This is a genomic window from Luteimonas sp. KH_071 (genome assembly GCF_057838005.1).
Genome location: NZ_CM174458.1, coordinates 340,593 through 398,263 on the forward strand (window position 1 = coordinate 340,593; position 57,671 = coordinate 398,263).

At 67.8% G+C, this 57,671-nt stretch carries 47 protein-coding genes and 2 pseudogenes (2 of these 49 cut by a window edge); 24 read left to right on the plus strand and 25 right to left on the minus strand.

The annotated features are described in order from the left end of the window. The 3 genes and pseudogenes from AC3IRM_RS01555 to AC3IRM_RS01565 all read left to right on the plus strand — a co-directional run. Window positions 1-184, plus strand: the final stretch of a protein-coding gene (locus tag AC3IRM_RS01555; RefSeq protein ID WP_489204574.1) for a winged helix-turn-helix domain-containing protein. Its footprint begins 2,138 nt before the window's first position; only the last 184 of its 2,322 coding nucleotides appear in the window; the start codon falls outside the window, past its left edge; it ends in the stop codon at window positions 182-184. A gap of 113 nt (window positions 185-297) precedes the next feature. Further along, window positions 298-1,180, plus strand: a pseudogene (locus AC3IRM_RS01560) (helix-turn-helix domain-containing protein). Between the two features lie 152 nt (window positions 1,181-1,332). Further along, window positions 1,333-4,251 carry a TonB-dependent receptor domain-containing protein gene (locus tag AC3IRM_RS01565; RefSeq protein WP_489204575.1) on the plus strand — a complete coding sequence of 973 codons (2,919 nt, stop codon included), beginning with the start codon at window positions 1,333-1,335 and terminating at the stop codon, window positions 4,249-4,251. A gap of 379 nt (window positions 4,252-4,630) precedes the next feature. Here AC3IRM_RS01565 and AC3IRM_RS01570 read toward each other — a convergent pair whose 3' ends face one another. Together AC3IRM_RS01570 and ppa are read right to left on the minus strand one after the other, a co-directional pair. Continuing rightward, window positions 4,631-5,740, minus strand: a complete 1,110-nt coding sequence (locus tag AC3IRM_RS01570) for an HDOD domain-containing protein (RefSeq protein WP_489204576.1) — start codon at window positions 5,738-5,740, stop codon at window positions 4,631-4,633. A gap of 124 nt (window positions 5,741-5,864) precedes the next feature. Continuing rightward, a complete protein-coding gene (ppa, locus tag AC3IRM_RS01575) occupies window positions 5,865-6,395 on the minus strand; it encodes an inorganic diphosphatase (RefSeq protein ID WP_489204577.1) in 531 nt (176 codons plus the stop codon). Window positions 6,396-6,588: 193 nt separating this feature from the next. On the opposite strand from ppa, the gene AC3IRM_RS01580 reads away from it, so the two are divergent. Continuing rightward, on the plus strand, window positions 6,589-8,148 hold the full coding sequence (locus AC3IRM_RS01580) for a M91 family zinc metallopeptidase (protein WP_489204578.1): 1,560 nt from the start codon (window positions 6,589-6,591) through the stop codon (window positions 8,146-8,148). A gap of 260 nt (window positions 8,149-8,408) precedes the next feature. Next, window positions 8,409-8,945 carry a hypothetical protein gene (locus AC3IRM_RS01585; RefSeq protein WP_489204579.1) on the plus strand — a complete coding sequence of 179 codons (537 nt, stop codon included), beginning with the start codon at window positions 8,409-8,411 and terminating at the stop codon, window positions 8,943-8,945. A gap of 390 nt (window positions 8,946-9,335) precedes the next feature. Here the strand turns inward: AC3IRM_RS01585 and AC3IRM_RS01590 are convergent, their stop codons facing one another. Next, window positions 9,336-11,387, minus strand: a complete 2,052-nt coding sequence (locus AC3IRM_RS01590; protein WP_489204580.1) for a sodium-translocating pyrophosphatase — start codon at window positions 11,385-11,387, stop codon at window positions 9,336-9,338. A 445-nt stretch (window positions 11,388-11,832) separates the two neighbouring features. Here AC3IRM_RS01590 and AC3IRM_RS01595 point away from each other — a divergent pair, with 445 nt between their 5' ends. The 3 genes from AC3IRM_RS01595 (at window position 11,833) to AC3IRM_RS01605 (ending at window position 14,002) form a co-directional block, all read left to right on the plus strand. Then, on the plus strand, window positions 11,833-13,041 hold the full coding sequence (locus AC3IRM_RS01595) for a DesA family fatty acid desaturase (RefSeq protein ID WP_489204581.1): 1,209 nt from the start codon (window positions 11,833-11,835) through the stop codon (window positions 13,039-13,041). 35 nt (window positions 13,042-13,076) lie between these two features. Beyond that, window positions 13,077-13,424 carry an EF-hand domain-containing protein gene (locus tag AC3IRM_RS01600; RefSeq protein ID WP_489204582.1) on the plus strand — a complete coding sequence of 116 codons (348 nt, stop codon included), beginning with the start codon at window positions 13,077-13,079 and terminating at the stop codon, window positions 13,422-13,424. Window positions 13,425-13,546: 122 nt separating this feature from the next. Then, a complete protein-coding gene (locus AC3IRM_RS01605) occupies window positions 13,547-14,002 on the plus strand; it encodes a hypothetical protein (RefSeq protein WP_489204583.1) in 456 nt (151 codons plus the stop codon). Window positions 14,003-14,444: 442 nt separating this feature from the next. Here AC3IRM_RS01605 and AC3IRM_RS01610 read toward each other — a convergent pair whose 3' ends face one another. From AC3IRM_RS01610 to AC3IRM_RS01625, 4 genes are all read right to left on the minus strand, one after another. After that, on the minus strand, window positions 14,445-14,963 hold the full coding sequence (locus AC3IRM_RS01610; protein WP_489204584.1) for a hypothetical protein: 519 nt from the start codon (window positions 14,961-14,963) through the stop codon (window positions 14,445-14,447). 138 nt (window positions 14,964-15,101) lie between these two features. Then, window positions 15,102-16,874, minus strand: a complete 1,773-nt coding sequence (locus AC3IRM_RS01615; protein WP_489204585.1) for a sodium:solute symporter family protein — start codon at window positions 16,872-16,874, stop codon at window positions 15,102-15,104. 9 nt (window positions 16,875-16,883) lie between these two features. Further along, a complete protein-coding gene (locus tag AC3IRM_RS01620) occupies window positions 16,884-17,141 on the minus strand; it encodes a DUF4212 domain-containing protein (RefSeq protein WP_101926248.1) in 258 nt (85 codons plus the stop codon). 203 nt (window positions 17,142-17,344) lie between these two features. Next, the gene (locus tag AC3IRM_RS01625; protein ID WP_489204586.1) at window positions 17,345-18,730 is read right to left on the minus strand and encodes a DcaP family trimeric outer membrane transporter; all 1,386 of its coding nucleotides are present in this window, start codon (window positions 18,728-18,730) and stop codon (window positions 17,345-17,347) included. Between the two features lie 207 nt (window positions 18,731-18,937). Between AC3IRM_RS01625 and acs the strand changes: the two genes are divergently transcribed. Together acs and AC3IRM_RS01635 are read left to right on the plus strand one after the other, a co-directional pair. Beyond that, entirely contained in the window at window positions 18,938-20,896 is a 1,959-nt protein-coding gene (gene acs, locus AC3IRM_RS01630) for an acetate--CoA ligase (protein WP_489204587.1), read from the plus strand. 184 nt (window positions 20,897-21,080) lie between these two features. Next, window positions 21,081-21,746: a response regulator transcription factor gene (locus AC3IRM_RS01635; RefSeq protein WP_159681991.1), complete on the plus strand. Its 666-nt coding sequence runs from the start codon at window positions 21,081-21,083 to the stop codon at window positions 21,744-21,746. 418 nt (window positions 21,747-22,164) lie between these two features. On the opposite strand, the gene AC3IRM_RS01640 is transcribed toward AC3IRM_RS01635, so the two are convergent. Beyond that, window positions 22,165-23,466, minus strand: a complete 1,302-nt coding sequence (locus tag AC3IRM_RS01640) for an amidohydrolase family protein (RefSeq protein WP_489204588.1) — start codon at window positions 23,464-23,466, stop codon at window positions 22,165-22,167. Beyond that, window positions 23,463-24,731, minus strand: a pseudogene (locus AC3IRM_RS01645) (amidohydrolase); the annotation flags it as partial. The pseudogene AC3IRM_RS01645 and the gene AC3IRM_RS01640, both read right to left, overlap by 4 nt. A 293-nt stretch (window positions 24,732-25,024) precedes the next feature. Here AC3IRM_RS01645 and AC3IRM_RS01650 point away from each other — a divergent pair. Further along, entirely contained in the window at window positions 25,025-25,801 is a 777-nt protein-coding gene (locus AC3IRM_RS01650; protein ID WP_489205798.1) for an AMP nucleosidase, read from the plus strand. Window positions 25,802-26,329: 528 nt separating this feature from the next. On the opposite strand, the gene AC3IRM_RS01655 is transcribed toward AC3IRM_RS01650, so the two are convergent. Then, window positions 26,330-26,749 (minus strand): hypothetical protein, encoded by a 420-nt coding sequence (locus AC3IRM_RS01655; RefSeq protein WP_489204589.1) that lies wholly within the window; start codon window positions 26,747-26,749, stop codon window positions 26,330-26,332. Between the two features lie 107 nt (window positions 26,750-26,856). Here AC3IRM_RS01655 and AC3IRM_RS01660 point away from each other — a divergent pair, with 107 nt between their 5' ends. Next, the gene (locus tag AC3IRM_RS01660; RefSeq protein WP_489204590.1) at window positions 26,857-27,399 is read left to right on the plus strand and encodes a DUF924 family protein; all 543 of its coding nucleotides are present in this window, start codon (window positions 26,857-26,859) and stop codon (window positions 27,397-27,399) included. 75 nt (window positions 27,400-27,474) lie between these two features. Here the strand turns inward: AC3IRM_RS01660 and cls are convergent, their stop codons facing one another. The 8 genes from cls to AC3IRM_RS01700 form a co-directional block, all read right to left on the minus strand. Beyond that, window positions 27,475-28,899: a cardiolipin synthase gene (gene cls, locus AC3IRM_RS01665; RefSeq protein WP_489204591.1), complete on the minus strand. Its 1,425-nt coding sequence runs from the start codon at window positions 28,897-28,899 to the stop codon at window positions 27,475-27,477. A gap of 475 nt (window positions 28,900-29,374) precedes the next feature. After that, on the minus strand, window positions 29,375-29,539 hold the full coding sequence (rpmG, locus tag AC3IRM_RS01670) for a 50S ribosomal protein L33 (RefSeq protein ID WP_096296520.1): 165 nt from the start codon (window positions 29,537-29,539) through the stop codon (window positions 29,375-29,377). 11 nt (window positions 29,540-29,550) lie between these two features. After that, on the minus strand, window positions 29,551-29,787 hold the full coding sequence (rpmB, locus tag AC3IRM_RS01675; RefSeq protein WP_096209782.1) for a 50S ribosomal protein L28: 237 nt from the start codon (window positions 29,785-29,787) through the stop codon (window positions 29,551-29,553). A gap of 315 nt (window positions 29,788-30,102) precedes the next feature. Next, window positions 30,103-30,714 carry a DUF2894 domain-containing protein gene (locus AC3IRM_RS01680; RefSeq protein ID WP_489204592.1) on the minus strand — a complete coding sequence of 204 codons (612 nt, stop codon included), beginning with the start codon at window positions 30,712-30,714 and terminating at the stop codon, window positions 30,103-30,105. Next, complete coding sequence (locus AC3IRM_RS01685; RefSeq protein WP_489204593.1) at window positions 30,704-31,348, minus strand: OmpA family protein; 645 nt, start codon at window positions 31,346-31,348, stop codon at window positions 30,704-30,706. Before AC3IRM_RS01685 ends, AC3IRM_RS01680 begins: the two co-directional genes overlap by 11 nt. Further along, window positions 31,345-33,696 (minus strand): DUF802 domain-containing protein, encoded by a 2,352-nt coding sequence (locus AC3IRM_RS01690; RefSeq protein WP_489204594.1) that lies wholly within the window; start codon window positions 33,694-33,696, stop codon window positions 31,345-31,347. The genes AC3IRM_RS01685 and AC3IRM_RS01690 overlap by 4 nt, the downstream gene beginning before the upstream one ends. A gap of 10 nt (window positions 33,697-33,706) precedes the next feature. Continuing rightward, a complete protein-coding gene (locus AC3IRM_RS01695; protein WP_489204595.1) occupies window positions 33,707-34,417 on the minus strand; it encodes a DUF3348 domain-containing protein in 711 nt (236 codons plus the stop codon). Window positions 34,418-34,697: 280 nt separating this feature from the next. Next, the gene (locus AC3IRM_RS01700; RefSeq protein ID WP_489204596.1) at window positions 34,698-36,644 is read right to left on the minus strand and encodes a MutS-related protein; all 1,947 of its coding nucleotides are present in this window, start codon (window positions 36,642-36,644) and stop codon (window positions 34,698-34,700) included. On the opposite strand from AC3IRM_RS01700, the gene AC3IRM_RS01705 reads away from it, so the two are divergent. Next, on the plus strand, window positions 36,570-36,833 hold the full coding sequence (locus AC3IRM_RS01705) for a hypothetical protein (protein WP_489204597.1): 264 nt from the start codon (window positions 36,570-36,572) through the stop codon (window positions 36,831-36,833). The two genes, AC3IRM_RS01700 and AC3IRM_RS01705, sit on opposite strands and share 75 nt — an antisense overlap. Before the next feature lie 380 nt (window positions 36,834-37,213). Here the strand turns inward: AC3IRM_RS01705 and AC3IRM_RS01710 are convergent, their stop codons facing one another. The 5 genes from AC3IRM_RS01710 to AC3IRM_RS01730 form a co-directional block, all read right to left on the minus strand. Continuing rightward, a complete protein-coding gene (locus tag AC3IRM_RS01710) occupies window positions 37,214-40,315 on the minus strand; it encodes a bifunctional diguanylate cyclase/phosphodiesterase (RefSeq protein ID WP_489204598.1) in 3,102 nt (1,033 codons plus the stop codon). 410 nt (window positions 40,316-40,725) lie between these two features. Next, window positions 40,726-41,643, minus strand: a complete 918-nt coding sequence (locus AC3IRM_RS01715; RefSeq protein ID WP_489204599.1) for a ParB/RepB/Spo0J family partition protein — start codon at window positions 41,641-41,643, stop codon at window positions 40,726-40,728. Continuing rightward, window positions 41,640-42,455 (minus strand): ParA family protein, encoded by an 816-nt coding sequence (locus AC3IRM_RS01720; RefSeq protein WP_489204600.1) that lies wholly within the window; start codon window positions 42,453-42,455, stop codon window positions 41,640-41,642. The genes AC3IRM_RS01715 and AC3IRM_RS01720 overlap by 4 nt, the downstream gene beginning before the upstream one ends. Before the next feature lie 194 nt (window positions 42,456-42,649). Then, window positions 42,650-43,291 carry a 16S rRNA (guanine(527)-N(7))-methyltransferase RsmG gene (gene rsmG, locus AC3IRM_RS01725; protein WP_489204601.1) on the minus strand — a complete coding sequence of 214 codons (642 nt, stop codon included), beginning with the start codon at window positions 43,289-43,291 and terminating at the stop codon, window positions 42,650-42,652. A gap of 113 nt (window positions 43,292-43,404) precedes the next feature. Continuing rightward, entirely contained in the window at window positions 43,405-43,998 is a 594-nt protein-coding gene (locus AC3IRM_RS01730; RefSeq protein WP_489204602.1) for a 4'-phosphopantetheinyl transferase family protein, read from the minus strand. A 148-nt stretch (window positions 43,999-44,146) separates the two neighbouring features. Here AC3IRM_RS01730 and AC3IRM_RS01735 point away from each other — a divergent pair, with 148 nt between their 5' ends. Next, complete coding sequence (locus AC3IRM_RS01735) at window positions 44,147-45,523, plus strand: AMP-binding protein (protein ID WP_489205799.1); 1,377 nt, start codon at window positions 44,147-44,149, stop codon at window positions 45,521-45,523. A gap of 97 nt (window positions 45,524-45,620) precedes the next feature. Beyond that, on the plus strand, window positions 45,621-45,878 hold the full coding sequence (locus AC3IRM_RS01740) for a GlsB/YeaQ/YmgE family stress response membrane protein (protein WP_159681413.1): 258 nt from the start codon (window positions 45,621-45,623) through the stop codon (window positions 45,876-45,878). A 121-nt stretch (window positions 45,879-45,999) separates the two neighbouring features. Here AC3IRM_RS01740 and xth read toward each other — a convergent pair whose 3' ends face one another. Then, window positions 46,000-46,773 carry an exodeoxyribonuclease III gene (gene xth, locus AC3IRM_RS01745; protein ID WP_489204603.1) on the minus strand — a complete coding sequence of 258 codons (774 nt, stop codon included), beginning with the start codon at window positions 46,771-46,773 and terminating at the stop codon, window positions 46,000-46,002. A 123-nt stretch (window positions 46,774-46,896) separates the two neighbouring features. On the opposite strand from xth, the gene AC3IRM_RS01750 reads away from it, so the two are divergent. Further along, entirely contained in the window at window positions 46,897-48,261 is a 1,365-nt protein-coding gene (locus AC3IRM_RS01750) for an amidohydrolase family protein (RefSeq protein WP_489204604.1), read from the plus strand. A gap of 9 nt (window positions 48,262-48,270) precedes the next feature. Here AC3IRM_RS01750 and AC3IRM_RS01755 read toward each other — a convergent pair whose 3' ends face one another. After that, window positions 48,271-49,692, minus strand: a complete 1,422-nt coding sequence (locus AC3IRM_RS01755; RefSeq protein WP_489204605.1) for a coniferyl aldehyde dehydrogenase — start codon at window positions 49,690-49,692, stop codon at window positions 48,271-48,273. Window positions 49,693-49,751: 59 nt separating this feature from the next. On the opposite strand from AC3IRM_RS01755, the gene AC3IRM_RS01760 reads away from it, so the two are divergent. From AC3IRM_RS01760 to AC3IRM_RS01795, 8 genes are all read left to right on the plus strand, one after another. Beyond that, the gene (locus AC3IRM_RS01760) at window positions 49,752-50,294 is read left to right on the plus strand and encodes a gamma carbonic anhydrase family protein (RefSeq protein ID WP_489204606.1); all 543 of its coding nucleotides are present in this window, start codon (window positions 49,752-49,754) and stop codon (window positions 50,292-50,294) included. 80 nt (window positions 50,295-50,374) lie between these two features. Then, the gene (locus AC3IRM_RS01765; RefSeq protein WP_489204607.1) at window positions 50,375-51,058 is read left to right on the plus strand and encodes an RDD family protein; all 684 of its coding nucleotides are present in this window, start codon (window positions 50,375-50,377) and stop codon (window positions 51,056-51,058) included. Further along, complete coding sequence (locus AC3IRM_RS01770) at window positions 51,055-52,056, plus strand: stage II sporulation protein M (RefSeq protein WP_489204608.1); 1,002 nt, start codon at window positions 51,055-51,057, stop codon at window positions 52,054-52,056. The genes AC3IRM_RS01765 and AC3IRM_RS01770 overlap by 4 nt, the downstream gene beginning before the upstream one ends. Beyond that, window positions 52,046-53,659: a DUF4129 domain-containing protein gene (locus AC3IRM_RS01775; protein WP_489204609.1), complete on the plus strand. Its 1,614-nt coding sequence runs from the start codon at window positions 52,046-52,048 to the stop codon at window positions 53,657-53,659. The genes AC3IRM_RS01770 and AC3IRM_RS01775 overlap by 11 nt, the downstream gene beginning before the upstream one ends. Further along, window positions 53,659-54,783: a DUF4350 domain-containing protein gene (locus tag AC3IRM_RS01780; RefSeq protein WP_489204610.1), complete on the plus strand. Its 1,125-nt coding sequence runs from the start codon at window positions 53,659-53,661 to the stop codon at window positions 54,781-54,783. The genes AC3IRM_RS01775 and AC3IRM_RS01780 overlap by 1 nt, the downstream gene beginning before the upstream one ends. Before the next feature lie 8 nt (window positions 54,784-54,791). After that, window positions 54,792-55,784, plus strand: a complete 993-nt coding sequence (locus tag AC3IRM_RS01785; RefSeq protein WP_489204611.1) for an AAA family ATPase — start codon at window positions 54,792-54,794, stop codon at window positions 55,782-55,784. A gap of 34 nt (window positions 55,785-55,818) precedes the next feature. Further along, window positions 55,819-57,120, plus strand: coding sequence for a DUF58 domain-containing protein (locus AC3IRM_RS01790; protein WP_489204612.1), 1,302 nt, complete (start codon window positions 55,819-55,821; stop codon window positions 57,118-57,120). A gap of 341 nt (window positions 57,121-57,461) precedes the next feature. Next, window positions 57,462-57,671 carry the start of a hypothetical protein gene (locus AC3IRM_RS01795; RefSeq protein ID WP_489204613.1) on the plus strand. The gene runs 369 nt beyond the window's last position, so the window shows 210 of its 579 coding nt (coding positions 1-210); it begins with the start codon at window positions 57,462-57,464; its stop codon lies off the right edge, out of view.

Sequence of the window (57,671 nt, forward strand, 5' to 3'; positions counted from 1 at the left end):
GGAATGTGTCGACCCGCTCACGCGCAGCGCGACGAACGGATTTTCGTTCGATGGCATGCATTCCTATGTGTCGTTGGCGTCGGACGATGGCAGCGGGATCGGATTCATGCCGCTGCCGACACGTCGCGCCCAACCCGAGGGAATCGTCAAGTGGTTGATATCATTGAAGAATAAGCTATCGTAAATTCTTCGGAATGTCGTTCGCCACGATTTCGGCAAACTCTACGCCCGCGTTCGGGCAATCCCCGTGCACACGCGGCACAACGGTCGCCTCTTTGAAATGAAGCAGGTGGCGGGATGTCGAACTGTCTATGGGCCGCGCGCGGCCAGATGCTCGCGTTTGAAGCGCTCGAAACGGCTGCGCAGTGCCTCGGCACGTCGCGCTTGGGCGGCATGCAGATGTCCGCACCCGTGTTCAACCTGTGGATCCAGGTGCGTGGCGATGGCTGGATCGAGTCGCGTGAGGGCCGCTTCCGGATGCGCCGCGGCGACTGGATGGCGTTCGAGAAGGAATCCACGCCACTGATCCAGAGTGGTCCGCAGGGGCTGTGTATCGGCATCGCGCTCGACACCCAGGCGCTCGATTCGCTCCAGGCCCTGAGCGACGGCAGCCTGTATGCCGGCCGTGGGCGCCTTCCGGGTCGCGAACTGCGCACCCTCCTGCGCCTGTGGCGTGCAGCGGCCGAGAGCGATGGCGATGCGCTTTCGGTCCGTCCGCTGCTGCTGCAGCTGGCGCATGTCCAACGGGATCTCGCCGCCACCGTGCGTCGCTGTCCGGGTCGCTCGCGCAGCCGCAAGCGGCAGGTATTCGGTCGCATGCAGCGCGCGCGTCTGTACCTGGAAGGCAACTCCGACCGCGTGGTCCGGATCAGTGAACTGGCAGACCTCACCAGCTTCTCCAGCTGGTACTTCTCCAAGGCGTTCCACGCGCTCTACGACGAGAGCCCGCAGGCGCTCTCGGTCCGTCTGCGTCTCGAGCGTGCGGCGCAGCTGCTGCGCACCACATCGATGATGGTGGGTGAGGTGGCGGCTGCCAGCGGCTTCGACAACTGCTGCAGCTTCGCCCGCGCGTTCAAGAACCACCACGGCGTTCCTGCGAGCCGGTATCGCAGCAATCTGCGTCGTGCCGGCGGCACCAAAGCCAACGAAGCCTACGCGTCGGCTTAACAGAAGTGCGTGACCGGAGTCACTGCAAAGTGACGCCGGTCGCGCAAGCGCCAAATTCGGCACAAGCAGTGAGTGGCAGCGGCAAGGCGGCGCAGGTGGTTCCAGACGTAACGTGCAAATGGCGTCTTAACGCCTCAGTAACGCACACACTCTGGAGAGAGAACCTTGAAGAATTTTCGCACTCCCGCACTGCGGAAGGGCTTGCTGCCAGCCGCGATCCTGACCGCGATCGTGCCGGGTGCCGCATTTGCGCAGACGCAGCCCACGGACGGCGCGACCACCCTGGACCGTATCGAAGTCACCGGTTCGCGCATCCGCCAGGTCGACCTGGAAACCGCGCAGCCCGTGCTGCAGATCACGCGTCAGGATCTCGAGACCCAGGGCTACAGCTCGGTCGCCGACATTCTGGAGAACATCACCTCGGCGGGTTCGCCGGCCATCAGCCGCGCTTCGCCGCTGAGCTCGGGTGAAGCCGTCGGTGGTACCTACATCGATCTGCGTAACCTCGGCCCGCAGCGCACCCTGGTGCTGGTCAATGGTCGTCGTCTCGGCATCACCACGAGTGGCCTGCAGGACGTCTCCGCGATTCCGACCTCGATGGTCGAGCGCATCGAAATCCTGAAGGACGGCGCTTCGACCATTTATGGTTCGGACGCGGTTGCCGGCGTGATCAACATCATCACCCGTCGCAATTTCGACGGCGCGGAAGCCGGCGCGTACTACGGCCAGTGGGGCGAGGGCGACGGTGCGGTCGAGCGTTACGACATCGTGGTCGGTTCCACCGGCGAGCGCACCTCGCTGACCTTCGGCGCCGAGTATGCGAAGGAAGATCCGGTGTTCGCACCCGATCGCTGGTTCTCGCGTGACACGTTCCCGACCGGCCCGAAGAGCGCGCCGTTCCCGGGCGGTGCGTCCGGCGTGCGCAAGGAAGGCCAGTTCACCTTCGGCGGCGTGAATTACACGCTGCGCCGCGATGTCCCGAACCTGGATCCCACCGATTTCGCCAGCTACCGTCCGGTAGATGCTGCGATCGATCAGACCTTCCCGTCGCAGCAGTCGACCGTCTACAGCGGTATCGAGCGCAAGTCGGCATTCCTGAGTTCGATCGTCGACATCACCGACAACATCACCCTCGAAACCGATCTGTTGTACTCGGATCGTGATTCCTACGCCCGCAACGCCGGCTACCCGTTCCAGAGTGAAGCGTTCGACAACAGTGCCGCCTTCAATGGTGCGGGCCTGTCCGCGGACAGTGTCTTCAATCCTGTCGGCGAAACGGTTGCCTACACCCGCCGTGGCTGGGAAGTGCCGCGCGAAGTCCGCAACAGCCTGACTACGTTCCGCATCTCGAACGCCATCAAGGGTTCGTTCGAGTTCGGTGACAACCGCATCTTCGATTGGGACGTCGGCCACCTGTACAACCAGAACAAGGGTGTGCAGATCAGCACGGGTAACCTCAACACGCTGAATGTTGCGCGTGCAACGGGTCCCTCGTTCCGCAACGCCGACGGTGTGGTCCAGTGCGGCACGCCGGACAACGACATCACCCTCGGCACCGGCCCCGGCGCGTGTACGCCGTGGAATCCGCTGATTCCTTTCGGCTATGCGGCCGAGAACAGCCTGGCTGATCCGGATGTGCAGGCGTACCTGTACAAGCCGGGCCAGGCGCTGTCCGAGACCGAAACGCGCGCTTACTTCGCCAACCTCAGCGGCTCGATCTTCGAACTGCCTGCTGGCGATCTGGGCTTCGCAGTCGGCGTTGAACACCGTCAGGAGCGTGGTTCCTTCTCGCCTGATGCGCTCGCGCAGACCGGCGATTCGACCGACCTCGCGTCGGGCCCGACCAGCGGCTCCTACAGCCTCGACGAAATCTATGCCGAGCTGCAGATTCCGCTGCTGTCGGACGTGCCGTTCGCGCAGGAATTGAGCATCAATCTCGCGTCGCGCTACTCGGATTACGACACCTTCGGCGATGCCACCAACAGCAAGGCCGGTTTCGTGTGGAAGCCGATCGAATCGCTGCTGGTCCGCGGTACCTGGTCGCAGGGCTTCCGCGCCCCGACGATCAACGATCTGTTCGGCGGTGAATCGCAGTCCTTCGAGTTCTATGAAGATCCCTGCGATTCCGTCTACGGCATCGCCGCGGGCAGCGCCCGTTGTCTGGCCGATGTGCCGGCGGATTTCCGCCAGCGTGCCAACACGGCGGATGGCCTGTCTGAGGGCCAGGAAGACCAGTCGGATCGCGCCTTCACGTCGGGCTCGAACCCGGGTCTGACCCCGGAAGAATCGGTCAGCAAGACGTTGGGCCTCGTGTACAGCCCGTCGCAGATCCAGGGCCTGAACGTCGCGCTGGACTGGTGGAACATCCGCATCGAAAACACGATTGTCGGTGACGGCCCGACCGCCGTACTCGCCGACTGCTATGCGCGTGGCATCGAAGCCCGTTGCTCGGATCCAACGGGTTCGCGCTTCACGCGTGACGCGGATGGCGTGATCACGTCGTTCTTCTATTCCGGCATCAATGCGGGTTATCAGGAAACCGAGGGTTACGATCTCGACGTCAACTACGCGTTCCAGACCGACTACGGCAACTTCCGCGCGTCGTGGCTCAATACCTATGTGTCCAAGAACGAGCTCAAGCAGGACAACAACGATACGGTGGCGCCCGAGCAGTCGAATGGTTTCTCGGGTGGCGGTGGTATCAACTTCCGTATCCGGTCCAACGCTTCTTTGGGCTGGGAGATGGGTGACTTCGGCGTTACTTGGACGGCGCGCTACTACTCCGGTGTCAAGGAGAACTGCCTGAACGCCACGGCCTATCCCGGTGTCTGCAGCCTGCCGGAGTATTCCGCCCCCGATCTGGCCGGCTTCATCTCGCCGAAGAACGAGATCGGTTCCAACACGTTCCACGACGTCCAGGTCCGTTACACCGCGCCGTGGAATGCCACGATCTCGGTGGGCGCGAACAACGTGTTCGAGCACTACTCGGCACCGATGTACTCCAACCCGGCGTCCGGCTCGGCTTATTACGGCGGCTACGACATCGGTCGCTTCATGTACATGCAGTACAACCAGCGCTTCTGATCCATCGAAGTCCTGTGTGATCCACTACGGCTCCGAAAGGGGCCGTAGTTTTTTGTGACCTGAGCGGTTGGACGAAAGCACGTCCCCGGAGCGCTGCCCGCGGACGACAGCCGGGTGCACCGGATCTGCTTCTTGCTTGCAAGACGCCGCAGCCGGCATTGCACATGCGACGGCATGGCAGGGGCGACGGTGTCGATCCTGTCTGCGTGCCTGCCAGTCAGTCAGGCAGCGTCATGGACTTCGAAGTACGGCGTGCGCGCCCTTCCCTTGACAGCCTGGGGCGTCTCTCCAACTCTGCCGGTCAAGATCGCAATGCGATCAACGGCGGTTTCCTGTCAGGCGATCTGCAGTGTGCGACGACTGCGGCCGCAGCGCTGTCTCAGGCCGGTTGCGCCGCATCCATGCCCTTGAGCTGCGCGGCATGTGCACGCCAACCATCGAGCTTGCCAAGTAGGCCGGTCCGCTGCAGGTAGTCCTCCCGCACGGGTTCGCCAGACGCGAGCGCGGTCGCGACATGGACCGCGCCCGTGACCCAGAAGCTGCGCGTGCCGGCCCTGGCCGGATCACGCTGGAACGCCACGGCCTCGATGATCGGCATCGGCAAACCCCATAGGCCGAGGAGATAGGCGCCGGCCTCGGTGTGGCCGGGAACATCGGCCGGCTGCGTTTCGATAGGAGCGCGTTCGTCACGCACACCCGGCAGGAGCAGGCCAATGTCGGCGAGCAGGGCAGCGGTGGCGCCGAGTTCCGCACTGGACTCGGGCAGCATGCGGCGGGCGAGCTGCGAAGCCAAAAGTGCGCGCTGCTGCATCGCCGGTCGGTCGAGATCGCTGCGCGCAGGGCTTGCGAAGACTTCGCTGGCCAGCACCAGGTCGCGCATCGTCGCCAGGCCCAGCCGGGTGACCGCCGAACGCAGATCGGTGATGGTGCGTCCCGCGGAAAAGTATGCAGAGTTGCACAGCTGCAGGACCTTTGCGGCGATCGCGGGATCACCCGCAATCAGCTGCGCGATATCGTTGGCGTTGCTGTCTTCGTCGGATTCGAGTGCGTGCGCCAGCGCCAGATAGGTCTGTGGCGGCGACGGGAGTTTTTCGATCTTGCCGATGCGTTCGCGCAGGTCCGGGTTGTCGAGCAGCTCGCGCAATTCCTCCAGGCTGCCGATGGCTTCCAGCAGCTGGGCGTCGCCCACCGGCAACGGCAGAAAGCGATGCGCCAGCGACAGCACGCGCGCGGGCGGTTGACCCCCGAACACCGCGATGCGCGAGGTTTCGGGGCGCAGCGTGCGGATCTGGCCGAGCAGCGAGGCGACCGGCATGTCCGGCAGCGTCGGTGCGACCACCACGACGTCCTGCGGCGTGTCGGTGATCAATGTGGTGGCTGCCGCACCGTCGGCGGCGCGCTGGACCTGCCAGCCGTCATCCATGTCGGATACGAGAGAGACGAGGTCGGAGGGCAGGCTGTCTTCGCCGCCCACGAACAGAATACGCACGATGGAAATCCCCTGGTCGCCGCGGCCCCACGGGTGGGTCGGCTCGCAGCGATGTTAGCAACCACGCCGCGCGGGTTCCGGCGGCGTGTCGCAAACTGTGACGGCGGAAACGCCGTCGCAGCAATTACTCGGCCGCGTAGGCGGCGATGGCGTCGTTGAGCAGTGCCTTGGCTTCGGCTGCATCGCCCCAGCCGCTGATCTTGACCCACTTGCCCTTCTCGAGATCCTTGTAGTGCTCGAAGAAATGGCCGATGCGCTCGAGCCAGTGGGCCGACACCTTGTCGAGGTCGTCGACGTGGGCGTAGCCGCCGAACACCTTGTCGATCGGCACGGCAAGGATCTTCTCGTCGCTGCCGGCCTCGTCGGTCATCTTCAGCACGCCGACCGGGCGGCAGCGGATGACCGAGCCGGGGATCAACGGCAGCGGCAGCACGACCAGCACGTCGGCCGGATCGCCGTCGCCGCACACGGTGTTCGGCACGTAGCCGTAATTGCAGGGGTAGCGCATCGGCGTGGAGAGGATGCGGTCGACGAAGATCGCGCCGCTCTCCTTGTCCACCTCGTACTTGACCGGCTCGGCGTCCTTCGGGATTTCGATGATCACGTTGATTTCGTCCGGCGGGTTCTTGCCGGTAGGAACGGAGCCCAGGCCCATAGCGATGCACTTCCAGTGTCGATAAGAACGTGCATTTTAGCGCCTGCGATGTTGCGGCGCAGCGGTGATCGCCGGCGATGGTTTCTGATGCAACGTCGCGAAACGGGACGGACCAAGGGTACGCCCCAGTATGGTCGCGCCATACGGGGGCGTACATATGGACTCCGACTTTCGCTGACGCAGGCCCGTTCCGATGACCACGCTCGATTCGTTGCCCCCGACCGCCACCGCCGCGCAAGGCTACTGGCAGAATCCGCTGGCCCCGACGCATACCCATGACCATGACGGTCCTGCCGCGGGCGGCGTTGACGACCATGCCGACGCCGTGGGGCTGGGAGAAGGCCCGGAGGTGTCCACACTCGATGCGCCGGAGCGTGCGCCCAACGGCGCGATCGGCATCGATGGCGGCAGCAACAACACCACCGGCCGCACCACCAGCAGCACGCCCGACGGCAAGCCGATCGCGATCGATCCGCTGCACAGCGATGCCCAGGTGGACGTCACCCGCGAACGCACCCAGGCGCAGGGCTACATCAGCCGCGACCAGGTCGTGTTTACCACCGGCACCGGCGACGACAGCGTCGGCGTGAGCCAGCGCGACGACGGCACGCTGGACGTGTCGGTCAACGGCGAGAGCTACGAGGTACGTCTGGCCGAAGGCCAGGAACTGACCCTGCGCACCGGCGCCGGCAATGACACCATCCAGGTCGCGCCCAATGTGCAGGTCAACGTCGTGGTCGATGCCGGCGACGGCAACAACGACGTCAACGTCGAAGGCGACGGCGACAACCGCATCACAAGCGGCGGTGGCGACGACACCATCCGCACCACCGGCAGCGGTCGCAACGACATCCACACGATCGGCGGCACGAACGAGATCTTCGGTGGCAGCGGCGTCAACGTGATCTACGGCGGCGGCGGCAGCGATACCATCCACGCCGGCGGCGGCACCAACTACATCGAAGGTGGCCGCGGTGACGACGTGATCCACGGCGGCGGCACGTTCGACATCCTGTCCGCCGGTGGCGGCGATGACGTGGTCAATGTCGGCGACGGGCGCACGACGGTCTATGCGGGCCTCGGCAGTGACTCGATCGAAAGCGCGCACGCGCAGACGACCGTCTATTCGCAAGCCAGTGACATCGTCAACGCCGCGACCGGTGCCCGCCCGACCGTCGTCAATGTCGAGATCGACAACACCGTGGGCGATCGTGGTGTCCGCGTGCAGGGGTCCGAAGCCTTCGTCCAGCGCATGCAGTCCGAGCTGGACTTCCTGCGTGCCTCGCCGAACGGCCAGCAGATGATGGCCGAGTTCGACAAGGCGGCCGAATCGAAGGGCAACACCGTGACCATCCAGGAACTGTCGAACGAGGACAACGGTTACGCCCAGACCTTCAGCAATGACGCCGACATCGTCAACGGCCGCCCGGGCGCCGGTGGTGACGTGACCATCAGCTACAACCCGTCCTTCCACATGGACGCGTTCCCGGCACCGTCGGTGGTCCTGTTCCACGAGATGTCGCATGCCTACAACGGCGTCAACGGCACCTTCCTGCAGGGCACGTATCGCGGCACCGGTCCTGACAGTGGCCGTGTGCCCAATGCCGAACGACAGGCCGTGGGACTGGAGACCAGCGCCACGCCATACGACTTCGACGGCAGCGGTGCGATCACCCACAACCCGATCCATCTGACCGAGAACGGCATCCGTCGCGAACTGGGCATGCCGGACCGTCCGAGCTACGCGCTCTGACTATCCGCTACGACGCAGGGGCGGTGCATGCGTGCGCCGCCCCTGCTGTTTTGAGGCGCCTGCACCGGGCGTCCTGAGACGTCTCCAGGATCGCCGTGCCGATGACCGAGCATCCACGCGCTGTCGTTAGCGCGCCGCCCTCACAGCTACGGGACCATGCTGCGTTCCGGAGTGCCGCCGCCGCTGCTTGCCTCGCATGCGCACTGCTGCCGGCACCTGCGGTGTCGGGTACGCCCATACGCCACGACTCGAGGTCCGCAATGCCCCCCAGCGATTCCGCGCGCGCCCACGTCGATGCCGAAGGTGTCGTGCTGGAAGCGGTGTTTGCGCGTGAAGGCGAGGGCGTGCGTGTCGACTACCGCATCCGCAATACCGGCGAGGTGCCGCTGGTCGTGTTCGATCGCGGCGATCGTCATGCGGTGCTGACACGGCACCAGGCGTCCGGCGCCGTCGGCGTGCCGTCGTTGCGCGAATATGCCGGCACGCGCGCCACGCTGTCGCATGTCGCACGTGCGCTGCCGACGCCTGCACCTACCATGCCGCCCACGCCGCTCGTGCGGCGCATCGAGCCGGGCGCGAGCGTCGATGCCAGCTTCGGCTTTTCCAGCTGGCTCGCATCGACGCCAGCGCAGGTGCAGTGGTGCGTCGGCATCGGCATCGCGGATGATGCGCGTCTGTTCTCGTCCGACGACAGTGGCGACGTAGAGGTCTGGCAGGCCGATTTCGGCTACGCCGACGACCAGCAGGTGCTGTGCACGCCGTGGTTCGACATGGCGAGCGGAACGTTCGAGAAGTAGGGGCGCGGCAGGCGGAACCGTCGCGGTGGGGCCCGGGACGCACATCACGAACGCATATCGCTGCAGAGCGACATCCCTGCGTCGACTGATCAGGCTTCGCCGGACGGGTAGAGCGCAACGAACCCATCAGCGTGTCGATCAACCGACGCAAGGTCCCGGAACCATGCGTGCTTGTCTGGTTCCTTGTCTGCTGCAGGCTCTCGCCCCAACCCCTCCACCCCGGCGGGAGAGGGGCAGGACAGCGGTGGCCGTTACGAGCCGCTCAGGGCAGCGGCACCAGCAACAACGCCACGATATTGATGATCCTGATCCGCACCTTCGACGCGCCCTCACCCCGTTCCCCTCTCCCGGAGGGAGAGGGGCGGAAGCGTCGAGCGGGTCCGGCCTCGACTAGAGCAGCGGGACCAGAAGCAACGCGACGATATTGATGATCTTGATCAGCGGATTGATCGCCGGCCCCGCGGTGTCCTTGTAGGGATCGCCGACGGTGTCGCCGGTCACCGCGGCCTTGTGCGCTTCGCTGCCCTTGCCGCCGAAGTGGCCGTCCTCAATGTATTTCTTGGCGTTGTCCCAGGCGCCGCCGCCGGTGGTCATCGAGATCGCGACGAACAGGCCGGTGACGATCGTACCGATCAGCAGGCCACCGAGTGCGCGGATGCCGGCACCCGGCCCCATCAGCGCGTTCATGCCGAGCGCGACGACCACCGGCACCAGCACCGGCAGCAGCGAGGGCACGATCATTTCCTTGATCGCCGATTTGGTCAGCATGTCGACGGCGCGCGAGTAGTCGGGCTTCGCGGTGCCGGCCATGATCCCGGGGATCTCGCGGAACTGGCGACGGACCTCTTCGACCACCGCGCCCGCCGCGCGGCCAACCGCTTCCATCGCCATCGCGCCGAACAGGTACGGAATCAGGCCGCCGATGAAGAGGCCGATGATCACGGCGGGGTCCGCGAGGTCGAAGCGGAACTCGGTGCCCGGATACTTCGCTTCGAGGTTGTGGGTGAAGTCGGCGAACAGCACCAGCGCCGCGAGCGCGGCGGAGCCGATCGCGTACCCCTTCGTCACCGCCTTGGTCGTGTTGCCCACCGCGTCCAGCGGATCGGTGACGTCGCGCACCTCGGACGGCAGTTCCGCCATCTCGGCGATGCCGCCGGCGTTGTCGGTGATCGGCCCGTAGGCGTCGAGCGCGACGATCATGCCGGCCATCGACAGCATCGCCGTCGCCGCGATCGCGATGCCGTACAGCCCCGCGAACGAGAAGCACGCCCAGATCGCGAAGCACACCGCGATCACTGGCATCGCCGTCGATTTCATCGACACGCCCAGGCCCGCGATGATGTTCGTGCCGTGCCCGGTGGTCGAGGCCTGCGCGATGTGCCGCACGGGCGCGTACTGCGTGCCGGTGTAGTACTCGGTGATCCACACGATCGCGCCGGTCAGGATCAACCCGATCAGCGCGCACCAGTAGAGATTCGTCGCGCCGTGCACGTTGTCGGCCATCAGCTGCTGGGTGATCGGCCAGAACAGTGCGGCGGCAATCACGCCCGACACGATGACGCCCTTGTACAGCGCCCCCATGATCGAACCGCCTGCCTTCACCTTGACGAAGAAGGTGCCGACGATCGATGCCAGGATCGACGCGCCACCGAGTACCAGCGGATACAGCACGCCGTTCGCGCCGACGGTCGACGCCATCAGGAAGCCGAGCAGCATCGTCGCGATCACGGTGACCGCGTAGGTCTCGAACAGATCGGCCGCCATGCCCGCGCAGTCGCCGACGTTGTCGCCGACGTTGTCGGCGATCACCGCCGGATTGCGCGGGTCGTCCTCGGGAATACCCGCTTCGACCTTGCCCACCAGATCCGCACCGACATCGGCGCCCTTGGTGAAGATGCCGCCGCCCAAGCGCGCGAAGATGGAAATCAGCGAGCTGCCGAAGGCCAGGCCCACCAGCGCATGCAGCGCGGCTTCGTTTGCGATGCCGAAGCGCGGCAGCAGCATCCAGTACCCGGCCACGCCGAGCAGCCCCAGACCGACGACCAGCATGCCGGTGATCGCGCCGCCGCGGAACGCGACATCCATCGCCGGACCGATGCCGCGCCGCGCGGCTTCCGCCGTGCGCACGTTGGCCTTCACCGACACATTCATGCCGATATAGCCCGCCGCACCCGACAGCACCGCGCCGAGCAGGAAGCCGATACCGGTGGCCCAGCCCAGAAACACACCGATCAGGACGAACAGCACCGCGCCGACGATCGAGATCGTCAGATATTGTCGATTGAGGTATGCGCGGGCGCCTTCCTGGATCGCGCCTGCGATCTCCTGCATCCGTGCGTTGCCGGCAGGTTGCCGGTTGATCCAGCTGGCGGAAATCACGCCGTAGAGAATCGCGATGGCGGCACAACCCAGCGCCAGCCATAAACCGTGTTGCTCGAGCATGGAAACCCCTCCCAGAGTCGGTATGCCAAGACGGACAGCGGTGGTGCGGTGATGCGCATCGACTATCGCACAGCGCGTGCGGGCCGGCATGCCGGCCCGGGGACCGGTGCTGCGGGGCACCAGGCGGGCAGGCGACTGCTGCACGGGGCGTGGTCGACGCCGGCGCAAGCGCGTCGCGTGGACGCATCTGTATCGCATCGACGGACCGGCAACGGCGGACACCTGGTGCTGCTTCGCGCGCGCAGGCGATCCGCTGCGGGGTGCACGGGGCGAGCGGTTCAGGCGCGCGTGTGCTGTCGATGCATCCGGATGCGCACTCCGCCGCCGATGAATGCGACGTGCGGGACGAGTCTGAATCGCGGGCCCCTCCATACGTGATCGGAGGGATGGAAAGGGGGCATTGATGCCGCCATGATGCATGGGTTCACGACTTTCCGACGCGCCCATGTCTTCTACGATTCTCGAGTTCCTGTCCGGTGGCCTGCTGCAGTTCGGCTGGCTCGCGATGCTCGTCTATCTGCTGGTGGCCACGCAGCTGACGATCTTCGCCGTCACCCTGTACCTGCATCGCAGCCAGGCGCATCGCGGCGTGGATTTCCATCCGGTGATCGCGCACTTCTTCCGCTTCTGGACGTGGCTCACCACGTCGATGATCACGCGCGAGTGGGTGGCGATCCATCGCAAGCACCACGCCAAGTGCGAGACCGAGGACGACCCGCACAGCCCGCGCTTCAAGGGCATCAAGACGGTGTTCTGGCAGGGCGTGGAGCTGTACCGCGAAGCGCGTGGCATGCGCGCCGACATCGAGCAGTACGGCAAGGGCGCGCCCAACGACTGGATCGAGCGCAAGCTCTATACGCCGTGGGCGACGTTCGGCCCGACCCTGCTGCTGTTCGTCAGCTTCGCGCTGTTCGGCTTCAAGGGTGTCGCGGTGTGGGCGATCCAGATGGCGTGGATTCCGTTCTGGGCGGCGGGCGTCGTCAACGGGCTCGGCCACTGGTGGGGTTACCGCAATTTCGAGACCACCGACACCGCGACCAATCTCACGCCGTGGGGTGTGTGGATCGGCGGTGAGGAGCTGCACAACAACCACCATGCGTTCCCGTCGTCTGCGAAGTTCGCGCTGCGCAAATGGGAATTCGACATCGGCTGGGCGGTCATCAAGGGGCTGGAATCGGTGCGTCTGGCGAAGGTGTTGCGCGTGGCGCCATCGCTCGACATCCGCCCCAACATCCACGTGCCCGACACCGACACCATGCGCGCCCTGCTCGCGCATCGCTTCCAGGCGATGACCGACTACCAGCGCAACGTACTCAAGCCGGCGCTGCGCGAGGAAGCGCAGGCGGCAGGTGCGCGGCTGCGCAAGCTGTTGCCGCGTCAGCTGCGCAAGGGTCTGGTCGACGACGGCCGCTGGTTGCAGCCCGATGCGCGTCAGGAGTTGCAGCAGTGGGTCGAACAGCGTCCGCGCATCCGCACGCTGGTCGAGCATCGCGCACGCCTGACGGCCCTGCTCGAAGCGCGTTCGCAGAACGCGAGCGAGGCGCTGCACAACCTGCAGGTCTGGTGCCGCGAAGCCGAGGCCAGTGGCATCCGCGCACTGCAGGAGTATTCGGCCCGGCTCAAGGGCTATTCGCTGCAGAGCGCGCACGCCTGAAGCCGCGCGCCATGTTCGCAAACCCACGGCGGCCGATGCGGCAACGGATCGGCTTCGTCGCTTGCGCGACGCTCGCGCTCGGCACCGCTGCGGGCGCCGGCGCGCAGGTCACGCGCACTTCCGAATATCTCGAACACATGGATACAGACGGCGATGGCCGCGTCGCGCTCGCCGAGTATCAGACGTGGATGCGTTACGGCTTCGACCGAATGGACCGCAACGGCGACGGCGTGCTGACCGCCGACGAGCTGCCAGGAGGCAAAGGCCAGCCGGTGACGCTGTCCCAGCACATGGCCAAGCTCGCGGCCACGTTCAACCGCCAGGACACCAACCGCGACGGCTATCTCGACGCGCGCGAACTCGCGGCGCCGCCGCAGAAGTAGGCTTCGGAACGACCGGCGCAGGGCCTGCACATGCGCGATATCCGCGCGGCGTCGACGTGGCCGGACCTCTGCGTTGCTATTGTCGGACTCTGATCGAGCCGATCCGTCTCATGGAGGAAGACATGCCACATCTCGTGCATCTGCGCCGCGCCGTCGGCTGGTGCCTGGTTGCGCTGCTCGCAACCGGTGTCCTGATAAATCTGGTCGGATTCTTCAGCCCGTTCTGGGGGCACCTGCGGCACCCGGGCGACCCCGCGCAGTCTCGCGCGCTGCTGGACGCCGTGGCGCCGTGGGCGGCCGCGCTGTCAGCGCTGTTCCTGCTGCCGGCCTGGCACGTGTCGCGCACGCTAGCGTCGCCACTTGCACGCTGTGTCGTGTTGGTGATGGGCGCACTGGTCGTGGTCGCGGACCTGGTATTTCTGTGGGCCTTCAACGGGATCGGCGATCCCATGGTCGCGCGGCTGGTGGCGAGCGTCGCAGCGGGCTATCCCTTCGTTGCGTTCATCGTGTTCATCTGGCTGCTCTGGCGTGGACTGCATGTCGCAGCGTCGTCGCAGGCCGAGCCCGACGCGATCTGATGGTCCGGCGGTATCTGGTTCGATCGAGATGCCTGCGTGTTTCGATCCAGCGCGTCACCGGTCGTGGTGCGAGACCTGCTTCGACCTGTGGCGTGCCCGTTCACCGCTGACGCTGGCTGAAGCGACCGTATCGCGCGCGTCGCCGTCTTCATGGACCTGTGCGGGGTCGTCGACCGACCGCAGGCAACCGGTGCGAGTCCCGGTCGCGTCGCGATCGCAGCGCTGATTCCCGCGGACGAAGGGAGTCGTCTGCCTGTCGGATTCCACCATCGCCAATGGCCGACGTGCCGGGCGGCTGGTCGCAACGCGTCGGGACGTGCCCCGCGGCGTCTTTCAGCCGATCTACGCGGTGTACTGCCGCAACCCGGGTGTCGCCTCGCGCTCAAAGGATTTTCCCGACCGTTGTCCCGGATCGGGTGACCCACTATTCGCGCCACGTTGCTCAGTCGTTGCAGGCCGCGCGCAGTACCGGATCGTTCGCATCGAGCGGCTGCCAGTTGGCATTCGCGAGCGTGCCATCGTCGGAGAACACCACCTGGTCGAGCAGGTCGGCGCGGCGGTGCCCGGTGCAGTCGAACATCGCGCCGAACTGCCGCGTGGGTTCCCAGCGACCGGCCAGCAGGATGTTGGTGAGCACCATGTCCGGATGGGCGGGATTGCGCCGGTCGAAGCGCTGGTCGATCGCGATCAGTCGATTGGTCAGCGGGACCACGTAGGTCCACGGGCGGTACCAGGAGCGGGTCTGGTTGGTCGAGGCGATCACGATGCCGTCGGGATACGTCGAGGTCGTGCGTTCGAGCCACGAATACTCGAGCCAGATCGCCATCGCCAGCATGCCTGCGCCGGCAGCGGCGGGCACCGTCCAGCCCGGCAGGCGTTTGCCGACGAGGAAGTTGAGCATCATGGCGATGCCGGCGAGCCCGAGGCCCCCGGAGATGATGGCAATGAATTCGAGCAGCATGGAAGACGGTTCCGGCAACGGGCGAAGGCGCCCACGATTATCGAACAGTCCCGGGCCGGGCACGCATCGCCCAGGCCCGGAAACGAAACGGCCCGCCCCGGGAGGGGCGGGCCGCGTCACCTCAGGATCGCATTGCGGTCAGTGATCGATCGCCGCGCCTGCACCGCGCGGAACGCGGATGTCCTCGACCATGTGCTCGATGTGCGCCGGCACCGGTGCGGTCATCTTCATCGTGATGTAGGCAGCGATGAAGTTCAGCAGCGCGCCGATCGCGCCGAAGCCCAGCGGCGAGATGCCGAACAGCCAGTTCTCGGGCGAGTCGGCCAGCATGTTCGTCCCCGGGATGAAGAACCAGCCCTTGTAGGTGAACAGGTACACGCTGGTGGACGCCAGGCCGACCACCATGCCCACGACGGCGCCGGTGGAGTTCATCTTCTTGGAGAAGATGCCCATCATGATCGCCGGGAACAGCGAGCTTGCCGCCAGTCCGAACGCGAACGCCACGGTCTGGGCCGCGAATCCGGGTGGATTCATGCCCAGCCACGTGGCCACCACGATCGCCACTGCCATCGAGACGCGTGCGGCCAGAAGCTCGCCCTTGTCGCTGATGTCCGGCTTGAACGTGCGCTTGATCAGGTCATGACTCACTGCCGACGAGATCGCCAGCAGCAGACCCGCCGCCGTCGACAGCGCCGCTGCCAGGCCACCGGCCGCGATCAGGGCGATCACCCAGCCCGGCAGGCCTGCGATCTCCGGATTGGCCAGCACCAGGATGTCCTGGTTGAAGGTGACCATCTCGTTGCCCTGCCAGCCACGCTCGGCCGCCACCGCTGCAAACTCGGGGCTGGCTTCGTTGTAGGACTGGATCATGCCGTCGCCGTTCTTGTCCTCGAACGCCAGCAGGCCGGTCTTCTCCCAGTTGTGCATCCAGTCCGGGCGCGCGTCATAGGCAAGCGACGGCGCCTGGGTGCCTTCGGGGTAGATCGTGGTCATGATGTTCAGACGCGCCATCGCACCCACGGCCGGGGCCACGGTGTAGAGCAGGGCGATGAACACCAGCGCCCAGCCTGCCGACTTGCGGGCATCGGACACCTTGGGCACGGTGAAGAAGCGGATGATCACGTGCGGCAGGCCCGCGGTGCCGATCATCAGCGACAGCGTGAACAACGTCATGTTGAGGGTGGAGTCGTGCAGGCCGGTGTAGTCGTTGAAGCCCAGGTCCACCAGGATCTGGTCGAGCCTGGCCAGCAGCGGCATGCCCGATTCGGTGTGGGTGGAGAACAGGCCCAGCTGCGGGATCGCGTTGCCGGTCAGCTGCATCGAGATGAACGCCGCCGGGATGGTGTAGGCGATGATCAGCACGATGTACTGCGCCACCTGGGTGTAGGTGATGCCCTTCATGCCGCCCAGCACGGCGTACACGAACACCACGCCCGATGCGATCAGCAGGCCGGTGTTGGTGTCGACCTCGAGGAAGCGCGAGAACGCCACGCCGGCGCCGGTCATCTGCCCGATCACGTAGGTGATCGAGATCATCAGCAGCGACGCCACCGCCACCAGGCGGGCCGTGCGGCTGTAGTACCGGTCGCCGATGAAGTCGGGCACGGTGAAGCGGCCGAACTTGCGCAGGTACGGTGCGAGCAGCATCGCCAACAGCACGTAGCCACCGGTCCAGCCCATCAGATAGGCGGAGTTGCCGTAGCCGACGAAGGCGATCAGGCCCGCCATCGAGATGAATGATGCGGCCGACATCCAGTCGGCGGCGATCGCCATGCCGTTGGTGACCGGGTGGACGCTTCGGCCGGCTGCGTAGAACTCGGATGTGGACGCGGCGCGTGCCCAGATCGCGATGCCGATGTAAACCAGGAACGAGCCGCCGACGAAGATGAGGTTGAGAGTGAACTGATCCATGGCGGCCCCTTATTTCTCGTCCACGTCGTACTCGCGATCGAGCCGGTTCATGTACCAGGTGTAGAAAACGATGATCGCGATGAAGGACAGGATCGAACCCTGCTGCGCGAACCAGAAGCCGAGATCCGTGCCCCCGATGCGGATGCCGCTGAGCAGCGGGCGCAGGAGGATGCCGAATCCGTACGACACCAGCGCCCAGATCCCCATGCAGATGAAGATGATCTTGAGGTTGGCCTTCCAGTAGTTACTTGCGGTCTTGTCTAGCATGTGCCGTCCCTCCTCGGTCGGGATGTGGAGCCGTCGGTTCGATGCGGTTGCGGTATTTCAGATGCAGGTGTCGTCGTGGACATGCGTCGCTTCCCCGGTGTGTCTGTAACGTCGACTGCGACTGTCTCCGGGCGCAGTGCCCGTGACATCGCCATGCGATGCGGCACGGATGACGCCGGCGATTGCCGGCGCCACGGGTCACGTCAGAACGTGTAGCGCGCCATCGTGTGCAGGCGCATCAGTTCGCCGTCGGCGCCGGATTCGAGCGTGCGCTCGCCCCAGATCGCCTCGACGCCGAAGTCCAGCCGGGGCACCGGCGACCAGATCATGTTCGCGTGCAGCGAATGCACCTTGCGGGTCACGCCCAGACCGGTGAAGCCGATGTTGTTGTCCCACTGGGACCGCGCGTAGAACAGGTTGCCGCGCACCTTCGGGTTGAACACCTGGCGCAGGCCGACGTAACCGGCCCAGCCACCGAGCGCATCGAGGTTGCCGGCCGAATCGACCATCGCGTCCTGCTGGATCGTGGCCAGACCGATGTAGCGGCCGATGCCGTCGCCGCCGCTGACCTGGTAGCGGATGTCGGTGCTGTCGCCGAGCTTGACCAGGCCGCTGACCGTCGCGCCGTAGCCGGTGTCGGTGCTCTCGGCGCCGGCCACGGGTTCGTACTTCAGCTGGCGCGCCATGCCGGCGAAGCTGACATGGCCCCAGTCGCCCTTGTGGGTGTAGCGGGCGATGACGTCCGGGATCGCGCTGTTGTCGCCGGCGATGACGCGCGCTGGCGCAGGGCCACCCGCACCACCGAAGGGCTGCACCGTGGTCTCCGGGCTCTCGACCGAGATCGCCCACGGGCCGCTGGTGTAGCGCAGCTGCGGCTGGCGCACGAACACCACCGCGTCGGTCGGGCCGACGAAGTCGACCGCGTCCAGCAGCGCGTTGGTGTCCATGAAGTTCGACCAGGTCTGGCCGACCAGCCAGTTGTTGTAGGTCAGGTAGGCGTGGCGCAGCGCTGCGCCGTAGGTGTTGGTCGCCGCCGAGTTGCCGAGCGCGCCGCCGAAGAAATCGAGCTCGACGCGCGCGCCGAGCTTGTCGCCCGAGTCCAGCACGGTGCTGGCGTCGAACCACAGGCGCGAGAACTTCAGATGGGCGTCGGAGTAGGTGTCCGGGCCGTCGCCGCCGACCGGAATCGCGCCGGGCACGTAGAAATCGCGGCCGGCGGTGTTCTTGGCGATGTCGCCGTCGGTGGTCTTGGTCACCATCGCATCGGTGCGGATCATGCCGCCCACCGTGAACGTCGAGCCCGAGGTCGGCACGATCGTCGTGCTCTGGATCGGCGCGGCGGCGCCGGTGCCAGCGGCCACGGCCGGCGCGACGGGCTGGGCCGCCTGCGCAGTCCGCACTTCGGTCACGACAGTTTCGGTCTGCTGCTGTTGCGTCACCAGCTGCTGCACCATGGCCTCGAGCTGCGCGACACGCGCTTCGAGTTCACGCTCCTTGGCGGTCTGCGCGAACGCGGCACCGGGCAGGGTGAGCGCGGCAAGTACGGCGGCGGCCAACAGGCGCGGACGTGCCCTGGTCATATGGTTCATCAGTTCCCCTCCCACGGGTCTACAGAAAAGCGGTCGTGCACACGGACGTCGACCGGCCCACACCGGAGACTGCACCCATGCGGGCCGCGCGCCCATTCGCCATTGGTCGATACTCCGCATCGCGGGTCTTGCGGTTAGACGAAGGTCTAGACGTCTCGGACGGCGGATCCGGCACACTGGTCGGACGCGTCTGAAGGAGGAGTCCCCATGTCCCATTCCGCAGAAACCTATCCGGCACCGGCCGGTTTCGCCGGTCCCGACACCATCACTGCCGAGGCCTACGCGCGCGACTACGCACGCTCGGTGCAGGACCCGGACGCCTTCTGGGGCGAGGCCGCCAAACGGCTCGACTGGTTCAAGCCGCCGACGAAGATCCGCAACGTCAGCTACGACCTGCAGGATTTCCGCATCCGCTGGTTCGAGGACGGCGAACTCAACGTCAGCGTCAACTGTATCGACCGTCATCTCGCCGGCAAGGGCGACAAGACCGCGCTGATCTGGGAAGCCGACGGGCCCGACACCGAGTCGCTGCACATCAGCTACAACGATCTCCATGCGCGCGTCTGCAAACTCGCCAACGCGCTGCGCAACCTCGGCGTGGGCAAGGGCGACCGGGTCACCATCTACCTGCCGATGATCGTCGAGGCGGCCGTGGCCATGCTCGCCTGCGCGCGCATCGGCGCGGTGCACTGTGTGGTCTTCGGCGGCTTCTCGCCGAACTCGATCGCCGACCGCGTCGCCGATTGCGGCAGCAAACTGATCATCACCGCCGACGAAGGCCTGCGCGGCGGCAAGAAGGTGCCGCTGAAGGCGAACGTGGACGCGGCGCTGAAGCTGCCCGGCACCAATACCGTGGAAACCGTACTGGTGGTCCGCCACACCAGCGGCGCGGTCGACATGCAGATGCCGCGCGACCGCTGGTACGACGCCGTCGTCGACGACCAGCCCGCCACCTGCGAACCCGAGCGCATGAACGCGGAAGATCCGCTGTTCATCCTCTACACCTCCGGCTCGACCGGCAAGCCGAAGGGCGTGCTGCACACGACCGGCGGCTACCTGCTGTTCGCCAGCTACACCCACGAGGCGATCTTCGATCTGCGCGACAGTGACGTGTACTGGTGCACCGCCGATGTCGGCTGGGTCACCGGCCACAGCTACATCGTCTACGGCCCGCTGGCGAACGCGGCGACCTCGCTGATCTTCGAAGGCGTGCCGAACTATCCCGACGCCTCGCGCTTCTGGCAGGTCATCGACAAGCACCAGGTGACGATCTTCTACACCGCGCCCACTGCGATCCGCGCGCTGATGCGCGAGGGCGAGGCGCTGGTCAAGTCGACCTCGCGCAGCTCGCTGCGGCTGCTCGGCAGCGTCGGCGAGCCGATCAATCCCGAAGCCTGGCGCTGGTATTACGAGGTGGTCGGCGATTCGCGTTGCCCGATCGTCGACACGTGGTGGCAGACCGAGACCGGGGGCATCCTGATCTCGCCGCTGCCCGGCGCGATCGACGCCAAGCCGGGTTCCGCGACCAAGCCGTTCTTCGGTGTGCAGCCGGCGCTGGTCGATGCGAACGGCGCCGTGCTCGAAGGCGCGGCCGAGGGCAATCTGGTCATCACCGATTCCTGGCCCGGCCAGATGCGCAGTGTCTACGGCGACCACCAGCGTTTCATCGACACGTATTTCAAGGCGTATCCCGGCAGCTACTTCACCGGCGACGGCTGCCGCCGCGACGAGGACGGCTACTACTGGATCACCGGCCGCGTCGACGACGTCATCAACGTCAGCGGCCACCGCATCGGCACGGCGGAGCTGGAGAGCGCGCTGGTGCTGCATCCCAAGGTCGCCGAGGCCGCGGTCGTCGGGTTTCCGCATGACATCAAGGGCCAAGGCATCTACGCCTATGTCACCCTCAAGGACGGCGTGGAGTACAGCGAAGAGCTGCGCAAGGAACTGATCAAGCACGTGCGCAGCGAGATCGGCCCGACCGCATCGCCGGATCACATCCAGTGGGCGCCGGGCCTGCCGAAGACGCGCTCGGGCAAGATCATGCGCCGCATCCTGCGCAAGATCGCCGAGAACGCGCCCGACCAGCTCGGCGACACCAGTACGCTGGCGGATCCGTCGGTCGTCGACTCACTGGTCAAGGAGCGGTACATCCCGCAGGGATGACTCTGGAGCGGCAACGCGCCGGGTCCATCGGACATACGCAACGCTGTCCTGCGCGACGCCGAACCGACCGCTGGCGTGGCGTGGCATCCGCTGCATGCCGTGTCCGGCGTCCGACACACCCATACACCCACGCCGCATCATCGACGAGGGACGCATTCCATCTTCCAAGGCATCACCCGCGCCAATGACCACCCTGCTGATCGCCGACGACCACCCGCTGTTCCGCGAGGCCCTGCGCGGCGCGATTTCACGCGCCGTGCCGAACGCGCGCCTGCGTGAGGCGCACAACGTGGATGCGCTCTACGCGATGGTCGAATCGGAGCCCGATGCCGACCTGTTGATGCTCGACCTCAACATGCCCGGCGTGCACGGCTTCAGCGCGCTGGTGCACCTGCGTGCGCAGTTCCCGCAATTGCCGGTGCTGATGGTGTCCGCGCGCGAGGAGCCGGCCGTCATGCGTCGCGCGCTTGATCACGGCGCATCGGGCTTTGTGCCCAAATCCGCCGATGCCGAAACGCTGGCCCGCGCCGTCGCGCAGGTCCTGGATGGCGACCGTTTCATACCGGAAGCGGCTGCGTCCGCCGCCGGCGTCTCACCCGGCGAACACGACGTCGCCGCGCGCCTGCGCGATCTCACCCCGCAGCAGTTCCGCGTGCTGCAGATGCTCGGCGACGGCATGCTCAACAAGCAGATCGCCTACGAACTGGGCGTGTCGGAAGCGACCGTCAAGGCGCACATGACCGCTGTGTTGCGCAAGCTGGGCGCATCGAACCGCACGCAGGCGGTGTTGATCGCCGGCAAGCTCGCGGTGGATCCGGACCCGGACGAGATTCCCGCCGACGCGCGCTGAGTGAAGCGGCGCGCCGTGCGCCGCGCACCGTCTCGACTTCTTTGATCCAGCCCTTCTCACTTCGGGAGAAGGTGCCCGGAGGGCGGATGAGGTTGCTTTTCCGCCAGATCGCTGAGCGCAGCCCTCAGCCGACGCGCCGCGCGTATCGACCCCGGATCAGATCCGGGGCAGGCTCTCTCCCGGAGGGAGAAGTGCTCAGTACGCGATCTGAAGGTGGATCACGCGATCACGACTGGCTTCCAGCCGAGTCTCGACTTCTTTGATCCAGCCCTTCTCCCCTCGGGAGAAGGTGCCCGGAGGGCGGATGAGGGTTCTTTTCCGCCAGATCGCTGAGCGCTGCCCTCACCCGACGCGCTGCGCGCATCGACCCTGGATCAGGTCCGGGGCAGGCTCCCTCCCAGAGGGAGAGGTGCTCACTTCACAGCGTCCGATACGCCCGCGGCAAACCACCCTCACTCGCCGGCGTCGCCGGACGCAGATAACGATCCCGCAGCTCCGTCTGCCGCGAGCGCATTTCGATCGCACGGCCGTCGAACCACACCTGGTCGGCGGTGCTGGTGACATCGAGCGGATCGCCCGACCACAGCACCAGATCGGCGGTGCGGCCGACCGCGATCGTGCCGATGGACTCGCCGACACCGAACGTCTCCGCCGGCACGCGCGTCAGGCCGGCGAGGCCCGCGTCCCACGGCAGGCCGTGCGCGACGGCATTGCCGGCGAGCTGGCGCAGCTTGCGTGCGTTGTGCGAAGCATCGCTTGCCTGGGCGAAGCCGACGCGCACGCCGGCCGCCTGCAGGCGTGCAGCGTTCTCGAGTGTCGCGCCGATCTGGTCGAAGTCCGACGGCAGGTTCACCAGCGGATCGACGAACACCGGCACGTCCGCGGCCGCGAGTTCCGATGCGACACGCCAGCCTTCGGCGCCGCCGCGGATCGCGATGCGCAGGCCGTGACGCTTCGACCAGCGCAACAGCTGACGGATGTCGGCGGCGCGATTCACGCCGACGACGATCGTGCCGCGGCCATCCAGATACGGCGCCAGTGCACGCTTGCCGGCCGGGGTCAGCGCAGCGACGTGCGAGTCGGCCGGCAGGCGGCCGCGCGCTTCGTCGATCAGCTGGTCGAGCAGCATCCACTGCGCCGCACGCGAGGACCCGCTTTGCTCCGCACCATCGGCGCCGAGCGAGAGATATAGCACCTTCGGGCCGGCTGGATCGACGCTGCCGTCCAGACGCATCACCGCCCCTTGGCCGCCGATGATCGAACTCGCGCTGCCGGCCGAGATCAGCGTGAAGCCGATCCCTTCCACACGCGCCACCGGAATGACGATCGAATCGGGATTGAAGGCCAGCGTGACGTCGAACTCGGGACGCACGGCCATGTCGCTGGCCTCGCCGAGCGACAGGCGATCGTCGCGCGTGCCGCGTTCGCCGGACACTTCCTCGATGCCGATACCGGTCACGCCGCCGAACAGCGTCGGCGTCAGCGGACGGCCGTTGGCCTCGATCACCTGTGCATCGCCTGCGGACAGGCCTGTGCCGATCGCGGCCACGCGGCCATTGCGCACGAGTACGTCGGTGTTCTGCAGCGAACCCTGGGCGCCGGCGGTGTGCACAGTCGCGCCGCGGATCAGCACCGACTGCGCGGCGGCGGGCAGGGTCGCGGCCAGCAATGCGCCCACGATCATCAGGCGCGTCATCGCGCGGGGCAGACGACGGCTCATCGGGCACCTCCATTGGCCGCGGCGCCCTGGCCGAGCATGAAATCCGACACCGGCTGACGCGCGGGATCGAAGCGGTCGTACACATGCGCACCGTCGATCCACACCTGTTCAGCCAGCGCGTAGACGGTGAACGGATTGCCGTTCCACAGCACCGCGTCGCCCATCTTGCCGGCGGTCAGCGTGCCGGTCTGCTCGAGCACGCCGAGCGACTTCGCCGCGTTCTCGGTCAGCCAGCGGATCGCGTGTTCGGGTGTGATCTCGATACCGGCGCGGCGCGCGCTGGCCATGACCTTGGCCGCTTCCTGGTTGAGGCGCTGGATGCCTTCGTCGGAATCGGAATGCACGATCGCGCAGCCACCCGGCGCGCGGTCGACGATGGCGATGTTCTCCTGGATGCCGTCGAAGGCTTCCATCTTGAAGCCCCACCAGTCGGCCCAGAGCGCGCCGCAGACACCTTCCGCGCCCAGACGGTCGGCGATCTTGTAGGCCTCCACGCCGTGATGGAACGCGGTGACCTTGAAGTCGAATTCCTTGGCGAGATCCAGCATCTGCGCCATCTCGTCTGCGCGGTAGCAGTGGATGTGCACGAGGATGTCGCCGTCCATCGCGCCGGCCATCGTCTCGACTTTGAGATCGCGCTTGCCGGGCGAATCGCCAGCCTGCTTGGTACGGTACTCGGCCGCATCGATCAGCGCCGCGCGATAGCCGGCGACGTTGCCCATGCGTGTCGCCGGGCCGCCTTTCTGGCCGTAGACGCGCTTGGGGTTCTCGCCGCAGGCCATCTTCAGGCCGTAGGGCGCGCCGGGAAACTTCATGTCGGTGACGGTGGTCGCCGCGATGTTCTTCAGGGTCACGCCGCGGCCGCCGATCAGGTTTGCCGAACCGGGCAGGATCTGCAGCGAGGTGATGCCGCCGGCGAGCGCCGCGCCGAAGCCCGGGTCCTGCGGCCACACCGAATGCTCGGCCCAGACCTGCGCGGTGTTGGGCGCGGTCATCTCGTTGCCGTCGCTGTGCGCGCTGGCCCCCGGGCTCGGATACACGCCCAGATGCGAGTGCACGTCGATGATGCCCGGCGTCACCCACTTGCCGGTGCCGTCGACGCGCTGCGCGTTCGCGGGCGCGTCGAGACCGGTGCCGACCGCCGCGATGCGGCCGTCCTGCAGCAGCACGTCCGCGCCTTCGAGACGCTGCCCGTCGCCGATCAGCACGGTGGCATTGGTGATCAGCACGGGCGCCGATGCGATCGGCGAATAGGTGCTGGCGTAGGCGTTCGCGCCAACGTGCGAGACGTCGGACTTCGCGGCGGACGTGCCGGAGGTGGACGTGGTGGCGCAGCCACCGAAGAGCGCGACCGCGAGCGCGGCAGACAACAGGCGGGACATCGATGACTCCCCGAAAACGTGTGGACGGATGGATTTCCCCGGCACGACGGCGAGGCGGCGTGCGACAGCGACCGAGTGTACCTGCGGCCGCCGACCGTGCGCCGCAAGCCGTGGTGCGCTGCGTGGAGCGCCGCGGGCCCCATGCGAGAATGGCCGCGTACACGGAGAAGAAGACGATGAAAGAAAAAGAACAGATCGTCGAGAACTGGCTGCCGCGCTACACCGGCGTGCCGCTGGACCAGTTCGGCGAACACATCCTGCTGACCAATTTCAGCGGCTACCTGCATCATTTCGCCCGTCTCACCGGCGCCGAAGTCGTCGGCCTCGACCGGCCGATGCCCAGCGCCACAGCCGACGGCATCACGATGATCAACTTCGGCATGGGCAGCCCCAATGCCGCGACGATGATGGACCTGCTGTCGGCGATCATGCCCAAGGCCGTGCTGTTCCTCGGCAAGTGCGGCGGCCTCAAGCGCAAGAACCAGCTCGGCGATCTGGTGCTGCCGATCGCGGCGATCCGCGGCGAGGGCACCAGCAGCGATTACCTGCTGCCCGAAGTGCCGGCATTGCCCGCATTCGCGCTGCAGCGTGCGGTCTCCACGATGATCCGCGACCTCGGCCACGACTACTGGACCGGCACCGTCTACACGACCAACCGCCGCGTCTGGGAACACGACGCCGCGTTCAAGGAACGCCTGCGCGCGATGCGCTGCATGGCGATCGACATGGAAACCGCGACGATCTTCGCCGCCGGTTTCGCGAACCGTATTCCGGCCGGCGCGCTGCTGCTGGTCAGTGACCAGCCGATGATTCCAGAAGGCGTCAAGACCGAAGCGTCCGATGCGCTGGTGAGCGCGGACTTCGTCGAGCGGCACATCAACATCGGCATCGAGGCGCTGAAGCTGATCCGCCGGCATGGCAAGTCGGTCAGGCATTTGCGCTTCGACGAATAGCGCTCCGGAACGTCGTTCCTCCCGCTGCGAGCGCTGGGCTCTGAACACCTCTCCCTCCGGGAGAGAGCCTGCCCCGGACCTGATCCGGGGTCGACGCGCAAAGCGCGTCGGGTGAGGGTCGGTAGTGAGGGACTGCAAAAAGCACCCTCACCCCAACCCCTCTCCCGGAGGGAGAGGGGCTCATGCTTTCAAAGCACCATCAGCACCTCTCCCTCCGGGAGAGGTCGAAACGGCGAAGCCGCTTCGGGTGAGGACTGGTAGTGATGCGCGTCGAAAAGCGCCCTCACCCCAGTCCCTCTCCCACAGGGAGAAGGGCTCAAGCTTTCAAAGCATCATCAGCACCTCTCCCTCCGGGAGAGGTCGAAACGGCGAAGCCGTTTCGGGTGAGGGCAGGTAGTGAGGCACATCGAAGGCACCCTCACTTCAACCGCTCTTCCAAAGTGAGAGGCGCTCGAAACAATGATCGAAAGCGCGCCCACAAAAAAAGCCCGGCGTCCGCCGGGCTTTTCATTCCAACACTGCGCCGACTCAGTTCGCAGCAGGGCGCTTCACCACGTAGATCAGGCCATCCGCATGCGCCTGGACCAGATCCGCCTTGGCGATCTGGATCTGCTCGCTCTCGTCGAACTCGATCGTCGAAAGATCACCCTTGAGAACGCTCTGGGGCATGGACTTCTCGGCCGAAGCCGAGTTCTCGGTGATCACCACCACCCCTGCGGCATCGACGGACACCACCTTCATCAGGCCGTAGGCCGGATCGATCGGCTTCTCATCCTCGTCGGTGAACTCGTAGTCGGAGAATTCACTGAGCTGGGCGGCATAGAGGTCGCCGACGGCCGGCGCCTCGAGCAGCGCCTTGTCGGCGTCTCCACGCTGGCAGGCGGCCAGCAGCATCACGCCGGCCAGAACAAGCAGGGCAGGCAGCAGGCGGATCGTGCGACGCGTCATGGAGCGCTCCGATGGATGAGGATGGGCAGGCGCGCCGAGTATAGGGCGGCGTCGAGATGCGGCGACACGTGCGTGCAAGGGGCGCGAGGCCACGCTAGTCTGCCGCCATGGACACGATCACCCCCGAAGATGTCGTCGCGTTCTGGCGCGACGCCGGCATGCAGAAATGGTTCCAGGGCGGCGACGCCTTCGACCGCGAATGCGACGCACGCTTTCGCGAGACGCACTTCGCTGCGGGCCGTCGCGAGCTGGAACACTGGATCGATACCGCGGAAGGTGGCCTCGCGCTGCTGATCCTGCTCGACCAGATTCCGCGCAACATCTTCCGCGACAGCGGACATGCGTTCGCGACCGACGGCCTCGCGCTGCATTACGCGCAGCGCATGATCGACGCCGGCCATGACCGTAGTTTCGAAGCCGATCTGCGCGGCTTCGTCTATCTGCCGTTCGAGCATTCCGAAGACCTGGCCGACCAGCAACGCTCGGTCGAACTCTTCGCCGATGTCGACAACGACGCGTACCGCAAGTACGCCCAGGCGCACCTCGACGTCATCGAGCGCTTCGGCCGCTTCCCGCATCGCAACCGCGCGCTGGGCCGCGTCAACACGCCCGAAGAACAGGCCTGGCTCGACGCGGGCGGCGGCTTCTAGGGCTGCCCTGCTCATGCAGCAGCGCGCGACTGGCCTTCGTGCTGAAACGCATCGCGCGCAAACGCGTTCCCATCGCTACAGAAACGAATCGGCCAGCCGTGCGATGCCCTCGACGCTGCGCCGCCACACCGGTCGCCGCGTCCACGCATCCGCGTCCAGCATGTCCGACTCGCGCAGGTAGTCCTGTTCGATCTCGCGCAACCGGGCCACCACGCCGGCGTCGAAGCACAGCAGTCCCGCTTCGGCATTGAGCATGAAGCTGCGGATGTCGAGGTTGCTCGACCCGACCAGCGCGATGTCGTCGTCGATGCTCAGGTGCTTGGCATGCAGGAAGTGCGGCCGGTACAGCGCGATGCGCACGCCGGCCGCGAGCAGTTCGTCGTAGAAGCCTGCTTGCGCCCACGCGGTCAGGCGCTGGTTGTTGGTCGCCGACAGGATCAGCTGCACCGACACGCCCGACAGCGCGGCGACACGCAAGGCGCCCAGCGTCGCCTCGTCGGGCACGAAGTAGGGCGTCACCAGCACCGCGCGCCTGCGTGCACGCTGCACGAGTGCGATGAGCACGTCGCGCGCATTCTCGAACGGGTATGCCGGCCCGCTCGGCAGCAACTGCGCCGCCACGTGGCCGCTGGGTGCGATCGGCGGCGCATCGACTTCAAGCACCTCGCCGGTTTCGATGTACCAGTCGCTGGCGAACAGCGCCTGCAGCTGCGCGACCACCGGCCCGCGCACGCGCGCGACCACCTCGCGATTGGGATGGCCCGGCACGAATTCCGGATCGGCCAGGTTCTGCGAACCCGTCAGCGCGAGACGGCCATCGATGACGGCGATCTTGCGATGGTTGCGCAGGTCCATCCGCGCACTGCGCCGCAACGCGAGGCCTCCGGCCAATGTGGCCTGCACGCTGACGCCGGCGTCGCGCAGCGGGCGCTGGAACGCGCGCAGTCCGCGCTTGGCGCCCACTGCGTCGAGCAACAAGCGACATCGCACGCCGCGCCGGGCGGCACGTTCGAGTGCACCGGCGACCGCGCGGCCGGCGGTGTCGTTGCGCATCAGGTAATAGAGCAGGTGCACTTCGCGCGTTGCCGCGTCGATGTCGTCGACCAGACGCTGCAATGCGCCGGCGTAATCATCAAGCAGCTCGACCGCATTGCCATTGGTCGGCATGAAATCACCGAGCCGTTCCACCAGCCGCGCGGCATCCGCCTGCGCGGAGAACGTGTCCGCCGGGCACCAGCGCAGCGCGGTCAACGGCGCCTGCCGTTGCCGGATCAAGCGCGACGCCCGTGCCTGACGCTCACGCCGCAGCTTCGACAGCCACGGATGGCCGAGCAGCAGATAGGCCGGCAGCCCGAGCAGGGGCACGAAGCCGATCAGCAGCAACCAGCTGCGCGCGGCCGACGAGCGCGTGCGTGCGGGAATCCACAGGAGGGCCGCGATGCGGATCAACCAGTCGGCGACGAGGATCCACAGGCCGATGTGCAGGTCGTGATTCGACATGCGTTCGAGTGTGGCATGCGGGTGTGGCGGGGCACACGATTCGAAGCCCTCTGCCCGTGAAGGGCGCAATGCCCCGCAAGCGGGGGAGGGCTGGATGTGACGCCCGGTAACTCGAGCGCCGCGGTAGTGCTTATGAGCCCCTCTCCCTCAGGGAGAGGGGTTGGGATGAGGGGCGCGCGCTGTGCGCGCGTATGCCGTTGGCAAATCCCCGAATCCCGAAAACACAGAACCCGCCTCGCGGCGGGTTTCGAAGGGAGGCGCTGGATGACCAGCCATTCGGTTGTTGAACAGCGCGTCCCCCCTGACCAGACATCCGTCTGTTGAACGTCGCGGGGATGACCTTCCGGCAGCCACGCGCTCTGCGCTGGCTTGAAAAACACAAAACCCGCCTTGCGGCGGGTTCTGGGTTGAGGCTGGATCCCCGCCTGCGCGGGGATGACGCAACGTCAGCCGCGCTGAAGCGCGGGTCGCTGCATCACTTGATCTTGCCTTCCTTGTAGATCACGTGCTTCCGGACGACGGGGTCGTACTTCTTGAACTCCATCTTGCCGGGGGTGTTCTTCTTGTTCTTGTCCGTGGTGTAGAAATGCCCGGTGTTGGCCGAGGAAATCAGACGGATCTTGTCGCGCTTGCCTGCCATGTTCTAACTCCTCAGACCTTTTCGCCGCGGGCACGAAGCTCGGCGAGGACGACGTCGATGCCGTTCTTGTCGATGGTGCGCAGGGCCTTGGTGGATACACGCAGCTTGATCCAGCGGTTTTCGCTGGCAACCCAGAAACGACGCTCATGCAGGTTCGGCATGAAGCGGCGACGGGTCTTGTTCATGGCATGCGACACGTTGTTGCCATGCGTCGTACGCTTGCCAGTGACTTGGCAGACTCGGGACATTACGCACCTCGAAGTATTTGATATCGCCCTTAGCCAGGGAGATGGCGGCCCCGATGGCGTGGCCATCGCGCGGTACGGGAAGGAGTCTCGCTGCACCACTGCCGGGGAATCGCGCTTCCGGAAGGCAGGTCAGGCCATGTTTCCATGGGCTGGACGCAACGAGCCGGCCATTCTGCTGAAATTCCCCTTGCCGCGCAAGGCCTTGGCGCGGTCGGGCCGCGAATCGCCCTTGCAGGCGCGCTCGGGCGCGATCGACAGTGCAGGGAATCCCCCATCGCGCCCATGGGCGCGCCTGCCGGGGCGCGATGGAGCCCGCTAGCCCCGCTTGCGCGCCCGTGGCTTGGCCCGCGGCTTCGCGCCCACCGGCGGCGCGGTGTCCTTGCCGGTCAGCACGCCGGCATCCTGCAGGGTTTCCAGCCAGGACAGGGTGTCCACATAGGCCAGGAACTGGCGCAGGTACTCCGGCGACAGCCCACCCATCAGGGTCAGCGAGCGGTGGGCGAGGGCGGCCGAGTTGAGCGGTCCGGCGTCGGTCGGCACGTCGGCCAATGACTTGCGGACCTGGCTGCCGGTGCGCAGCGTCGACCACAGCGCGCGGAAGTCGTCGACCGCGGGCAACTCGGGATAGGCCGTGTTCGCCGACGAGTTTTCTGCGCGCGCGGTCATGTCGTCGACCAGGGTGCCCAGCACGCCGCGTGCCGGCGTGCCATCGATCGCCTCGCGCGACCCGCCTTCAAGATTGCGTGTGTACGCGTCGACCAAGGCGCCCAGCTTCGCATCGAGCGCGTGTCGCGCCTCACCGTCCCGCGCCGCCGCCAGCCGATGCAAGGCGGCGATGCGGTGGAAGCGCAGCGGATCCAGGCGATCGGCCCCGGTCGCACGCCACCCGTCGAGCACCGCTTCGATGTCGAGGCGATCAGCGGCCATCGGGATCGGCGGCGGCCTGCAGGCGCGGCACCGGCGCCATTTCCACACGGCGGTTCTGCGCGCGGCCTTCGGCGTCGTCGTTGGAACCCACCGGCTGCTGCGCGCCGAACGCGGCGGCGAACACCGATTCGGCCGGCACGCCCGCGGTGATGAGACCGCGGGTCACGTTCAACGCGCGCTGCGCCGAGAGCTCGAGGTTGTCGGAGAACCGGTTGCCGTCGCGCACCAGGCGGTCGTCGGTGAAGCCGCTGACCATCAGGATCTCGTCGCGCGACGCCAGGTACTCGGTTAGCGGCCCGGCCAGGCTCTGCAACAGCTCACGGCCTTCCGGCTGCAGCTGGTCGGAGGCGTCCGCGAACAGCACGCTGCCGCGGATGCCGATGCGGCCGTCGACCAGCGTGATGCGGCCGGCCGCCAATGGCGCCGCCAGGGCCTGCTCCAGCGTCTGCCGGCGCTGCTCTTCGGCCTCGCGCTGTGCGATCTCAGCGTCCAGCTTCATTTCCAGCTGCAGCTGCACGCCGATCACGCCGACCAGGATCAGCACGAACACACCCAGCAGCACCGACATCAGATCGCCGAACGCGGCCCAGATGGGCGCGGACGATTCGTAATCGTCTTCCAGCTCGACGCTCATGCGGACGCGGCGCGCGCTGCGCCGAGCTGCTGCAGGTCTTCGATGATCTGCTTCTGTGCCAGCACGCTGAGATCGACGACCTCACGCGCCTGCGCCACGTAGTACGCCAGCTGCTCGTCGCTGCGCGCCAGCGACTTCTCCAGCGCGTCCTCGATGCCCTGCAGGCGCGTCGCCAGCTGCTGGTTCGATTCGCCGAAGACCTCGACCGCCGCGCCAAACGCTTCACCGAGACTTGCGACTTCGGCAGCGCCGACGCTGAGCGTCGTCGCCACGCCGTCGAGCTTGCCGGTCTCAGCAATGATGTGATCGGTGAAGCGCGTGCCCACGCGTTCCAGCAGGTCCGCCGAGGTCGCGACCAGTGCATCGATCGCCGCGCGTTGTTCGGTCGAGGCGTGATTCACGGCGCTGAGCAGCGTGTCGAGCGTCGACAGCATCTGCGTGCGTTCTTCCAGCATCGCGGTGTCGCGGACCATGCTCTCCGACAGTGACTGGCGCAGTTCCGCGATGACCTCGGCGGCCGCGCGCGGCGCTTCGGATGCGGTCTCGACCAGGCGCGAGATCTCGGCGATGGTCTCGCTGGCATGCGCCTGTGTCTGCGCGCCGATGGTGTCGGCGGTGCGTGCGAGCGTGTCGCAGATCGCCTGCTGCTGACGCGAGGTTTCTGCGCCGGCCTGGGCCCAGTCCTCGCGCAGCGCGGCGCCCATCGCGGTGAGGCTGTCGGTCCACGCGGCGAGGCGCTGGGCGTCCTGCGCGGCGAGTGCGGTCTGCAGGTCGGCGTGCGAGCTGTCGACCTTCTGCAGCAGCGTGGCCGAGTGCGTTTCAAACGTCGCCGCGGCTGCAGCCAGCGCCTGCTGGTGCCGCGCGCTCATGGTTTCATTCGTTGCGGCCTGCTTCGCCAGCGCGTCGTTCCATGCGGCGCTGACGCTGCCGGCGGTCGCATCAAGACGCGTGGCGACACCGTCAACCAGTGCGGTCGCGCGCTGGTCAAACGTCTCGCCGATCCCATCCAGCGTCGCGCGCAGATCGGCGGTCAGCGTTTCGTGCGCAGCCTGCTGCGCGATCAATGCCTGCTGCCAGCGTTCGGCGACGCTTGCGGTGGACGCATCAAAGCCCGTGGTCAGCGCCTGCAACTGGCGGTCGACGGCGCCGGTCACGGTGTCGTGCAGCGCGGCGGTCTGCGCGGTCGTCGCATCGAGACGCGTGGTGATTTCGCCGAGCAGGCCGCTCGCGCGCTGGTCGAATGTCGAATTGAAGCCGTCGAGCGCGCCGCGCAGATCGCGCGCCAGGGTGTCGTTCGCCGCCTGCTGGCCGTCCACAGCCTGCTGCCAGCGCTCGGTCACGGCTGCGGTCGACGCATCGAAGCCGGTATTGAGTGCCTGCAGCTGCCGCTCCACCGCATCGGACACCGTCGCCTGCAGCGCTGCCGTCTCGCGGGCCAGCGCCGCCATCGTCGTCTCGAACACCGGCTGCAGTGCGGCCGTCGCGGCGCGCGCGCTCTCGGCCACGCTGGTCTGCAAAGCGCGTTCGACCGACGCGGCCAGCTGCGTGTAGACCGCTTCGGTGCGACCGTGGAACGCGTCCTGGCTGGCGGCATGACGTTCGCCGGTGGCAGCGTTTTGCTGCTCGATCGTCGCCATCATCGCGCCCAGCCGCTCGACCAGCGCCGGCATCACCTCGGTCTGCTGCTGCAGCAGACGCAGGGTTTCCTCGCGCTGGTGCGCCTGCGAATGTGCGCGCAGCGTCGTCGCCGCGGCCATATCCAGTAGCTGCACGACGTGCGCACGTTCGCGGCGCAGCAGTGCCGAGGCCAGGCCCAGCATCGCCGAGGCCGCGATGCCCGCGATCGACGTGCCGAACGCGACGCCCAGGCCCTGGATCGGCGCGGCCAGCGAATCGCGCATCGCCTGCAGATCGGTCGCGGTTTCCAGCGCCATGCCGGTGCCGCGCAGCATCACCGTCATGCCCAGCAGCGTGCCCAGCATGCCCAGCAGCACCAGCATGCCCACCAGGTACGGCGTGAGCGCCGGCACCGGCAGCGCGACGCGCTCGCCTTCGATGCGCAGACGCACCGCATTGCGCAGACCGGCATCCAGCCCACCCAGCCAGTCGCCCAGCGACGACGGCGGATCGCCCAATTGCGCGACGCCATCGGCCAGCGTTTTCGTCGCCTGCCGATAGCGCAGCAGCTCCAGACCACCGGCGAGATAGCAGGCGCCGATCAACAGCGAGACGGCGAGCGCCAGCGTGTTCGAGCCGACGTAGCCGATCGCGATCCAGCCGACCACGGCCAGGCCGAGGGCGAACACGAAGGCGGGGAGTAGGGCGGTAATGCGACTGCGTGAGGACATAAGGACTGCGTCAGTGGGTGCGAAGCGCTGCGAGCAGCCCCTCGACCGGTTGGAAACGGACATCCAGCTCGGCGATCAGTACGCCCTGCATGTCCTTGCGAAAACCATCGAGCCAGGCCACGGACGGATCCGTGGCCGATGTACCTGCGGCGGCCCGCAGCCGCTCGAAATGCGTTTCGAGCAATGCCGGCACCGCGCCGAGCAGCGCGTGCTCGCGTGGGCTCAGCGCGCCCTCCATCACCGCATCCACCTCGGCCAGCCGCGCCATGTCGGCCGAACGCTGTGCCAGCCGGTCGCGCAGATCGCCGCGCAACCTGCCCGTCGCGATCAGCATCGACCGCTGCAGCGCCAGATGCCGCTGGCGGAACGGCGCGAAGTCGATCGCGGCCTCGGGTGAGGTTTCTGCATCGTCGGACGCCTCGACTGCCTTCGGCTGGGGAGTGACCAGCTCCGGCGCTTCGGCAATCGATGCCAGCAACGTCGCGCGCGCTTTGGCGCAGACGGCGGCGTCATCACGATCAACGACTTGCGCGGCTTGTTCAGCCTCGGACGCCTTCGCATCCAGCACCTTCGACAGCACAACCGCCCGCGTCCAGTCGAGCCACTGGCTCAGACGCTCGGCCGGCGCCGGGCCGCCTTGCGGCAGCGTGTCGTCGGTCAGGCGGGCCAGCAGCCGGATGAAGGTCGGGCCGCGGAAGGCGGGGCGGAGCGGGGAATCCAAGGAAGGGGCGTGCAAAAGACGGCGATTTTACAGTGCCGAGCGCGTCGGCACTCATTGCCTCGCTAGGGCAGCGCGCACGCACGTCCGAAGGACGTCTAGGCTGGAAGCGATTGTCTCAAGTCATCGCTGTTGCCGCCCCGGTCAAAGGTCTCTCAACAGCCGCCACTAGTGGAATACGGGGGGGCGTCGGTTCTTCGAGACTTCCAGGCGGAGTCGCCATGTTGTTTCGATGAGGCGAAGACTTTGAGCGCAGGGGCAAGAGTTGATTCTGGCAGCTAGGCTACGCCTTGCAGCGGTCCGGCTGATCGTGGTCGGGTTCCACCGGCGCGTACGTTTTCGCATATCTCAACGCATCGCCCACCAAATCCGCCGGAAACCCGTTGCGCGCCAGCAGCTGGATCGCGTTGCGACGATCCGTGCGCCCGGCCCGCAACCGGTAGTCGAACCAGCCGTCGACATCCGGATCTTCCTGGAAGTAGTAGAGGTCGTACGGGCCGGTGACGTCGTCCTGCAGCTCGACGTCGTGTGTGGTCACCAGCACCTGCGCATTGCGACCGAGCCGTTCCAGCACGGCGCGGCCGGCGGCCAGTCGTTCGACGGTGTTGGTGCCGTTGAACAGCTCGTCGATCAGGAACAGCCGGCAGGTACCGCGGTCCGCGCATTCGATGAAGGTCTGGATCGCGGTCATCTCGGCGAAGTAGTGGCTCTTGCCGGATTCGACCGAATGTTCGCCGCGGATCACCGCCATGACGCTCGTATCCGGCAGCGTCGCCTCGCGGCCGAAGCAGAAGCCGAGCGTACGGCCGAGGATGAGGTTGATGCCGACCAGTTTGATGAAGGTGGTCTTGCCGGCCATGTTGGAGCCGGTGATCAGAGCCGAGCGCCCGTTGAGCCGGATCGAGTTCGCGACCGGTCGCTTCGTCAGCGGGTGTGTGACATCGACGAGGTCGAGCAGCGAGCCGTTCGCAACGACAGGCTCGCAGTGTTGCGGCCGTTGTTCGAGGAACGAGGCGACCGCGATGGCGGCATCCACCGCGCCCACGCTCTCGAAGGTCGCCGCAAGCTCGGTGCGCACCTGCCCGAAGCGGGTCACGGTGCGGCCGTAGGCCGCGAGCTCGAGCAGGCACAGCACGTTCAACCAGACCGCGACGACCTGCACCCATGGCGAGTACAGGATCGCGATCCAACCGAGCGAAGCACGGACCTTGCGCCGCAGTGGCGCTTCGGCACGCAGGCGGTCGAGTTGCGGCAAGGAGGATGCGCCGCTGCGAACCCGGGCCAGGCGGTCTGCGACACGCAGCAGTTGGCTGCAGCCTTTGAGCAGCTCGATGTCGCGGAACAGCGGCGCCGAGAGCCAGACGATCAGCAGGAGATTGACGCCGGCCGTGACCAGCAGCGCCCAGATCGGCAGCGGCGTTGCGACCACGAGCACCAAAACGGCGACACAGACGAGGCTCCACCACGGCAACAGGCGGTGGAGTGGGCCGACTTCGGGTGGCGCGCCGAAGATGAAGCGGGCCAGCTGCCAGTTCGATGCCGTGTCCAAACCTGCAAGCGCGAGTTGCAGGCGTTCGCGCAGTGGCGCATCGGCACGCAGCGTCTGGCAGCTGGCGTAGTGCGCGGCGGCCTGCGCCGCTTCGACGTAGCGCCGGAGCTGGCGGTAGAGATATTGGCTGCCGAGTGGACTCTCGGTCGTGTCCAGATCGGCGAACAGGCGCGGGAACTCGAGGTCGGTCCAGGTCTGGTCGTCCACGACGTCGACTGCCGACGCGTCGCGTGTCAAATCGAAACAGCGGCTGATGCCGCTGTGCGTCTTGTCGCCCGGCTTTCCCCACTTCGCACGCAGGTTCGCCAGTGCCTGGCGCCGTGGGAACAGGGCGTCGAGCAACGCGCGACCGCCATCCTTGAGCAGTTCGTAGATCGTCATGCACCAGACTGTACCGGCTTCGGACGACCGCGCGCGGCGGGTGTCTGGTCTGTGGGCCACGGCTGCCGCTATCGCGCCTGATGCCTTCGCGGCTTCTGGAACCGCCCGATAATCCGTCTGCTGCTGTCGTGTCTGCTGGTGCTGTGCGCCGCGCCGCTGCTGGCGCAGGAGCGCATCCTGTCCTACGACAGCGATCTGCAGCTCAATGCCGACGGCAGTCTGGACGTGACCGATCGCATCCGGGTACGCGCGGAAGGCGAGCAGATCCGCCGCGGCATCGATCGCGACTTTCCCGCGCATTACCGCGACCGCTATGGCAACCAGGTGGTGGTCGATTTCGAGATGCTGGGCCTCAGGCGCGATGGGCAGCCCGAACCGTTCTTTCTGGGAAACAAGTCGAACGGCGTGCGCATCAGCACCGGCAATGACGATTTTTCTGTCGGTGCCGGCGGAGTCCACCTACACGCTGCGCTAACCGCGCGGCACTGATCGCGCTGGCCGGCTTGATCGTGATGCTGGCATTCGGCCATTCCTGTTGCCGTCCGCGGTGGCGCTGCAGGTCGAAGACGCCTGGGCCAGGAAGTTCACTGCAGCGGTGGGCGCAACGGCGGCGAGCGCGCCGGCGTCGATCGGCTGGTACCACGCGAGCGGCGTCCATGGTGGCGCCGGGATCGGCGACATGGCCGGTTTCAGCAAGGCCATCGGCAGCGGGTTCACCGGACAGATTGCATCGTCCGCATCGCTGCCGGGGAGTTCGTCGGGAAGTGGAGGCGGTGGGTTTTCGGGCGGTGGGGGTGGAGGCGGCGGGCGTTAGGAAGCGGCGAGCGCCTCGTCTCCAGCCTCTCCCGCAGCGGGCGTGATCGGCGCGGCTACGCGCGCTTGAGCGCGTGCCGTTGCCAGTGCGCGGCCGGCTGCGGGCGGCCGAAATGGTAGCCCTGGCCATACAGGCAGCCCATGCGTTGCAGGTGCGTGGACTGGGCCTCGGTTTCGATGCCCTCGGCCAGCACATCCAGGCCAAGCGAATGCGACAGCGCGAGGATCGCGCCGATGATCACCGAGCTGCGTTGGGCCGCGTCGCTGCCGAGTGGATCGATGAAGGAGCGGTCGATCTTGATCATCTTCAGTGGAAACCGGTGCACATAGCTCAACGAGGAATAGCCGGTGCCGAAATCGTCGAGTGCGGCCTCGACGCCCGCAGCGCGCAGGCGCTCGAGAATCCGCGCAACCGCGTCCGGCTCGCCGAGCAGGGTGCCTTCGGTGACCTCGATGTGCAGCCGCGACGGCTCGAAGCCGGACGCCTCCACCATCGCCAGCAGACGCGTATCGAAATCCTCGTCCTCGAAGTGGCGCGGCGAGATGTTGAGCGTGATGAACTCGTCGTTGCGCACGAACCCGACCGCCGCCGCGCAGGCCAGGTGGTACATCTGCCAATCGATGGCTTCGATCAGGCCGCTCTCCTCGGCGACGCACAGGAACTCGCCCGGGGCAAGCAGACCGCGGGTCGGGTGCCGCCAGCGGATCAGGGCCTCGTAACCGACGATCTCGCCATCCTCCAGCCGCACCAGTGGCTGGAAAAACGGCTCGAACTCGTTGCGGATCAGCGCCGCGCGCAGTTCGTGTTCAAGCTCGAGTACATCCATCGCTGCGCGCTGCAGGGTTTCGTCGAACATGACGAAGCGCGCGCGGCCCGCACGCTTGGCGCGGTACAGCGCAACGTCCGCGTCGTGCAGTAGCGCGTCGATGTGCTGATAGCGCGCATCCCCGATGGCGATACCGATGCTGGTCGACCCCTGCAGCAGGCGACCGGCGATCTGCATCGGTTCGGCAAACAGGTCCAGCACGCGCTGGGCCACCTTGCAGGCGGCCCGGGGCCCGGACGTGTCTTCCAGCAGGATTGCGAACTCGTCGCCCGACAGGCGCGCCACGAGATCCGGCGCACGTACGCACGTCGCCAGGCGTCGCGCGACCTCCCGCAGGACATCGTCGCCGGCCAGGTGTCCCAGACTGTCGTTGAACAGCTTGAAGCGATCGACATCCAGATACAGCAGCGACACGCGGCGCGTCGGATTGTGCTGCAGCTGGACCAGCGCGGACGCCAGCCGATCGCGCAGATAGAGGCGGTTCGGCAGGCCGGTCAGCGGGTCATGCATGACCTGGTGCTTGAGCTGCGCCTCGACATGTTCGCGCACGGCGATCTGTTCGCTCAGTTCGCGCGTGCGGGCCTCCACGCGTGCCTCGAGCTCGGCATTGAGGGTTCGCAGTCTCTCGGCGGCGCGTCGCCGTTGCAGCGAGTTGGCGATCTGCGAGCTGACGAAGTTCAGCAGCTCGGCGTCGCCGGTGTCGTAGATCACGTCGGGCCGGTAGCTCTGCACCGCCACCAGGCCGATGATTTCGTCGTCGACGCACAGCGGCGCGCCGAGCCATGACAACGATTCTGCCCCCGTCGGACCAGCGCGCTCGAGTTCGCCGCACGCCACCAGCGCCTCGACATCGCGCGCGTCCGCCAGCAGCGGCTTTCCGTGGCGGATGATGTATTCGGACAGCCCACGCCTGAGCCGGCGCGGCTTGCGGCCGGCATCCTTGTCGTCGACCGAATACGGAAAGTGCAGATGGGTGCGTGTGTCGTCGAGCAGCGCGATGTAGAAGTTGTCGGTATTGATCAGTTCGCCGACCGTGTGGTGCACCTGCTGGTAGAAGCGGACGCTGTCGTCCTCATCGGAGGTCGCCAGCGCGGCTATGCGATAGAGCGCCGCCTGCAGATGCTCGGCGCGCAGGCGCTCGGTGACCTGCTGCTGCAGGTCCGCGTTGGCCACGGCGAGCTGGTGCGTGCGCTCGGCGACGTGGCGCTCAAGCGTTTCCTGGGATTGCTTGCGCTCGACCGCGTTGAGCACGTGTTCGGCGACGAACGCGAGCACCGCGCTGTCCGAAGCGCTGTAGGGCGCCACATCGTCGCGGTAGCTCTGCACCACCAGCGCACCGACCGCGAGGCCATCGCGCAGCATCGGCACGCCCAGCCAGTCGAGCGAGGGTGCTCCCCGCGCCTGCAGCGGCCCTGAGACCTGCGCGCGTAGGCGTTCCAGCGGCCCCCACAGCGGAATGCAGTCGTGAAGTACATACCAGGTGAGCCCGCGTTCGAGCTTCGCGATGGGCACATCCTCGGTCGGCGAATACTTCTCGTCGTTGTACGCATCGGCAAAATAGATGAAGCGGACCGACTGCCGGGTGTGGTCGAGCAGTGCGATGTAGAAGTTCTCGGCGTACATCAGCCCACCGATGATCCCGTGCAGGCCGCGCAGCAGGGTGGGCATGTCCCGATTGGAGCCGGCCATGTCGGCGATCGCGAACAACGCGTGCTGCAGCTTCTCCGCGTGGGCGAGCCGGGCGACAGCGCCGCGCAAGCGCTGGGCGGTCAGCAGCTCGGCCATGCGTTGCGCGATCGCATCGAGCCGTTCGGTGTCCAGCGCCTCGAGCCCCTCGCCGAGCAGTACCGCCGCACTGTCGCCGTCGTGACACAGCACGCGTGCGCCGGTGGGTGCCTGCCTGCAGCCGCGTCGGGTGTCGACCGCCAGCGTCGCCAGCGCGATGGCTGCGGCGGGGTCTCCAATCATCGCCCAGCACCGCGGCTCGTGCGGCCACTGGGACCAGGCCACCATCGCCACCGGCTGTGGGCTCATCGCCTGCAGCAGGCGCAACACCGGCTCGGGACCGGCTGCATCCAGCAGCGCACGCTCGAATGCCGGCAGGCTGCCGACAGGAGACGGATCGATCGGGGAGCGCTTGGAGGGAGCCTGGGTCACTTCGTCAGTCGGTGGCGGCGGGCGACCATCGGGACGCGCCTGGCGTGGCGTCAGTACCGATACACCCGAGGGCCTGTTATGAATCATCGGCCGACATAGGGGAAGACTTGAGTGCCCGTGGTGTTCGACGGCCGTCGTGCCAGGCCGGTCGCGTCTGCGGCTGGACCGTGCCATAAGTCCCGCCGATGACCACCGTCGCCGGCGGCGCTGCACGTCCGCACCCGCGTCATCGGCACTACACCGAGCGAGGCGACCAGCGCGGTCATCAGCACGGGCGCAGACGCCCGAGTACGCCTTCGACGCCAGGGGCTGTGGGCGCGCGATGCATCCGCGCAGCCTAGGTGGTGCAGGCGGCGTTACACAGTTCCAGCGGCCGCGCACGACGCAATGGATGTCCTGCGGCGGTGCAGTCCGCGACGAGCAGAGAACGATCGACGCGACCCGAGCGGGTTCAGACACGGCACTTTGCGGTGACCGCCGGACAGTCCGGGGGAGGACGCCCGGAGCGGCGTGTTGCGGACGATCCGCGTGCATTCGGTCTGCGGGGGCGCATTTCGCTGCGCGCCAACGTCGTGCGGCGCGCGTTATGGGCGCTGCGCGCGCAGCCGTTCCAGCACGCCGTCGAGGGCTTCGAGGTTGCCGTAATGGATCACCAGCCGACCCTTGTTGCCGCGGCCGTTGGCGATCGAGACGCGCGTACCCAGCGTTTCCGACAGTTCGTTCTCCAGCGAGACGATGTCGGCCTGCGGCCGCGCCTTGTTGCGTGCGACGGTGCGGGTATCGCCGCCCGGCACGCGGCCGGCGGCGAACTGTTGTGCGCGGTGTTCGACTTCGCGCACCGACCAGCCGTGTTCGACGGCGTCGCTGGCGAGCTTGCTCGCAAGGTCCGGCGACAGCGTCAGCAGGGCGCGGGCATGGCCCATTTCCAGTTGCTTGGATTCGACCAGGATGCGGATCGCCGGCGGCAGTTCCAGCAGACGCAGCAGGTTGGACACCGCAGCGCGCGAGCGGCCCACGGCCTCGGCGGCCTGCGCATGGGTGAGGTCGAATTCGTCGATCAGCCGCTGCAGCGCCTGCGCTTCTTCCAGCGGGTTGAGGTCTTCGCGCTGGATGTTCTCGATCAGCGCCATCGCGACGACCGTGCGGTCCTCGACGTTGCGCACGACCGCCGGCACTTCGGTGAGGCCGGCCTGCTTCGACGCGCGCCAGCGGCGTTCGCCGGCGATGATCTCGAAGGTGCGGTCGGGCCGCTCGCGCACGACCAGCGGCTGGATCACGCCCTGCGCCTTGATCGACTCGGCCAGCTCGGTGAGCTTGTCGGCGTCCCAGTGCTTGCGCGGCTGGTACTTGCCGGCGCTCAGCGCATCGATCGGCAGCACGCGCAGCGTGTCCTGCTCAGTCGCCTCCAGGCTCGGCGCCTCGGCGGCGGCCTTGGGGCCGAGCAGGGCTTCGAGGCCGCGGCCCAGACCGCGCTTCTTGGCGGGCGTCTTCGCAGCGGTCATGCCGGCGTCTCCATGGCAGTGGCGTCCTGAGTGCTGTTCTTTGCGTCGCGTTCGCGCTGGCGGCGGATCACTTCGCCGGCGAGACCGAGATAGGCGATCGCGCCGCGCGAACCCTTGTCGTACCCGACGATGCTCTGGCCGTGGCTGGGCGCTTCGGCCACGCGCACGTTGCGCGGCACGATGGTGCGGAACACCTTGTCGCCGAAATGATTCGTCAGCTCGCCCGACACGGCATTGGCGAGGTTGTTGCGCACGTCGAACATCGTCCGCAGCACGCCCTCGACCTCGAGCTTCGGGTTGAGGTTCTGCTTGATCGCATCGATCGTCTGCAGCAGCGCGGTCAGGCCCTCGAGTGCGTAGTACTCGCACTGCATCGGCACGAGCACCGAGTCGGCAGCCGTCAGCGCGTTGAGCGTCAGCAGCGACAGCGCCGGCGGACAGTCGATGAGGATGTAGTCGTAGCGCGGACGCAGCGGTTCGAGCGCGCGCTTGAGGCGCTGCTCGCGATCCTCGGCGCCCATCAGTTCGAGTTCGGCGGCGGTGAGATCGGTGTTGCCGGGAATCAGGTCGACCTCTTCCTCGGTCTGCACGATCGCATCGCCCGCTTCCACTTCGCCCAGCAGCACGTCGCAGGTCGAAACCGGCACCGCGCCCTTGTCGATGCCGCAGCCCATCGTCGCGTTGCCCTGCGAATCGAGGTCGACCAGCAACACACGGAGTGGCGTGCGCGCGAGCGCCGCGGCCAGGTTCACGGCCGTCGTCGTCTTTCCGACGCCGCCCTTCTGGTTGGCGATGGCGATGATGCGGGCCATGGGCTCCGTGCGAGGTTCAGGAAGGGAGCCGGCCACCGCGGGCGGCGGCCGGACCGGGGATTATGCCCCCCAAGCGTCGCTTGGGAACACCGGTGCGGACCTGCGACGGCGACGCGGTTGCAGCTGAACCGCCGATGCGCGGGCGGGCATCGGCGATGTCCTGCGTCTTGAGCGGGACAGATGTGCAGGCGGGCTCAGGCGCGCGCGACGACGACCAGATGCCGTTCGGCGTCCAGCCCGGGCACCTTCAGCGGCGTCACCGTGTCGAGCCGCCAGCCGGCCGGAAGCGCGGCGATCTCGTCGACGGGATCCACACCTTTCATCGCCAGCAGGCGTCCACCGTCGGTCTTCGGAAGATGGCCGCCGACGGCGAGGATGTCGGGCAGCGTGGCCAGCGCACGTGCGGTGATCGCGTCGAACGCGCCGGGCCTGTCGACGGCTTCGATGCGCGATTCGGCGACATCCGCATTGGTCAGTTTCAGCTGGCGCACGGCCTCGCGCAGGAAGCGCGCCTTCTTGCCGTTCGACTCCACCAGGGTGACGTGCAGACCGGGCAGCGCGATCGCCAGCGGAATGCCGGGCAGGCCGGGGCCGGTGCCGAGATCGGCAAGCGTCGCGAGACCGTCGACGTGCGGCACCATCGCCAGCGAATCGAGCAGATGACGCACCACCATCTCGCGCGGATCGCGCACAGCGGTGAGGTTGTAGGTCTTGTTCCAGCGGACAAGCAGCGCGAGATAGGCGAGCAGCGGATCGGCCAGCGTCGGCGCGAGGCCCAGCGTGCGCAATCCGGCTTCGAGTTCGGCGCGCAGCGCGGTGTCGTCGGAAAGTTCCATGGGGGCATTGTAGAAGCTGGTGGGGCGGCGAGGGCTGTGGATCGCGAGGGCTGGCAGTGATGCGTCAGTGCCGCAGATCAAGGATTCGAGCAGTTCAAAGACCGCGCCCCCGCTCAATCCACCCGCCGCCACGCCACCGTCGCCAGATACCCCGGCAGCGGCGCGAACGCATGCAGATGCCAATCCCCCGGCGTGCCCAGCGCCGGATCGCAGGCGACCAGCGCCCAGCCCTCTTCGTGCGCGGCGAACTCCAGTCGATCGAGCCCGAACGACAGGCCGTGTCCATGTGCTTTGAGCACCGCTTCCTTCGCGCACCACAACTGCACGAATGCAGCTTCAGCGGCCCCGGGCGCGCGCTTCGCCAACGCCGTCGCCTCGCCCGCAGCGAAAAAGCGCTGCGCCAGCGCCATCGCCTGCGGCCGCGGCCGCATCCATTCGATGTCCACACCGACGGCCACGCCGTCGCCGAGCGCGACCAGCAGCGCATCGCCGCTGTGGCTCCAGTTGATATCGAGACCGGGCTTGCCGGGCACCTGCAATCGCGGACGGCCGCGGGCGTCGCGTGCAAGGGCGATCTCGGCGTCGGGTCGACCGAGCGTCCCGGTCAGCCAGGGGCGCACCAGCAATTCGGCGGACTGGCCGCGGTGGTAGTCCCGCCACGCGACGCGCACCGGCCCGTCGGCCAGACTCATGGTTTCGCTGAACATCCCTCGCTGAACATCCGGTTTTGGCATCCCGCAGTCCGTCCAGCGTAAGCTAAAACCGCTGTTCCGCGGGCCGGACACGGCGTACGGAACATCTTCATGGAGTGGCAACACGATGTCGGCAGTGGGTGTGGAACAGGGTGCGGTGCGCATCGAAGGCCTGCAGGGCGCAGGCGAAAGCCGACCGATGGTCGATGGTGGTCCAACGCGCGTGGTCGCGTTCGGCGCCGACGGCGTGGTGACGGCGCAGACCTTTCTCGGCCACGTGCGCGGTGTCGCCGCTTTGTTGCCGGACGCACCGTTCGCATTGAATCTCTGCGAAGACCGCTACCGCTTTCTCGTCGCGTTCTGCGCGGTCGCGCTGCGCGGCCAGACCACGCTGCTGCCGCCTGCGCGTACGCGCGGTGCGATCGACGACGTGCGTGCGCGCCATCCGCACAGCTATTGCATCGGCGATCGCGACGATTGCGGCTGCGATGCCGTGCACACGCCCGCGCCACCGCACTACGTGCGTCTGCCCGACGCGCTGCCGACGCGCGATGGCGATGTGCCGCAGATCGCGCTGGCCGCGCTGGTCGCGATCGGGTTCACCTCGGGCAGCACCGGCGTGCCCGGCGCCAATCCCAAGACCTGGGGGACCTTCCACACCGGCACGTTGCAGAACCTCGCCGCGCTCGCCGATCTGCATGGCGAGGCGACGCTGCCGGTCGTCGCCACGGTGCCGCCGCAGCATATGTACGGCATGGAGTTGTCGGTGTTGCTGCCGTTGCTCGGCAACGTCGCCGTGCACGGTGCGCGGCCGTTTTTTCCCGAAGACATCGCCACCGCGTTGCGTGACGCGCCGCGCCCGCCGCTGCTGGTCACAACGCCCGTCCATCTGCGCTCACTGGTCGAATCCGGCGTCGTGCTGCCGCCACTCGCCGCGATCGCCACCGCGACTGCGCCGTTGTCGCAGGCGCTCGCGGCGGAGGCCGAAGCGCGTTTCGGCTGCGAAGTGCGCGAACTGTTCGGCTCCACCGAGACCTGCATCTTCGCGCGCCGCCGTACCGCCCGCGAACGGGCCTGGACACCGTTTGCCGGCGTGCGCCTGCAGCCGGTGCCCGACGGCACGCTCGTGCACGCCCCGCATCTGCCCGAGCCTCGGCTCTTGGCCGACATCGTCGAACTCGACGCCGAGGGCCGCTTCGAACTGCGTGGCCGCCAGGCCGACATGATCGAGATCGCGGGTAAGCGCGCCTCGCTCGCTGACCTCACCCGTCGCCTGCTCGCCATCGACGGCGTGCGCGACGGCGTGATCTGCCAGTGCGATGCGCCAGGTGCCACCGGCGTGCGTCGGATCTTCGCCGCCGTCGTCGCGGATCCGGCGCTCGACGATGCCGCGCTGCTGGACGCGCTGCGCGCGGATGTCGATCCGGTGTTCCTGCCGCGCCGTATCCGCCGTCTGGACGCGCTGCCCCGCAACGAGACCGGCAAATTGCCGCGCGCCGCGCTGGAGGCGCTGTTCGACGCCGATCCACCTGAATCCTGACGCATTCATCACGGGACGGAGTGGATGCTTGCGCCGCACTTCGGGCCGGTACGTGCCCACTCTCTCTGATCTTCACGTTCCGCACTGGAGTACGTCCATGAATTTCCTCATCTACATCATCGTCGGCGGCATCGCGGGCTGGTTGGCCAGCATCCTGATGCGCACCAACGGTCAGCAGGGCATCCTGCTCAATATCGTCGTCGGCATCATCGGCGGTTTCATCGGTGGCTGGCTGCTGCCGATGCTGGGCGTGTCGTTCGGCGCAGGCTGGATCGGCTTCCTGCTGACCGCGCTGATCGGCGCGATCATCCTGCTGGCGATCGTCAACCTGATCCGGCGCGGCAGCGCACGCTGATCGCGCACGCGGTACCCGAAAAGGCCCGGCATTGCCGGGCCTTTTCTTTTGGAGATGCCGCAAACCAACAGCGGTAGGGCCGGGCGCCGGCGCGACGTTCGCGGCGGCGCCGTGTGGCGCGTCAGCCCGAGAGGGTGACCCACGCGGGCGCGTGGTCGCTGGGCCGCTCCCACGTGCGCGGTTCCCGATCGATGCCCGAAGCGACCGCGTGATCGCGCAGCGCATCCGAGACCAGGGTCAGGTCGATCCGCAATCCGAGATCGCGGCGGAAGCCCGCCTGCCGGTAATCCCACCAGCTGAAGACACCCGCGTCGTCGTGGTGCAGGCGGAACGCGTCGTGCAGACCGAGCCCGAGCAGGCCGCGCAGGGCCTCGCGTTCGGCGGTCGAGGTCAGGATGTGGGTGTCGTTCCAGACCGCGGGGTCGTGCACGTCGCGGTCGTCGGGGGCGATGTTGAAGTCGCCGAGGACCACCAGTTTCGGATGGGCAGCGCGTTCGCGTTCGACCCAGGCATGCACGGCGGCGAGCCAGCGCAGCTTGTAGGCGTACTTGTCGGTGCCCACGTCCTGGCCGTTCACGACATAGAGGTTGATCACGCGTACGCCGTCGACGGTCGCGGCGATCACGCGCTTCTGTTCGTCCTCGAAACCGGGAATGCCGATCTGCACGTCGTCGAGCGAACGGTCCTTCGCGAGCAGCGCGACGCCGTTGTAGGTCTTCTGTCCCGCGAACACGCTGCGGTAACCGAGCGCGGCGAGCGCCGAATCCGGGAACTTCGCATCCTCGAGCTTCGTCTCCTGGATGCCGACCACGTCCGGCTGCGCATCGCGCAACCACTGTTCGAGATGCGGCAGGCGCACGTTGAGCGAATTGACGTTCCAGCTGGCGATCTTCATCGGCGCGGTTCGCGTTCCGGTGTGGCCGGCGATTGTACGCGGGCCGTTGCAGCCGGGCGCCCACATCCCGTGTGCACACGCAGTGCGCGACGCTGTACGGCCACGCGAACCGAGCGACGCCCGATGCGATTCCCGACGATTCCGCTGGCGGCCACGCTGCTGGCCCTGACGACGGCCGCTGCGGCCTCGTCTGCCGATGACGGCGCGCTGCTGGTGCGCAACGGCCACGTGCTGACGATGGATCCCGAGGTCGGCGACCTGCCGCGCGCCGACGTGCTGGTGCAGGGCGGTCGCATCGTCGCGGTTGGTCCGGATCTCGATCCGGGCGATGCGCGCGTGATCGATGCCGCGGGCGCCTACGTGCTGCCCGGGTTCGTCGACACCCACTCGCATCTGTACACGACGACGATGCGCGGCCAGTTCCGCAACGCCGACGGTGCCTATTTCGATACGGCCGAAGCGCTGGCGCCGTCGATGACGCCGGACGATGTGCGCATCGCGATGCACATCGGTGCGCTCGAACTGCTCGACGGCGGCATCACCACGACCGGCGACTTCTTCGACAACGTGCGCTCGCCGGCGCACGGCGAGGCCGGCCTGCAGGCGCTGGACGCGGCCGGCATCCGCGCGGTGCTGTACTACGGCGGGCCGGACAAGAGCACGCGGCATCCCATCGATGTGGCCCATCTGTCGGAACTCGCGGCCGCGCGCGGCGCGGAGGCGCGCGTGCAACTGGGCCTGGCATGGCGCCTGCCGCGCGACCGCGGCGACGCGGACAACTGGGCGATGCGCATGCACGAGCGCGACACCGCGCGCGCACTCGGCCTGCCGGTGCAGGTCCACGTCAGCGTCGAGCCGGGGCCGATCTTCGATGCGCTGATCGCGCGCGATCTTCTGGCGCCGGACCTCAGCCTGGTCCATGCGACCGATGCCACGCCGGCGCAGCTGCAGGCGCTGGAGGCGGCGGGCGGCGCGCTGTCGCTGACGCCGATCAGCGAGCATCGGGTCGGTTACGGCCCGACCCGCATCGATCATTTCGCGGCCGTGCGCCGGCAAGGACTCGGCATCGACGGCAATGCGCTGGCCGGCCGCGGCGACATGTTCGCGACCATGCGCCTCGCGGCGCTGACCTGGAGCGGCGAGGCGCGCGACGAGACCGTGGTCGATCCGCGCGCGCTGCTCGAGCTGGCGACACGCCGCGGCGCCGACGCACTGGGCCTGGGCGCGATCACCGGCACGCTGGTGCCCGGCAAGCGCGCCGACCTGCAGGTGATCGCGGCCGATTCGCTGCAGATGGCCGGATTCGGCGGCGGCGACCCCGCGGCGCTGCTGGTCTATTCGGCATCGCCGGCGGACGTGCGCACGGTCATCGTCGACGGCGTGCTGGTCAAGGCGGACGGCGCACTGGTCGACGTCGATCTGCCGCAACTGCGCGAGGCGGCGCAGCAGTCGGCACGCGCGCTGCTCGAGCGTGCGTCGCCGCGCTGAGCACGCGCCTCAGCGCACCAGGCGGTCGATGAGCGTGGCGATACGCGCGTAAGGCGGACGCAGCCAGTCGGTGACGGCGAAGCGCGACTGCCACAGCACCGGCAGCGCCTTGGTCATCGCATCGAAACCGGCGCGGCCGTGATACGCGCCCATGCCGCTTGGGCCGACGCCGCCGAACGGCAGGCGATTCGCGGCGAAGTGCAGCAGGGTGTCGTTGACGGTGACGCCGCCGGCGACGGCGCGGGCGAGGATGACTTCCGCCTGGGCGCGGTCGCCGAAGGGATACAGCGCCAGCGGCCGGTCGCGTGCCTCGACGAAGGCGATGGCCTCGTCGAGCGTGCGGTAGGACAGCACGGGCAGGATCGGCCCGAAGATCTCCTCGCGCATCACGTCGCTGTCGTCGCCGGGTTCGACGACGAGCGTCGGCGCGAGCGCGCGTGCGCCTTCGACCTCGAGCAGTGGCAGCACGGTCAGGCCGCGCGCACGCGCATCGTCGATCAGGCCGGTCAGTCGCGCGTGCTGCGCGTCGCTGACGATGTGGGTGTAGTCCGACGCCCGCGCGCCGGCATCTGCGTAGCGCGCCTGCACCTCGAACCGCAGTGCTTCGAGCAGCGCATCACGGCGCGCGGCATCGATCAGCACGTAGTCGGGCGCGATGCAGGTCTGGCCGGCGTTGAACAGCTTGCCGGTGACCAGACGCGCGGCGGCCTTGTCGAGCGGATAACCCGGACAGACGATCGCCGGCGATTTGCCGCCGAGTTCGAGCGTCAGCGGGGTGAGGTTCGGCGCGGCGGCGGCCATGACCTTGCGGCCTACGGCGGTCGAGCCGGTGAACACCAGATGGTCGAACGGCAGACCGGCGAACGCGGCGCCGATGTCGGCATCGCCCAGTGCGACGGCGACGCGGTCAGGCGGAAACACTTCGGCCAGCAGCGAGCGCAGGAACGCGCTGCTGCGCGGCGTGTGTTCCGACGGCTTGAGATAGACGTGGTTGCCGGCGGCGATCGCGGTCGCGAGTGGAATCAGCGCCAGATTCACCGGGTAGTTCCATGGCGCGATGACACCCACCACGCCCAGCGGCACCGGCCGGACTTCGGCGCGCGCCGGCCACAGCCGCCAGCCGGCACCGACGCGGCGCGGGCGCATCCAGCCGCGCAGGTGACTGCGCAACGCATCGATCTCCGACAGCACGGTCATGCCGTCGGCGATCAGCGATTCGGCACGCGCGCGGTGGCCGAAATCGGCCGAGATCGCATCGGCCATCTCGTCGAGACGACGCGCGAATACAGCGCGCAGACGGGCGAGATCGTCGCGGCGCTGCGCGGCATCGGGGCGCCGGCCGCGCCATGCCGCGCGCAGGACATCGAGCGTGGGCTGCAGGTCGGCGACCGGTGTCGCGGCGGGTGTCGGATCGGGCAGGGCGGTGTCCATCGTCGCAGTGTAGCGCCGGCGTCGCGGCAATCCGCCGGGGCCGCAGGTAGACTCGGGCGATGGACTTGAGACCCTATCGAGACATCGCCCCGAGCCTCGGCGCACGTGTCTACGTGGACCCCGCGGCGACCGTAATCGGCGATGTCGTGCTCGGCGACGACGTGTCGGTGTGGCCGGCGACGGTGATCCGCGGCGATGTGAACCACGTGCGCATCGGCGCGCGCACCAGCGTGCAGGACGGCACCGTGATCCACGTCAGCCACGCCGGCCCGCACGCAAAGCGCGGCGGCTTTCCGACGCTGATCGGCAGCGACGTCACCATCGGACACAAGGCGGTGATCCACGCCTGCACGATCGAGGACGCAGCGTTGATCGGCATGGGCGCACTGGTGCTCGACGGCGCCGTGGTGAAGAAGCATGCGTTCGTCGCGGCCGGCGCGGTGGTGTCGCCGGGCAAGGTGGTGGGCGAATGTGAGTTGTGGGTCGGCAATCCGGCACGTTGTGTGCGCAGGCTCGACGACGCGCAGATCGAAGGTCTGTACTACAGCGCTGCCCACTATGTGCGGCTCAAGGACGAGTACCTCGCCGCGCTGGCGGGCTGAGCACGGCAGGGACGCAGACGACACATGACGGACAGGAACGACGCGCGCACGCGCATGACCGCACGGAGCCGCGGCACCTGATGCTCGACACGGTGCGCGAGGTCCACACGCCCGAGGGCGTCGCGCTGCGCCTGCCGGCCGCCGGCCCGGTGCCGCGCGCGGTCGCGTGGCTGATCGACCTCGCCATCCGCGGCGCGCTGCTGATGGCGCTCTCGATCGTCCTCGGCATGCTCGGCAAGTTCGGTTCCGGCGTGTACATGATCGTGCTGTTCGTCGTGTTCTGGGGTTACCCGGTGGTGTTCGAGGCGCTGTACGGCGGGCAGACGCCGGGCAAGCGCGCGCTGAGCCTGCGGGTGGTGTCGGCCGACGGCGCGCCGATCGGCTGGATGGCGAGCTTCGTGCGCAATCTGATGCGCACTGTCGACATGCTGCCGTTCGGCTACGGCGCGGGTCTGGTCGCGAGTCTGGCCGATCCCTGGAGCCGCCGGCTGGGTGACATGGTCGCCGGGACGCTGGTGATCCACGCCCCGCGCGAACGCACGCAGATCGACGCGCTGCAGATCGCGCCGCAGGCGCCGGCGGCACCGCTGCAGGCGCACGAGCAGATCGCGGTGATCGCGTTCGCCGAACGGGCGCACGCGCTGACCGGCGAACGCCAGCAGGAGCTGGCCGACATCGTCACCCCGGTCACAGGCGCGCGCGGGGAGACCGGCGTGTTGCGACTGCTGGGTGTGGCCAACTGGTTGCTGGGGCGCCGCGCGTGAGGCAGGACGCCTTCGTCGCCCGCCACGAAACCGAGTGGGCTGCGTTCGAGCGCTGGCTCGACGCGCGCGAAGGCAGTCCGCGCCGCGCGCGTGCGACGCGGCGCGACTGGGACGGGCTCGGCGACGAGGACGTGCCGTCGCGCTACCGCCGCCTGTGCCAGCAGCAGGCGCTCGCGCGCCGGCGCGGCTACAGCCCGCAGGTCACCGCGCGGCTGCAGGCGCTGATGCAGCGCGGCCACAACGTGCTGTACCGGCCACCGCCGCCGCCGTGGCGGCGGGCGCTGCGCTTCCTGCTCGCCGATTTCCCGCGCCTGGTACGCGCACAACGCGGCTGCCTCTGGGCGTCGCTGGTGCTGTTCGTGGTGCCGCTGGTGCTGATGTTCGTGCTGATCCAGCAGTGGCCCGAACTCGCCTACGGAGTGATGTCGCCCGAGCAACTGGCGCAGATGGAAGGCATGTACGACCCGGCGCGCGCGGCCGAGCGCTTCGCCCGCGAACGCCAGACCGACATGGAGATGTTCGGCTACTACATCTGGAACAACGTCAGCATCGGCTTCCGCACCTTCGCCAGTGGCCTACTGGCCGGCATCGGCACGATCTTCGTGCTGATCTTCAACGGCGTGTTCATCGGCACGGTGGCCGGGCATCTGCAGGCGATCGGCCACGGTGGCCCGTTCTGGCGCTTCGTCATCGGCCACTCGGCGCCGGAGCTCACCGCGATCGTGATCGCCGGCGCCGGCGGTCTGCGGCTCGGCCTCGCGTTGATCGCGCCGGGCCAGCTGCGGCGCGTGGATGCTCTGGTGCAGGCCGGGCGCGATGGCGGCAGGCTCTGTCTCGGCATCCTCTTCATGCTGGTGTTCGCGGCGTTCGTCGAAGCGTTCTGGTCGTCGACCGGTGCGATTCCCGATGCGGTCAAGTTCGGTGTCGGTGGCGGCCTGTGGCTGCTGACCGGACTGTGGCTGTGGCGCGGCGGACGCGGGGTGGCCGATGCGCGTTGAGACGGTGCAGGTGGAACTGCGACCGCGCACCGCCTGGGAGGCGATGGAGCTCGGCAACGCGCTGGTGCGCCGGCATGCACGCGCGATCTGGGGACCGTCGCTGCTCCTCGGCCTGCCGGTGTTCGTGGTGCTCAATGCGCTGGGCTGGGCGATCGACCAGCTGTGGCTCGCCGCGCTCGCGCTGTGGTGGCTCAAGCCCGTGTTCGATCGCGTGCCGTTGTTCGTGCTCTCGCGCGCGGTGTTCGGCGCGGCCCCGGGCATGCGGGCAACGCTCGATGCGCAATGGCGCTGGGGCTGGCGCCCGCTGATCGGTCATCTGACCTGGCGGCGGTTCAGTCCCTGGCGCGCGGTGACCTTGCCTGTTGACGTGCTCGAAGGCCTGTCCGGCGCGCCGCTCGCGCAGCGGCGACGCCTGCTCGGCGACGGCATCGGCGGACACGCCCTGCTGCTTACCGTCATCTGCCAGCTGTTCGTGGTCGCGCTGCTGCTGTCGCTGAGCACGCTGGTGCTGATGTTCGTGCCGACCGAACTGCTGTCCGAATCGGCGCGCGCGATGTGGGCGTTGATCTCCGAGCAGCCGCCGCGCTGGGTGCAGGTGCTCGGCAATCTCGCGTTCTGGATGGCGATCGGACTGGTCGAGCCGTTCTATATCGGCGCCGGATTCGGTCTGTATCTAAACCGGCGCACGCAGCTGGAAGCCTGGGATCTGGAAATCGCATTCCGGCGCCTGCGCGCGCGCCTCGCCCCGGCGGCGACGCTGGTGGTCGGCCTGCTGCTCGCCGGCCTGATGCTGGCGCCGGTGTCGGGGCATGCGCAGGATCCGGCGACCGCCCGCGAAGACGCCGCGCGCGAGATCAATCCGACCAAGACCTGGCGGCCCGGTGAGCGCAGGCAGGATGCGGCCGAGCCTGATGCACCACAGACGCCGACGTTGCCGCAGGTGTTCGGCCAGGTCGAGGACGGCGCGTCGTTCCGCCGCGCGATCGAACGCGCCTACGCGGATCCGCTGCTCGACAACAAGCGCGAAGTCACGCGCTGGCAACGCAAGAATGCCGACGACGAGAAGGACGACGAGAAGAACCGGCAGACGCCGAATACCGGTCTGCTCGCGGCCATCGCGCAGGTCTTCGCGCTGATCGCCGAGTACGGCATGTGGATCGTGCTCGCGATCCTGGTCGGACTGCTGGCCTGGACCGCGCGCCACTGGTGGCCGTGGATGCGCGACACGCTGCGCCCGGTGCGCGAACCGAGCGAGATCGTCGTCGAGGCCGCGCCGCCGCCGCCCGAAGCACTGCCTTCGGATCTGGTGTCGGAAGTGCGTCGCCTGTGGGCGGAAGGCCGGCATCGCCGGGCACTGGCCCTGCTGTATCGCGGCGGCGTCGAGGCGATGGTCACGCGCGCCGGCGTGACCCTGGTGCCGGGCGCGACCGAAGCGCAGGTCCTGCGCGCGTCGCGCCGTCTGCCCGATGTCGAAGACCGCGATGCCTTCGCCGAGATGGTGCGCGTCTGGCAGCGCGCCGCCTACGGCCAGCGGCTGCCGGACGATGCCGGCCTCGACGCGCTGCTGGCGCGTCTGGCGCCGCGATTCGGATGGTCCGCCTGATGCGCGGGTCCACCCGCATCGCACTCGTCGCACTCGGCGCGTTGATCGTCGCGCTCGGCGTCGCCTGGTTCCTCCACACACACGAGCGCGTATCCGACACCGTCAACCTGCCGCCGCGCGGCGAGGCCGCCTACAACCCGCTGTACGCGTTACGCGAGACGCTGCGCGCCGATGGCGTGGAGGCGCGTTCGCGCCAGCGCCTGCAACTCTCCGGCGTGCCGCTGGGGCCGCGGGACACCGTGCTGCTCTACAGCGAACCCCGCACGCTGCTGCCGTCCGAGGTCGAAGCGCTGCTCGGCTGGGTCGACGGCGGCGGCCATCTGCTGGTGCGCACGCCGTTGCCACGACGCCGCGCGGACGCCGCGCGTCCCTGGGATCTGTTGGAGCGCCTCGGCGTGCACACCGTCGACGGCGGCACGCGCTGCGAGCCCCTGCTGGTGACCGGGCAGGGCGGCCATGTCGAGTTCTGCAACGGGCGCCGGTTCCTCGTCGATGCGGAACCGCTGCTCGAATGGGGCGACGGCTACGAGGACGGTCTGGTGTTCGCGCGGCTGGCGCACGGCGCCGGCACCGTCGACGTGGTCGCCGATTTCGATTTCATGCGCAATGCCGATCTGCGCGACGTGCCGCACGCGTTGCTGGCCCGGCAGCTGCTGGCGCCGAACTGGGGCGCGGGCACCGTGCATCTGGTGTACGCCGCCAGCGTGCCGCCGCTGTGGTACCAGATCCTCACCCGCGGCTGGATGGCATGGGGGCCGTTGCTGCTCGCGCTGCTCGCCTGGCTGTGGATGCGCACACAGCGGCTCGGTCCGGTGTTGCCGGCGCCGCCGGTCGCGCGGCGCGCCCTGCTCGAACACGTCGCCGCGAGTGGCGAGCATCTCGTGCGCTACGGCCGCGCGCCGCTGCTGTACGACGCGGTGCGTGCCGCCTTCCTCGACCGCCTGCGTCGGCGCGATCCACTCGCCGCCGCGCTCGACGGCGAGGCCGGTATCGAAGCCATCGCCGCGCGCACCGGCCTGTCGCCGCGCGATGTCCGCCACGCGCTGCAGGCGCCCCGACCCGATGATGCGACGGCGTTCCGCCAGCGCATTGCCCGATTGATCCAGATGCGCAACCACCTGTGAGCCCGACCATGACCGAACTGCCCGTGCCCCCCTCCGCGCCGATCACCGGTGATGCGCTCGCCGCGCGCGTCGCAGCCGTCCGCACTGAAGTCTCCAAGGCCTTCATCGGCCAGCCCGAAGTGCTCGACCAGATCCTGGTCGCGCTGCTCGCGGGCGGCCACGTGCTGATTGAAGGCGTGCCCGGTCTCGGCAAGACGCTGCTGGTGCGCGCGCTGTCGGCCGTACTCGGCTGCAACTTCGCACGCGTGCAGTTCACCCCCGACCTGATGCCCAGCGACGTCAGCGGCCATGCGGTGTGGGACACCAAGAGCGAGACCTTCGTGGTCCGCCGCGGTGCGATCTTCACCAACCTGCTGCTGGCCGACGAAATCAACCGCGCGCCGGCCAAGACCCAGTCGGCGCTGCTGGAAGCGATGCAGGAACAGCAGGTCACGATCGAAGGCCACAGCTTCGAACTGCCGCCGCCGTTCATGACGCTGGCGACGCAGAATCCAGTGGAACAGGAAGGCACATACCCGCTGCCGGAAGCGCAGCTCGACCGCTTCCTGCTCAAGGTACTGATCGACTACCCCGAGCACGCGGACGAGGTCGCGATGGTCACCGCGATCAGCAGCGGCAAGGTCGCCGCCGATTTCGATCTGTCGCAACTCGCGACCGTACTGCAGCCGGGCGAGATCGTCGCGCTGCAACAGGGCACCGCGGCGACAGTGGTCGATGCGGCGGTGATCGACTACGCGGTGCGCATCGCCGCGGCGACGCGCAAATGGCCCGGCATCGCACTCGGCGCCGGCCCGCGCGGCAGTCTCGCGCTGGTGCGCGCGGCGCGTGCGCAGGCAGTGCTGTCGGGCCGCGATTTCGTCACGCCCGACGACATCCGCGAGATCGCCACGCCGGCGCTGCGCCATCGCATCGCGCTGGCGCCGGAACTGCAGATCGAAGGGCAGGACGCCGACCAGGTGCTGCAGGCGCTGCTCGCGCGCGTGGACGCGCCGCGCAAGTGAATCGGTCGCGACGCCTGCACGCGAGCCGCTGCGCATGAGGCCGACGATCGCCCTCGTCGTGCTGCTCGTCGTCTGGGGGCTGGGCGGCGTCGCGGCCTCGCTGTGGCCTGTTGCGGTGCTGCCGTGGAACGTGTTCGGCACGACGCTGTTGCTGCTGTCGATCCTCGATCTCGTGTTGCTGTCGCGTCGACCGACGCCGGATGTCGTGCGCACGATGGCCGAGGCCTGGCCGATCGGCATCGCGCGACCGGTGTCGCTGCAGATCGAGGGCGGTCCGCAGGTCCAGCATCTCGAGGTCTTCGACCTGCATCCGCTGGGCTGGCGCGTCGACGGCCTGCCGCGGCGCGTGCGGCTGACGCCCGGCACCGTGTCGCGCGTGGACTACACATTGCAGCCCGACATGCGCGGCGCCGCAGTGTTCGAAGGGGTGCAGCTGCGGCTGCGTTCGCCGCTCGCGCTGTGGCGGCAGCGTCGCGACGCCGGCACGCGCCACCAGGTGCGCGTGTTTCCGAACTTCGCGCCGCTGACGCGCTTCGCATTGCTCAGTGCCGACCGCGCCTCGCGACTGGTCGGTGCGCACATCAAACGCCGTCGTGGCGAGGGCACCGATTTCCACCAGATGCGCGAGTACCGCGTGGGCGACAGCCTGCGCCAGATCGACTGGAAGGCGAGTTCGCGCGCACGCAAGTTGATCTCGCGCGAGTACCAGGACGAGAAGAACCAACAGCTCGTCGTGGTGCTCGATACCGGCCGGCGCATGCTCGCCCAGGACGGCGCGCTGTCGCATTTCGACCACGCACTCGATGCCGCGCTGATGGTGTCCTATCTCGCGCTGCGCCAGGGCGACGCGGTCGGTCTGTTCGCGACCGGCGGCGAAAGCCGGTGGATGGCGCCGCAACGCGGCATGGGCGCGGTCGACACCCTGCTGCGCGTCAGCCACGACCTGCAGCCGCAGGCGGTCGCCACCGACTATCTCGCTGCGGCGACCGAACTGTCGCTGCGTCAGCGGCGGCGTGGCCTGTTGATGCTGGTGACCAACCTGCGCGACGAGGACATCGAGGATGTGCTCAGCGCGGTGCGCATGTTGCAGAAACGGCATCTGGTCATCGTCGCGTCGCTGCGCGAGCGCGCGCTCGACGAGGTGCTGTCGACCGAAGTCCGCGACCACGACGACGCGATCCGCGCCGGTGCCACCGCCCGCTATCTCGCCCAGCGCAAGGCCGCGCACGACGCGTTGCGCAACCATCGCATCGTCGTGCTGGATGTCACCGGCGAGGAACTGCCATCGGCCCTGGTGGAGCGCTATCTGGCGGTGAAGCGGGACGGGCTGCTCTAGGCGACGAACGCCTCATGAGGCCTTGGCAAGTGCATCGAACGGCGCCTTCGCCCGCTTGCGGGGCATTGCGCCCTTTACGGATGGAGAGCCGGGATGGGGGCCAGACAAGCCGTTCGCGAAGATCTCTGGGCCAAAGCGCCGGGATGATCCCGGATGCTGCATCGACCTGACAGCTCGCCCCCGCCCAACCTGGCCCGCAAGCAGGGGAGCGCGCAAAATCCGGGGTCCCTTTTCACCTGCAGTGAATGGAATTCCCGCTAGAAACGGATGCGCGCGCACCGGACGCGGCGCAGGGGACGTGGTCCGGGGCCGCGATGCCAGCCATCCCACGAGGCCTTGCCATGCATATCCGCACCCCTGTGATCCCATCCGCGGCGCGCCTGCCGCGCATCGTCCATTCGCTCGCCCTACTCGCTGCCGCAGCGCTGCTGTCCGCATGCGCGGCGACGGTGCAGCGGCCGACCGCCGCCCCCGTCGATCCGGTCGCGATCAATGGCGATGTCCGCCAGGTCGTGCTGGTGATTGAAGGCAGCGACGCCGTGCGTGCCCAA

Bases quoted from the DNA above. Each gene is read 5' to 3' on its own strand.
- ppa (WP_489204577.1), bottom strand. From the start codon at position 6,395: ATGGGCCTGGGCTCCGTTCCTACCGGCAAGAACCCGCCGGACGAAATC.
- AC3IRM_RS01580 (WP_489204578.1), top strand. From the start codon at position 6,589: ATGACCACGCTCGATTCGTTGCCCCCGACCGCCACCGCCGCGCAAGGC.
- AC3IRM_RS01585 (WP_489204579.1), top strand. From the start codon at position 8,409: ATGCCCCCCAGCGATTCCGCGCGCGCCCACGTCGATGCCGAAGGTGTC.
- AC3IRM_RS01590 (WP_489204580.1), bottom strand. From the start codon at position 11,387: ATGCTCGAGCAACACGGTTTATGGCTGGCGCTGGGTTGTGCCGCCATC.
- AC3IRM_RS01595 (WP_489204581.1), top strand. From the start codon at position 11,833: ATGTCTTCTACGATTCTCGAGTTCCTGTCCGGTGGCCTGCTGCAGTTC.
- AC3IRM_RS01600 (WP_489204582.1), top strand. From the start codon at position 13,077: ATGCGGCAACGGATCGGCTTCGTCGCTTGCGCGACGCTCGCGCTCGGC.
- AC3IRM_RS01605 (WP_489204583.1), top strand. From the start codon at position 13,547: ATGCCACATCTCGTGCATCTGCGCCGCGCCGTCGGCTGGTGCCTGGTT.
- AC3IRM_RS01610 (WP_489204584.1), bottom strand. From the start codon at position 14,963: ATGCTGCTCGAATTCATTGCCATCATCTCCGGGGGCCTCGGGCTCGCC.
- AC3IRM_RS01615 (WP_489204585.1), bottom strand. From the start codon at position 16,874: ATGGATCAGTTCACTCTCAACCTCATCTTCGTCGGCGGCTCGTTCCTG.
- AC3IRM_RS01620 (WP_101926248.1), bottom strand. From the start codon at position 17,141: ATGCTAGACAAGACCGCAAGTAACTACTGGAAGGCCAACCTCAAGATC.
- AC3IRM_RS01625 (WP_489204586.1), bottom strand. From the start codon at position 18,730: ATGAACCATATGACCAGGGCACGTCCGCGCCTGTTGGCCGCCGCCGTA.
- acs (WP_489204587.1), top strand. From the start codon at position 18,938: ATGTCCCATTCCGCAGAAACCTATCCGGCACCGGCCGGTTTCGCCGGT.
- AC3IRM_RS01635 (WP_159681991.1), top strand. From the start codon at position 21,081: ATGACCACCCTGCTGATCGCCGACGACCACCCGCTGTTCCGCGAGGCC.
- AC3IRM_RS01640 (WP_489204588.1), bottom strand. From the start codon at position 23,466: ATGAGCCGTCGTCTGCCCCGCGCGATGACGCGCCTGATGATCGTGGGC.
- AC3IRM_RS01650 (WP_489205798.1), top strand. From the start codon at position 25,025: ATGAAAGAAAAAGAACAGATCGTCGAGAACTGGCTGCCGCGCTACACC.
- AC3IRM_RS01655 (WP_489204589.1), bottom strand. From the start codon at position 26,749: ATGACGCGTCGCACGATCCGCCTGCTGCCTGCCCTGCTTGTTCTGGCC.
- AC3IRM_RS01660 (WP_489204590.1), top strand. From the start codon at position 26,857: ATGGACACGATCACCCCCGAAGATGTCGTCGCGTTCTGGCGCGACGCC.
- cls (WP_489204591.1), bottom strand. From the start codon at position 28,899: ATGTCGAATCACGACCTGCACATCGGCCTGTGGATCCTCGTCGCCGAC.
- rpmG (WP_096296520.1), bottom strand. From the start codon at position 29,539: ATGGCAGGCAAGCGCGACAAGATCCGTCTGATTTCCTCGGCCAACACC.
- rpmB (WP_096209782.1), bottom strand. From the start codon at position 29,787: ATGTCCCGAGTCTGCCAAGTCACTGGCAAGCGTACGACGCATGGCAAC.
- AC3IRM_RS01680 (WP_489204592.1), bottom strand. From the start codon at position 30,714: ATGGCCGCTGATCGCCTCGACATCGAAGCGGTGCTCGACGGGTGGCGT.
- AC3IRM_RS01685 (WP_489204593.1), bottom strand. From the start codon at position 31,348: ATGAGCGTCGAGCTGGAAGACGATTACGAATCGTCCGCGCCCATCTGG.
- AC3IRM_RS01690 (WP_489204594.1), bottom strand. From the start codon at position 33,696: ATGTCCTCACGCAGTCGCATTACCGCCCTACTCCCCGCCTTCGTGTTC.
- AC3IRM_RS01700 (WP_489204596.1), bottom strand. From the start codon at position 36,644: ATGCGCGGGAAAGTCGCGATCGATGCCGCGGCGGATCTGCTCGCCTTC.
- AC3IRM_RS01710 (WP_489204598.1), bottom strand. From the start codon at position 40,315: ATGGCACGGTCCAGCCGCAGACGCGACCGGCCTGGCACGACGGCCGTC.
- AC3IRM_RS01715 (WP_489204599.1), bottom strand. From the start codon at position 41,643: ATGACCGCTGCGAAGACGCCCGCCAAGAAGCGCGGTCTGGGCCGCGGC.
- AC3IRM_RS01720 (WP_489204600.1), bottom strand. From the start codon at position 42,455: ATGGCCCGCATCATCGCCATCGCCAACCAGAAGGGCGGCGTCGGAAAG.
- rsmG (WP_489204601.1), bottom strand. From the start codon at position 43,291: ATGGAACTTTCCGACGACACCGCGCTGCGCGCCGAACTCGAAGCCGGA.
- AC3IRM_RS01730 (WP_489204602.1), bottom strand. From the start codon at position 43,998: ATGTTCAGCGAAACCATGAGTCTGGCCGACGGGCCGGTGCGCGTCGCG.
- AC3IRM_RS01740 (WP_159681413.1), top strand. From the start codon at position 45,621: ATGAATTTCCTCATCTACATCATCGTCGGCGGCATCGCGGGCTGGTTG.
- xth (WP_489204603.1), bottom strand. From the start codon at position 46,773: ATGAAGATCGCCAGCTGGAACGTCAATTCGCTCAACGTGCGCCTGCCG.
- AC3IRM_RS01750 (WP_489204604.1), top strand. From the start codon at position 46,897: ATGCGATTCCCGACGATTCCGCTGGCGGCCACGCTGCTGGCCCTGACG.
- AC3IRM_RS01755 (WP_489204605.1), bottom strand. From the start codon at position 49,692: ATGGACACCGCCCTGCCCGATCCGACACCCGCCGCGACACCGGTCGCC.
- AC3IRM_RS01760 (WP_489204606.1), top strand. From the start codon at position 49,752: ATGGACTTGAGACCCTATCGAGACATCGCCCCGAGCCTCGGCGCACGT.
- AC3IRM_RS01765 (WP_489204607.1), top strand. From the start codon at position 50,375: ATGCTCGACACGGTGCGCGAGGTCCACACGCCCGAGGGCGTCGCGCTG.
- AC3IRM_RS01775 (WP_489204609.1), top strand. From the start codon at position 52,046: ATGCGCGTTGAGACGGTGCAGGTGGAACTGCGACCGCGCACCGCCTGG.
- AC3IRM_RS01780 (WP_489204610.1), top strand. From the start codon at position 53,659: ATGCGCGGGTCCACCCGCATCGCACTCGTCGCACTCGGCGCGTTGATC.
- AC3IRM_RS01785 (WP_489204611.1), top strand. From the start codon at position 54,792: ATGACCGAACTGCCCGTGCCCCCCTCCGCGCCGATCACCGGTGATGCG.
- AC3IRM_RS01790 (WP_489204612.1), top strand. From the start codon at position 55,819: ATGAGGCCGACGATCGCCCTCGTCGTGCTGCTCGTCGTCTGGGGGCTG.